The sequence below is a fragment of the Lentzea sp. NPDC003310 genome (assembly GCF_040610935.1).
Classification (GTDB): Bacteria; Actinomycetota; Actinomycetes; order Mycobacteriales; family Pseudonocardiaceae; genus Lentzea.
The window spans coordinates 392,313-447,351 of the sequence record NZ_JBEXNC010000004.1 but is presented as its reverse complement, the minus strand read 5'-3'; the positions used below and the strand labels follow the sequence as shown (position 1 = coordinate 447,351).

The following is a 55,039-nucleotide window of genomic DNA, read 5'->3' as shown; positions in this document are numbered from 1 at the left end:
GGTCCGTAGGGCGGTGAGGTCACGACGAGCGAGGCCTGGCCGCGTAGGTTTGGCGGCAGCAATGTGGTCAGCTGGCGGGCGTCGCCGTGGATGACGTGAGCGTCGTGTTCGACGCCGTGCTCGGTTGCGAGGGCGAGGTTGTTGTTCGCGACGGTGACCCAGTGCGGTTCGTACTCGATGCCCGCGGCGCGCCGTCCGAGGTGGACGGCTTCGACAAGTGTGGTGCCGATGCCGCACATCGGGTCGAGCACGAGGTCGCCCGGTTCGGTGTAGTGCGCGATGGCGTACCGCACGACGTCGGGCAGCATCTTCGCGGGATGCGCGACCGACTCGCGGGTGTAGCGGTTCTTGCGCTGGGTCGACGGCGAGGTCTGTGCGGTCGTCCACACCGAGACCGGCAGGTCGTTGCTCATCGGATGACTCCCGTCTCGGCGGCTGCGCGGGCTGGGGTGAGCGGTCGAGCGAGGTGGTCGTGGGGCTGCGCGAACACCAGCACGTCCGAGTGGATGCGCAGGTGTGGCGACGGAAGCCCGCGTACCGCGGCGCGGTGCCGCGCACGACCGAGTTCCTCCGCTTCGCGGTCGTTCAGTTCGACTTGGAACCGGCCGTCACGGATCGGGGCGTGCAGCGCGACGACGTGTTGCAGGTAGAGCAGATCGGCGAACTGGGCGCTGGTGACGAGTTGGCCGGTGCGGTCGGTGAGTTCACCGGCCGTCGTGTCGTTGTGCGTCAGCGCGACGAAGATGCCCCCGAGGCGGAGCAGCCGTGCTGCGGTGAGCACGGCTTCATCCGTGAGTTCCGCGGTGGTCTGGTGTGGCGGCGCGCTGGTGACGACGAGGTCGGCGAACCCGGATGCGTTCGAGTCCACTTCGGAGCCGCAACTCGCGCGGCGGCCGAGGTTGTTCGCGGCGTCGACCGCGTCCGAAGTGGAGCTCGGGTTCGTCGGCCAGGGCAGGACGACCACTCGATCGCGAGTACGGCTAAACGCGCTGACCACTTTGACGACGAGCTGCGTCGGCCACGTCTCGTCGAGTGCTACCGGCGCGGATCCACGGGCTCAGACCGTTCGGGGTGGGGGAGAGAGCACTTCGCCGGTCGGGCCGGGCTGACGTTGTCCGTAGACGGGTAGGGCCTGCTGTTGCCGCCAGCTCGTGTTGAACCCGATCGATACGTTAGGTGTTCGCACGTGCGGCGTGTTAGCTCTCTGGCCATGATTGTGGCTGGGAGAATTGAGGAGTGATGGCAACCGATGGCCGCTGACGTGAGTGACGCTGACACCCAATATCGCGAGTGGATGTTGGAGAACCTCCATCAGGCGGCCGACCACTTCGGACTGATCGTCATCAGCCAGCCGCGGTACGGATGGCTTGATCGTTCCGTGGGCGCTCTTGCGCATCGAGGCGAAGCAAATTACTGGCTTCGTGTGGTCTCTGAGAACAAGCGATGGACCGGTGGAGCCTTCTGGACGGGCAACCTCGATTCGAACGTGTTCACCGGTCTGATGAAGCCCCGCGTGCTCGACGTGTACGAGTGGGAGGAGGTACGTCACCAGCGGGCTGAGGTGATGACAGTCGTGGCTGGCTCACCGTGTTCCCGCACTGACGCGTTGCGTCAGGTGATTGATCTGCCGGACCGCTGGTGGGAAGAGCTTCGCCGAACGCTCGAGGTCGTCTCAAACACGCGTACGGACAGGGTCAGCATTCCTCAAGATCTTGTCGCCGAGAGGATTCAGCAGCGATTCGGGACGATTGTCGACACCAACGTGACGGCGTGGGCGACTGTGCATGGCGACCTGCATTGGAACAACTTGATGCAGCCGGAGTTCGGTTTGCTGGACTGGGAGATGTGGGGGACCGGTCCTGCAGGAACGGATGTGGCGACGTTGCTCTGTTACAGCCTGCTGGTTCCTTCCGCAGTAGAGCAGATTCGGGCGAATTTCGGCGATGCGCTCGACAGCGAAGCCGGGCGCGTGGCTCAGCTCTATGCTGCTTCTCGTCTACTTCGCCGTATGGACAAGGGTGATAATCCAGATCTTGCGCAACCGCTGCTGGCGCATGCCAACTCACTGCTGTGACATGCGGGCGGCGGCTTCGGCGATCAACTCGAGCGAGTCGCCTTCGTCGAGCGTCAACGCCTGCAGCGCGGAGAACCGGTCGGCCACCCTCTCGACTTGAGCACGGGTCTCCACGTACTCAGAGCGCAGGAACGTTTCCGTGTACACGACGTCGTCGTGCTGTCGGTGCGCGAAGCTCAGCCATGTGAAGGAGAAGTTCATGGCGGGGCAGGCTGCAACCGACTGCGGCACCACGCGAAGACTCACCTCGGGAAGTTCGCTCATTTCCATGAGGTGCAGTAGTTGCGCCCGCATTGCGCGCCGATTACCCGATGCTCCTTGCACCGCCGCTTCTGTGAGCACAGCCTCGACGGGGACCGGGTCACTGCCAGTGGCTCGTGTCGCCCACGCCTCCCTGGTGCGCGTCAGCTGCGCGAGGTTGATCAAATCGTCCGACATCGTCGCTGCCGTGTGTTCGGCGAGCTGGAAGATCGTCGGTGGGGCGTCCACGGCGAAGACACGTAGCCGAGTTGCGTCGGCGATGAGGAGCGGGAAGTCCTCGGCCGGGTCGAAGATGGTTGCTCGCGGTTGCCCGGACTTCCTGAGGTCGGCGGCGTGTTGCGCCTGAGCCATCAAGTGTTGCCACTCGGCTGTGGGCACCTTGTAGACGTAGCCCAGCGCCATGACATCGAAGATCGCGGAGGGCTGTATCGCGTTCTCCATCATGGACAGCTTGGCGCTGCTGAAGCCAACGCGTCGGCCCGCTTCGACGAGGCTCAGGTCGCGGTCGTCTCGCCATCTGCTGAGCGTTCGACCGACTGCGCGTTCTAGGGCAGTCGGCCGGAAATCCTTCGGCACGAACGAGCACCGTCTTTCGTCTACAGCGGTGGGAAGGAGTCGTTCTCGCGGACCTCGTCAGCTGACTCATCGTGCTCCAGAAGCCGGACGCACCGGCGGGAGATCCACTTCAAGGACTGGTCGTCGTCGAGGCTGACGTCGTCGAGCGCGCGGATGATCGCCTCGTACCCCTTGACCGCCTGCTCCTCTTCGACGAAGAGGCTGGAGTTCTCAGTGGTGATCCACACCAGCGATCGGTACCTCGGGAACGCCAGGTGGGTGAACGGCCCTGCAATGCCGGCGTGCGCGCCGACCTCCGCAGGCACGACCAGCACTCTGACCTTTGCCCAAGAGGCCATGCGCGTGAGGTGTTGCAGCTGAGTGATGTGGACCTGGCGTCCGCCGACCTGCAGATCCAGTGCGAACTCGTGAAGGTAGAAGACGCAGCTGAGGTTGCCACCGAGTGACTGCTGCATTTCGCTCAGGGCAAGCAATCGCTCGTCGATCTCGTGCGGGGCTACGTTGGCCGAAGCAGCCAGCAACTGGTGGGCGTAGCCGTTCGTCCGAAGTAGGTCAGGGATCGCGTGCGGATGCCAGCTCACCATGGTGTCCGCCGCGGCAAGATGCGCTTGAGCGGTGCGTGACCTGATTGGTGCGCACTTGCCGTGGGGCTGCCACCAGCCGCCCACCTCTGTGGCGGGGAAGAGGCCGAGCAGGTGCTCACGCTCAGCCTGGGGGATTCGGCACGCCCCGAGCGCCACCGCTACTTCCTGGGCGGTGACGCCGCCCTTGCCGTTGACCATGTCAGAGACCTTGGCCTCCTGCCAGCCCAGCAGATCGGCCAGTTGTCGGGAGGACATGCCCGCTTCGGCGATTGCCGCGCGCATCCCCTCGCCGAACTCTCGGCCGCGTGCGGTGGAGTGCCTCTTGGGCATGTCTGACTTCCTCCGGACGTTCTCGATGAGCTGGTTCTCGCGTCGTCGTGACAGCAACTCGGAGCGCTGTTCGTTGGTCAGTGACAGCCACGCTTCGCCCATCGCCTCGGCGGTGAATTCGTTCATCGGCGCCGCTTAGAGGCTGTGTCTTTGGTGTCGGCGGCGCGCGGCCGCTCGTTGCCACCAGTCGAAGTGGTCGCCGACGATCCAGGTCCAGGTCGCCGCTGCCAAGAGCGCGAGGGTGATCGTGCTCGCGATCATCGGAGCTCCCTTCGCTGTGGGTAGGTGACGTCCGGTGGCGTGTTTGAGGCGGACGCGGAGTCCTCACGCCACCGGACGGTCTGACGAATGCGAGCAGTTATGTCAGACTGAAATCAATGTTCCATCAGCGCTCGGTCAGCGGTACGTCCTGCGGGTGACTTAGGGCGACCTGATACGACCCGGGATACGCAGGAGTAGTGATGCGCACCTTTCGCACAGTGCTTGAACAGCGGATATGGGATCGCCGGCTGACCTTGGAGGAGTTCGTCGAGGAAGCCGAGCTGTACGCACGCGAGCACCGAGAACCTGGAACCCTGGGGCTGCGGCACCTGCAACGGCTTGTAGCCGGCCGACGGTCTGGTGGGCAGGCCCTGGGGCAGGTGAAGGCGAGCACCGCCCGGCTGTTGGAGAGCATGCTCGGCGCGTCGGTCGAGGAGTTGTTGGCTCCGCCGATAGAGACCGGGCAGGCAAGAATCGCGGATCAGACGCCGGGCCGACCTGAATTCGCGGGTGCGCTTGGATGGTTGGACGAGGCTGCGGGTTGGGCTTCGGGATCAGCTGCTGCGCAGGTGCGCGCACGGATGGAATTGACCAACATCCAGACCCTTCGGGAGCGTCGGGCGCGAAGGAAAGGGATTGGTCGGAGCCAAGTCGCGGACGAGATGCGGCGGTACTACCGAACATGTGACACGTTCGCTGTCCGTGGGCCCGGCATCGATGTCCAGACGAGTGTGCTGACGCTGGCTGAGTGGAACGAACTTCGTCTACCTCTTTGGGTCGGTGACGAGCGGCTTGCACTCGGCCAGCGAGCAGGTGCGACGTTTCCCTTGGCCGCAGACTGCGCGGAGGCGGCCGTTCAGCAGCTCACGACGGCCGCAGCTACGGAGGTGCGTTTCGCGGACTTGCCGTTGTACAGGCTCGTGAAGATCGACGTCGGCGCAGAGAGCTTCGGTGGCACCTTCGATGTTGGGAGCTTCGTCGAGTACGCGCTGACCATGGACCTTCTCGAAGCGGAGCTGCTCGACTCCTTGGCGGACGGGGCCGGTGTACCGCGGCCGGTGCGGGACAGATACCTGCCGGACGTGGACGCCGTGCTCGACATCGCGGGACGAACTTGCGCCGGCGGGGTCCTGTCGCTGGTGGCGATCGCGCGGCCTGCCGACCCGTTCCGCGGTGCGGCGGACTACGCGCTGATCGTGCAGAGGCGATCGGACGAGGTCGTGAACGCCGCCGGGAAGTTGGCCGTGGTCCCGAAGGGCTTCCACCAGCCGCTGACCGATCCTCGGGCTGATGTCCGCATCGGCGCCACACTCCGTCGAGAGCTGGAGGAGGAGCTGTTCGGGCGCAGCGACGTGGACGGGACCGCAGGTGTTCCGCGCGCGGCATCGCCGATGCATCCGGGACGTTGGTCGGAGCCGATGAGGTGGCTGGATGACGAAACGGGGCGCATGCGGATGGAATGCACCGGGTTCGGACTGAATCTCGTGAGCGGCAACTACGAGTTCGCAACGCTCGTGGTGATCGAGGACGAGGAGTTCTGGCCGCAGTTCGGTGGGCAGCTCGAAGCGAACTGGGAGGCGTCCGGGCTGACTTTGTACTCGACTCTGGACGGCGAGCTCGTCACAGATCTGGTGCGGCAGGAGGCTTGGAGCAACGAGGGCTTGTTCGCGTTGCTCCAAGGTCTCCGGCGGTTGCGTGAGCTCGGTGGTCCGCGTGTGAACCTGCCGAGCTTTGAGGTGTCAGGTCTGTGACGGCCACCGAACGGTCATGACGACGGAGTCCGCAAGTGCCTCCCACGAGTGGTCGACACCCGGTCCCCACATGATGTAGTCGCCCTGACGGTTCATGGTCTTGCTGCCGTCGGTCGTGTCCACGCGGAAGTTGCCTTCCACCAGGAGAACCAGGGTCGTGCGCTGGTCGTCCGCTGTCCATTCCGGACGCTTGTCGCCGGCGGGGTGCGTCCCCCACTTCACTTCGACGTCCTTCTGGGAGCGGACACCGATCGACGGGGCGATGAAGTGCCCGACCAGCCAGCCGCGGGTCTCCGCGCTGTCGTCCGCGGCATTTCCGGCTTGCCAGTTGGCGGTCACCTGATCTCCCATTCGATCTCTGGCAGGGCCACGCGGGAGCCGCCGATGTGGCGGAGGCGCCGCAGGCCCTGCAGGAGGGCGAAGAGCCCTTCGTTGCTCCAAGCTACATCGTTCACCAGCTCGTCCAGGAGCTCCGAGTCACGGCTGGAGTACTGGTGCAGACGAGACGCTTCCCAGTTGGCTTGAACGTCCCCGCCGTAGCGGATCCAGAACTCCTCGTCCTCGATGACGATGAGGCTGGCGAACTCGAAGTTGCCGCTCACGAGGTTCAAGCCGAATCCCGTGCACTCCATCTTCAGGCGGCCGGGTTCAGCCAGCAGCCATCGCATCGGTGCGGACTGGCGGCTCGGGTGCATGGGGTCTGCGTGGCGCTGCTCGCCGATCGTGTTGTCCACGTCGTCGCGTCCGAACAGCTCCTCCTCCATCTCGCGACGGAGGGTCGCACCCACCTGAGCGTCGGCGCGGAAGTCCGTCAGCGGCTGGTGAAAGCCTTTCGGGATCACGGCTAGGCGGCGAGCGGCGTTGATCACGTGACCTGAGCGCTCCTGAACCAGCAGGAGATAGTCCGGATCGCCGCGAAAGGCGTCTGCGGGACGGGCGATCGCCGTCAGGGCGAGAGCGCCGCCTGCGCACATGCGATCACCGACATCGAGTGCGGTCGTCAGGTCCGGCAGGTATGTGTCGCGGAGAGGAAGTGAGCCGGGGCTGGTCGGCCTACCAGTCGTCAGCGCGTCGACCAGCTCACCCTCGAGCAGGTCCATCGTCACCACGTACCCCACGAAGTCCGTCACGCCCACGACGCCCGCGAGCTGTTGCTTCCGCATCTCCACGTCGAGCAAGCGGAACAGCGGCATGTTCACCATGCGGTGTCCCAGAGCCAGCGTTTCGGCCAGCCGCTGCGCGGCGCGCTCCGCGCTCGTCCCGTCCATCGACATGTTGTCCGCCGGAGTTACACCGGCGAGCGTCAACTTGTCGTGCGGGGGAAACAACGGACAGTCGAGGTCGAGTCATTCCGGGTGCGTCAGCACGGTGGTGGTGACAGTCGTGTTCGTGCCGAACGAAGCGGCATAGCGGCCATGATCGGTAGCCGACGTGCCGTAGTAGTCCGCCAGTGCACTCGCGGTGTCCCTTTGGCTTACGCGGCCGCGCCGAACGCCACGATCCTGGAGAGCGTGCAGGTCGAGCGCCGCGAGTCGAGCGGCCACTTCTCGGCGAGCAGTGCCGGGATCCCAGCCGGCGTGAGTGTCCAGCCAGTTCAGCGCGGCAACGATCGTGGCGTCCTCGCTGAGGCGGGCTTCGGCGTCTGAGGCAGCACCGTCCGGCAGGTCGAGCGGGCCGCCGTTGACCAGTTCGTGGAAGCGTTCGGCTATGTCACTCGGCGCCTGGGCGAGGGCTTTGTCGAGTTCGCGCTGTAGTCCAGAGCGTGGCTTTGTGTCTGGTTTCTGGTGCCAGGAGGCGACCGTGCGGACTCCGATGCCGAGATGTTCCGCGAACGCCTCGTGAGTCATGCGAAGGGCCGCTTGGAGACAGCGCGCGGATTGGCCGGTCCACTCGTCGCTGACGCTCATGCTCGCGCTACCCCCGGAGCGCAGAACCTGCATTGAACTTGCATTGGACATGCATGGGTTCGGGTGCTTATTCGCGCTGGAATTGGTGCATGGAAATCAGCACGCTCAACCAGCGGAAACGCGCACCGCTACCGGTTCTCGCGAACTTGCTTCGCCACCGAGGCGAGGTCCGACTTCAGGTCGTCGAGACGTTCGGTGATGTCGATCAGACGTTGTTCTACGGTGTCCAACCGCGACCAGAGCGAGTCGCCGGGATCCATGATCGGCTCATCCCGGTCGGGTGGTCGACGGCCGTGCAGCACCGCGTCGAGGTGCATCGGGTGCCAGCCCATGGCTGTGGACAGCGACTCCAACGTACGCGGTCCCCGCCTGCGCTCGACCGTGTGGTGCTGGATCTCCCGGACGATCGCCTGCGAGACGTTCGAACGCTCCGCGAGCTCGCGCTGACGCCAGCCGAGTTCGTTCACGCGCTCGTTGATCGCCCTGGCGACTGCCGCCCAATCTTCCGACACGTATTCCTCCGCGCTCCGCCTCAGCGCTGAGATTAGCCGCTTTCTGTTCTTCGGTGACGTGACACGGCGCATAACGCGCCGCGTGCGACCTAGCGCGTCTTGAGGCGCGCTGAAATCAATCTTTTAGAGCTGAGCCATCAGCTCTTCCTAATGAAGGGCTTCATTCCATGCCTACTTCAGTTCACTCGATTCGCGAGACCTGTTGGGTGCTTGGTGTCAGCCGGTCCGTCGTGTTCCGGGCCATCAGACTCGGGATCCTGACCGCTCGCCGTCAGCACGGGCGTCTCGTCGTCACCGGCCGCTCGCTTCGGCGGGTGCTCTCGGAGCCGGAGGTGCTCCGTGACTGATCTACAACCGACCGAGATCGCCGTGTCACTGGAACGGTTGCGGCGAGTGCCGACCGATGAGTTGACCGATGTGGTTGAGAACGACGGGCTGTGCCTGTGGACGTTCACGTGCGCACCCCCGTGGGAGGAGGACGGAGAACTCACTGATCGCGACTTGGCAGAACTGCAGTGTGCTGGGTGCTCGGTGCGTGACGAGTGCTTGGAGCTCGAATTGCGCACGGCCGGCGCGGATACGGTCGGTGTGTGGGGCGCGTTGACGGAGCACGAGCGGCGCGAGGTACACCGTCACTGGCTTCGGCGCCGTGAACGGGTCGAGAGGGGCCCGCGTTCATGAACACCATCAGCGTGACTCTTCCGCAGGCGCTGACCGTAGTCGGTGTCCTCGTGGTTCTGGTGATGATCTGGCGAGCTGGCGCACGTCGGGGCAAGGCTTCGGCGAACGCGGAGCGGTCAGGTGTTCGGCTGCTGTCGCTAGCCGGCCGAGTGGTCGTGAACGCCGTGGTGATCGTGACCGTTCAGTGGGTGATCATCACGCATCGTGGCGATGGTTGGCTGCTCCTCGGGGCGCTCGGGGTGCCAGCGTTGTTCGCGTCCTACGCACTGACGAAAGCCCTCATGGTGACTGCATACGTGCCCCGTCGTGGTGGTGGTCGAAGGTGAGCGAGCCGATCGAACGGGTTGCGGTGCAGGTGGACCGGTTGTGCTGGACCGGCATCCTGCTCGGGCTTGCGTTCACGATGACCAACGTGCAGCAGTTCGCCGCCGCTGGTGCGCCGGTGTGGTCGCTGACCTGGTTCGCGGCCTGGCTGCTGGATCCGATGGTGTCCTTGGTTCTGTTGGCGATTCTGCGGGCGGAGCAGGTGACGGCTCGCAGGGGTGTGCGGCTTGGTGGATGGGTGCGGGCGGCGAAGTGGTTCACGCTCGGGGCCACGTACGTCATGAACACCTGGAGTGCGTTCGTGGCCGGGTCGGCGGCGCTCGTGGTGCTGCACTCCGTGCCACCGCTGGTGGTGTTCGTGGCCGCGGAAGCGGTGACGGATCTCCGAGACAAGCTGGGGGCGGTTGCCGCGGGTGACGATGTGCCGCGGGCGCCTCGCACGTCGTTCGCCGAATACCTCGCGGTTGCCCGTAAAGCCCGGAAGTCGGGTGAGACGGTCTCGCCCGCGTGGGTCCGTGAGGTCACCGGGTGTTCGCGCGGCTTGTCGTCGAAGCTGGCCGCGGCGTTGAACGGGCAGCAGTGATGACCGGCGAGCTGGTTCCTTCCGAGCAGGTGCTCGATGCCGAGTTGGTTGAAGAGCGTGCGTTGATGCAGCGGATTGAGAGAGCGTGGACCGGTGCTCGTGTCGTTCCGCTGGTGTTGAGGTCTCGGCAGGCGCTGAAGCGAGCGGTGAAGGACGCGCTCGCGTGGGTGGTTCGAGTGCCGTTTCGCTGTGTGAAGGCTGTCGGGCGCGGCCTGGTGATCGCGGTGCGCGGGTGGCGAAACTGGGTGCGGGTCGGTGACTACCGCGAGGCGGCGGAGAAGTCGGAGAAGCTCGCGGACAAGTTCGTGGAGATCCGCGCCTTGACGCTGTTTCGCTGGAAAGTCACGGCGACGGTGATGCTGGTCGGCTTTCTGGTGGTCGCTGGTGCCTGGTTGTTCTACGGCGATCTGGTGTTGTGGGCGGTCGGAGGTGTGGCCGCGGGTCTGCTGGCGGTCGCGGGACGGGCAAAGGACGGGTCGCCAGGGCGGAAGACCGTGCTGGCCGGCCCTCGGATCCTCATGTGGACGATGGACGCCCAGGTGCTCATCGACGTGTTCCGCGACGCCAAGCTGATCGGCCGGCATGAGACCTTGCGCTTGGTCGAACGGCCCTGCCGGGAGGGTGCGGGCTGGGCGGTCACGGTGGATCTGCCCGCTACCCGCAAGGCCGCCGACGTGGTGAGGAACAGGGAAGAGCTGGCGTCGGCTCTGGCGGTGGACGAGGTCCAGCTCAGCGTCGAACGGGTGCGAGGCAAGGGCGGTCATGCCGGTCGAGTCGCGCTGTGGGTGGCGGACAAGGACCCGTATGCCTCGCCGCCTGTTCGGACACCGTTGCTCGAGGTGAGGCGGTGGGATGCGTGGAAGGCGGTGCCGTTCGGGACGGACGCGCGCGGTCGGCAGATCGACTTGCCGCTGGTGTGGACGTCGTTGCTCATCGGCGCGATCCCGCGCCAGGGCAAGACGATGGCCGAACGGCTCGCTACCGCCGGCCTCGTCCTCGACCCGCACGCACGCCTGTACGTCGCCGACTTCAAGAGCGGCAAGGACTGGCGGGCGGTGGAGCAGGTCGCGCATCGGTTCATGGCAGGGGATGACAGCGAGCACGTGCTGGGGTTTCTGGACTGGTTGGAAGAGTTGGTCGAAGACGTCCAGCAGCGGTATCGCCGGATGCAGCACCTGGACGACGTGACCTGTCCGGAATCGAAGGTGACACCGGCGATGTCCAGGGACCGGTCGCTCGGCATGCCGATCACGGCGTTGATCGTCGACGAGGTCCACGTCGCGTTCGAGGACCGCACGCCTGTGCTGGTGAAGGGCAAGAGGCTGACAGCGGGGGAGCGGGTCGGTGAGCTGTTGACGTGGCTGGCGAAGAAGGCACCGGCGGCGGGGGTGGTGATCGTGCTGGCCACGCAGCGGCCGGACAGCACCACGATCCCGTCGAAGCTGCGGGCGGTGCTCGGGTCGCGGTTCGCGTTGCGGGTCATGGACTGGCGCGACAGCAACATCGTGCTGGGCGACCAGATGAACACCCGCGGGTACGACAGCAGCAGGTTGCTCCCGTCGCACAAGGGCGTGGGAATCCTGCGCCCGGACGGCGAGGCGCAGCCTGGCGCGGACGTCCTGGCGCTGACGGTGCGGACGTTTTACATGCCCAACGACGACTGGAGGGTGATCTGCGAACGGGGCCGGGCGCTTCGCGAGGCCGAAGGGACGTTGACTGGTCAGGCCGCCGGGCAGGACCCACTTCCGGTCCGAGATCACGCGCCGGTTGCTGAGGTGAGCAGGGTATCCGGTGACAGGCTTGTGGAGCCGTTGGCATCGGTGGCGCGCTATTTGGGCGAGGGCCTGCACGAGCGCGAGTTCGTCCCTACTGCGGAATTGGTGGAGGCGTTGGAGGTCGAGCCCACGGCGTTCGGCAAAGAAATGGGCGATCTCGGATGTCGTCCTGTGCGCCAGTACGTCCACGAAGGTGAAGCCACGCGACGCGTTCGTGGCTATCTGACGGCCGATATCCGAGCGGCGATCGCCGAGTCCGCGTGAAGGACCGCACCTGTCCCGGCTGTCCTGCCAGGAACGTCGTCGGGACAGGTGGGTGGGACGGGTTCAAGTAGGCACTTGAACTGCGAGGATGGTGTGATCGACCGCATGGGACGGGTGGGCAAGGCTGCTCCACCTGGGTGCCTGTGCACGCTCCTGATCGGGACTGGAGGATCCCGGCGAGCCTGTCCCGGGACACGTGCCGCCAACTGCGAAAACAGAATCTGAGCGCCTGGCAGAGGAGCGATAGGCGCGGGTTCTCGAGATGAGCTCGCTATGTTTGTTGCAAAGAAGAAGGGCTGTCGACCAGTTGGTCAACAGCCCTTCTTCTTTGCTTTGTGTCCGAGGGGGGACTTGAACCCCCACCCCCTTTCGGGGACTAGCACCTCAAGCTAGCGCGTCTGCCATTCCGCCACCCGGACGTATTCAGTTCTGGCCTCGGCTCTCGCCGTGGTGTGTGCATAGATTACATGATCGTCGGTGCGGGCCAAAATCGGGGGGCTTGCGCGGTGTTTGTGCTGGTCGGCGGTGTGTGGCGGGCTAGGGTTCCGGCATGCGGGAGCTGACTGGGTGGTTGCTCGACTCCGATCCTGCGCTGCGGTGGCAGGTGGAGCGGGATCTTGTTCGGGTGCATGAGGCTGTGTGGCGGGCTACCTGGGGGCGGGTGGCCCGTGAGGGGTTCGGGGCTCGGTTGCTGGCTGCTCAGGGGGCTGACGGGATGTGGGCTGGTGGGGCCTTCTTTCCCGCCGGGTTCGTCGGGGGTGGGAGTGGGCAGCCTTGGACGGCTACTACCTGGTCGTTGACCTCGTTGCGGGAGTGGGGCGTTGAGGCTTCGGCGTTGGCTGGGACTGTGGAGTTGCTTGCTGCCAACGCTCGGTGGGAGTACCAGGGGTTGCCCTATTGGGGTGGTGAGGTTGATTGCTGCATCAACTCGTGGACCTTGGCCAACGGTGTGTGGCTTGGGGCGGAGGTCGACGGGATCGCCCGGTGGTTCGTTGACCATCAGCTTGCGGATGGTGGGTGGAACTGCGAGTGGATTGAGGGGTCTGTTCGGTCTTCGTTCCACTCGACGCTCAACTCCTTGAAGGGGTTGTTGGCGTTCGAGGCGGCTGGCGGTGGGGGTGCGGAGGTTCGGGCCGCTCGGGTGCGTGGGGAGGAGTACCTGCTGGAGCGGGGGCTGTTCCGGCGGTTGTCCACTGGCGAGGTGGTGGGGGAGTGGGCTACCACGTTCCGGTCGCCGTTTCGGTGGGGGTACAGCGTGTTGAACGCCCTGGACTACTTCCGCGCTGCTGGACGGAAGGATCCGCGGATGGCGGAGGCCGTGGAGGTTGTTCGGCGTGCCCGGCAGGATGATGGGACCTGGTTGCAGGGTGGGCGGCATCCTGGGGACGTGTGGTTTGAGATCGACGTGGAGAAGGGCAAGCCGTCGAAGTGGCTCACCTTTTACGCGTTGCGGGTTCTTGAGTGGTGGGATCGTTAGATCCAGCCCTTTGCTCTGGCGTAGCGGGCTGCCTCGTGGCGGTTGGAGGCTCCCGTTTTGCCCACCGCTGAGGAGAGGTAGTTGCGGACTGTGCCGGGGGAGAGGGACGCTCGGCGGGCGATTTCGTCGATGGGGGCGCCCTCTAGTGCCAGTTCCAGGACGTCGGCTTCTCGTGGGGTCAGGGGGCTGTCGCCGGCGCTGATTGCTTCTGCTGCCAGGGCCGGGTCCACGTAGCGGCCTCCTGTGTGGACTGTTCGGACCACCGTGGCCAGGACGTCCGAGGAGACGGTTTTGGGGAGGAAGCCTCGGACTCCTGCCGCCAGGGCTCGTTTGAGGTGGCCTGGGCGGCCGTGGCTGGTGACGATCATGGTGGAGCAGGTGGGGAGTTCTACGGCCAGGGTTTGGGCTACCGAGACGCCGTCTAGGTCTGGCATTTGCAGGTCGATGACGGCCACGTCTGGGCGGTGCACTCGTGCTGTGGCCAGGGCTTCTGCGCCTGTTGCGGCTTGGGCCACCACCTCCAGGTCGTCCTCCAGGGAGAGGAGGGCGGCCATGGCTCCTCGGATGAGGTGTTCGTCGTCGGCGAGGAGGATGCGGATCACGGGAGCTCCACGGTCAGGACGAAGCGGTTGGGAGCTTCTGGGGTTGCTGTCACCGAGCCGCCGAGGGCGGCTATGCGTTCGTGCAGGCCTGTGAGGCCGCTGCCGAAGCGGAAGCCGGTGGGTGGGGCGCCGTCGTTCGACATGGTGAGGACTTTGCCTCGCAACGTGATCGTGCACGTGCGGGCCTCGCTGTGGCGCAGGACGTTGGTGACGCCTTCGCGGACCGCCCAGCCCAGGGCGCCTGCCGGTTCGCCGCCGAACGTGACGTCGCCGATCACTCGGCAGTCGATGCCTGCTGAGGCCAGGAGGGAGCGGGCGCCGGCCAGCTCTACGGACAGGTCGGCTGTGCGGTAGCCGCTGACCACGGCGCGGAGCTCGTCGAGGGACTCCTGGGCGATTCGGCGGACCTCGAGCATCTCGTCGATGGCCGCGGACGAACGGTCGCGGCGCGCGAGCTGGGCTGCCAGGTCGGCTTTCAGGGCTACGGCGGAGAGGTTGCGGCCTACTACGTCGTGCAGGTCTCGGGCGAAGCGGAGGCGTTCTTCGGCCACGGCCAGGTTCGCGCGGACCTCGCGGGAGCGGTCCAGCTCCCAGACGATCTTCAGCATCCACAGGGTCGAGCGGAACGCGGCCACCAGGAACTGCAGCATCAGCGTGATGAACAGGGCGTGGCCCGGGGGAGCGGTGAGTAGCATCCACAGGCCGCCCGCGAGGGCGAGCACGACCAGGACTCGGGGGCGCAGCACGCCGGACAGGGTGGTGATCGCGAGAACCAGGAAGATCACTGAGATGCCGTCGCCGGGGCTGTCGTTCTTGCCGGGCAACGGGTCCGGGTAGGCGAGCTGGCCCGCCACCAGCACCGCGCAGGTGGCGACCAGGTAGATCACCAGCAGGTGGCGGGGGAACGGGCCGCGGCCCAGGTTGTGCTCGATGCCCACGTGGACCAGGCGGAAGCTCAGCACGACGTAGGCCACCACCGCCGTGACAAGGACGACCAGGGCGGTGGTGCTCACCTCGTTGGCGAAGCCGACGATCAGCAGCGGTGGCAGGAAGATGTAGCTCAGGTAGAACGTGTAGCGGACGAACAGGTCGAACCGCGCCGCGTTGCCCCGCGACCGCCACCAGCCGAGCAAGTTCACCTCCGCGGGTCCCACCTGAACCACTTCCGCACAGCGTAGGTGCCCAGCACGATCCACACCGCCAGGACGCTCACAGGCTTGAGCACGGGGCCGTCGGCCCAGCCGGCGCGCAGCAGTTCCAGGACCGGGGTGAGCGGCAGGTACTGCAGCACCATCGCGAGCTTGTCGGGCAGCACCGACAGCGGGAACACCAGGCCGGAGCCGAACAGGCACGCCATCAGGACCGGCAACGACGTCACCTGCGCCATCTCGACGGTCCTCGTGAACGCCGAGGAGGCCGCGGCCAGCAGCACGAACACCGCCGTGCCACCCAGCACGCCGAGCAGGATGAACCACGGACGGGTCGGCAGGTCGACGCCGGTGATGATCGCGACGACCACCGAGTAGAGGACGATCTGGCCCAGGGCGACCACGACGGACGGCAGCGCGGCGCCCACCAGGATCTCCGGGTCGGTCAGTTCGCCGACGCGCAGCCGCTTGAGCACCAGCTCCTCGCGCCGGGCGACGAACGTCGTCACGAGGTTGTAGTACACCGCCATCAGCAGCGCGAACCCGACCAGCCCGACCACCAGCGGCACGCCGTCGGCGTCCACCGAGTACAGCACCGGCACCAGCAACAACGGCAGCAGCAACGAGTTGAACAGCGCGGTCCGGTTGCGCCAGAACAACTTCAGCTCGGCCTGTCCCACAGCCACGGCCCTCATGCCGCCTCCTCCGCGATCGCCAGGAACGCCTCTTCGAGCGACGCCGACCGGGCGTCCAAACCGGACAGCTGGACGTCGTGGTGCGCGGCCCACGTCAGCAGCTCGTGCAACGTCGCCTGCAGGTCGTTGGTCCGCACGGTCACGCGGCCCGACGACTCGGTGTCCGCGACGACCGGCAGCGCCACCCCGGCGGGCGGCGTGAACGAGATGCGGGACGGGTAGGCGTCCACCACCTCGGACACCGTGCCCTGCGCGACGATCCGGCCGCGGTGCATGATCGCCAGCCGGTCGGCCAGCGCCTGCGCCTCCTCGAGGTAGTGCGTCGTCAGCAGCACGGTCACGCCCTCGCGCAGCAACGCGCGGATCAGCTCCCACGTGTTGCGGCGGCTCTCCGGGTCGAGACCCGTGGTCGGCTCGTCGAGGAACAGCACCTCCGGCTTGCCCAGCAACGCGAGCGCGAGGTCCAGTCGCCGCCGCTCACCCCCGGACAGCTGCTTCACCCGCACCGTCGCCCGGTGTGCCAGGTCGACCAGCGTCAACGCCTCGTCGACCGGTCGCGGCGACGTCAGCGTCCCCGCCCACATCTTGGCCGCCTCGCTCACCGTCAGGTCGGGTGGGAAGCCGCCCTCCTGCAGCATCACGCCCATCTTGGGACGGACGAGCGCACGTTCCGCGAACGGGTCGTGACCCAGTACGCGCACGGACCCCTCGGCCGGGCGCGACAGCCCCTCCACCACTTCCACCGTCGAGGTCTTGCCCGCCCCGTTCGTGCCGAGCAGTGCGAACATCTCGCCCCGCTCCACGTCGAAGGAGACGCCGCGCACAGCCTCGAATCCCCCGCTGTACCGGCGGGTCAGCCCCCGCACCTCGATCGCTGTCATGCCTCAACGATCTCTGTCGGAACGGGCAGACGGCAGTGTCGGCAAACATCAGTTCCCCATGACAGACGTCATGGGTGCGTACCGCTGACGAGCGCGTCCACCACCGCCGACGCCGGTTCGGACAGGTTCAGCCACGCGACGACCACGCGCTGACGCTCCCGTGAACGCACACGGATCACCTGCACACCGTGCGGCACCAACGTGGCCGAGGGCTCGGGCAACGTCGTGATGCCGACGACTGCGGTGGGGTTGTTCAGCGGGAGGGCAAAGAGGCGAGATGCAGGCGAAGGCGGTCGGCGTCGTTGGCACGGTCTTGCTCCCTGTATAGCCGCAGTGCCTCCTGCCACACCGCGCGCGCCTGGTCGTGCTGTCCCATGGCGGCGTGTGGATGTCCCAGGTTCTCCAGGGTGTTCGCGACCTCGTAGGTGTTGCCGTGGACGCTGAAGAGAGCCTCTGCCTGCTCGTACTGGTGCACGGACGCCTGGTGGTCACCGGTGCGGTGGGAGATGAACCCGAGGCTGTCCCAGGTGCTCGCCTCACCCGCGGCGTACCCGTGTTCGCGGTGCATGTCGAGGGCGGCCAGGCAGTGTTCGCGAGCGGTCTCGAAGTCGTCGAGGCACGCCGCGAACCACCCGACCGCGTTGAGCGCGTCCGCTTCCCAGGCCGGGTTGCCGAGGCTGCGGTAGCGGCTCAGCGCCTGCTCGGCGTGGTGCAGGGCGCGCCGCAGGTCGCCGCGGCGTTCCCACGTCGTGCCGAGCGCCTGGTGGATGTGGGCTTGTTCCGTGTCCGATTCGTGGCGGACGGCGAGGGCGAGCGCGTGCTCCAGGTTCGTGGTCGCCTGCTCCTGCAGGCCTCGCCGGGTGCAGGCGCTGCCGAGGTAGCGGTAGGAACGGATGCGGACGGTCGGGTCCGGCAGGTGCGCGGACGCCGCGAGCGCCGCCTGCCACACGACGAGTGCCTCCTCGCGGTGTCCCCGCCGGTAGTGGTACGTGTCGAGCACCCGCGCGAGGTGCCAGACGACCTGGTGGCGGCCGAGGTCGGCGGCGACGCGCTGGGCGGCGAGCAGGGTCGTGTGCTCCGCCTCGAGCCACGCCATCGCGGCGGCGGCGCCGGCCAACGGGTGCGGTTGCACGCCCGGCACCGGGGCTTCGGGGGACACCAGCTGGCGGACCGGGTCCAGCAGCCGGTCGGCCGCGTGGGCGGTGTGCAGGTGGAAGTCCAGCACTCTGGCCAACGCGGACTCTCGTACATCGGCCGGGAGTTCGTGTGCGAGCGCGGCGGCGTAGTGACGCACCAGGTCGTGCATGACGTACCGGTCGTGGCGGCGGCTCAGCAGAGATGCGTCCTCTAGCGCCGTGAGGGCTTTACGGGCGCGTGCGAGGGACAGGCCCGTCAGAGGCACCACGGCGGCGAGGGTCGTGTCGGGTCCGGGGGAGACGCCCAGCAACGCGAACGTGGTGCGCTGTTCGTCGGTGAGGCGGCGCAGCGACCACGACAGGACCGACGGCAGGCACGAGGCCGGGTCGGTGTCCAGGTCGAACCCCTCCAGGCCGAGGTCGCGGAGCTCCGCCGCGATCTCGGCGAGCGGGACGGACGGGTGCACGGCGGCGTGCCGGGCAGTGATCGACAACGCCAGCGGGTAGCCGCCGCACAGCGCGACCAGCTCCCGCACGGCGTCGGGTTCGGCGGTGGCGCGCGCCTCGCCGAGACGGGCGGCCAGCAGGGCCGAGGCCTCGTCGTCGGCCAGCACGTCGAGGCGCAGGTGGTTCGCGCCGTGCCGGTCGATCAACGACACGAGCCCGGACCGGCCGGTGACCAGGACGGTGCAGCCGGGGCCGCCGGGCAGCAGCGGGATGACCTGCTCGGAGCCCGCGGCGTTGTCGAGCAGCACCAGCATCCGCCGGTCGGCGAGCAGGCTGCGGTAGAGGGCGGACTTGCCGTCGAGGTCGAGCGGGACGCGGTGCGTGGCCACGCCCAGGGCGGTGAGGAACCCGGACAGCGCGGCGTCGGGGGCGACGGGTTCCTCGCTCGGGTGGAAGCCGCGCAGGTCGAGGAACAGCTGGCCGTCGGGGAACCGGCAAGCGTGCCGGTGTGCCCACGACAGGGCGAGCCAGGTCTTGCCGATGCCGCCCGTGCCGCCGATCGCCGAGATCATCGTCGTGGTGCCGGCTCGCGCGCCGGAGAGCCGTGCCAGTTCGGACTCGCGGCCGGTGAACCACCTCGGTGGTGCAGGCAGTTGTCTCGGCACGGGGTGCTCGGGCTCGTGGGTCAGGGGGCCAGCGTCCGGTCGGCTTCGAGGATGCGCTGGTGCAGGTCCCGCAGGGCGGTGCCGGGTTCGGTGCCCAGTTGCTCGACGAGCCGGTCGCGCAGGTCCCGGTGGTGGGCCAGGGCGTCGGCGGTGCGGCCGGAGCGGTGCAGGGCCAGCATCAGCTGGCCGGCCAGGTGCTCGTCGAGCGGCCAGCGCGCCGTGCGGTCGGTCAGGGGCGCGATCAGGTCCTCGGCGTGGCCCAGGCGGAGCAGGGCGTCGGTGAGGTCGCGTTCGGCGGCCAGGCGTTCGTGGTGCAGCCGGTCGCGTTCGCCGGTGGCCCAGTCGCCGTCGATGCCGGTCAACGCCTCGCCGCGCCACAGTTCCAGCGCCTGCCGCAGTAGGTCTGCGGCCTCGCGGTCGTCGTGGGACCGGGCTCGTGTGCAGAGGTCGCGGAAGCGGAACAGGTCGATCGAGGACCGGTCGACCTCCAGCACGTACCCGCCGGGGCGGCGCGCCACGGCCTCGCTGCGGACGAGCAGCAACCGCAGGCGCGACAGGTAGTTCAGCAACGTCGCCCTTGCCCGCAGCGGCGGCTCGTCGCCCCACACGCGCCGCGTCAGACGGTCCACCGAGACCACGTGACCCGCGTCGGCGGCCAGTGCGGCGAGGACGCACCGCTGCCGTGCCGGCCCGAGATCGATCTCGGTGCCGCGGCTGAGCACGGCCATTCCGCCCAGCAGAACGAATTCCATCCGATCATCCCCCACTTCGGCTCTGTCCCCTGCCCGTCGTGGTACCAGCTCTGAACAGGCGGTTGTCGGGAAAGACGGGAAATCACGGAAACGGGCGCGTGCCGTCGAGTCACCGCCATCGAACTCCAGGAGGCCGTGCGCGATCCGGAGGCGAAGACGACGCTGCGCCGGTTTGCGCGCGTTGGATTAAGGACGTAATCTAACGGTCGTGCCAAAACACGCGGATCCCGTCGAACGGCGTCAGCAGGTGGTCGCCGCCCTCTACCGGGTGGTCGACGCCGAGGGGCTGGACGCGGCGAGCCTGCCCCGGATCGCGCGGGAGCTGAACGCGACGACCGGCTTGCTGCAGAAGTACTTCCGCAGCAAGGACGAGCTGCTGCTGTTCGCGCAGGACCAGCTCGTGGAGGAGCTCACCGCGAAGGTGCAGGCGGTGCTGGACCAAGAGGGGAGTCTCCAGCAACGGCTGCACGGCGCGTTGTGTGCGATCGCGCTCGTGGACGACGCGGCGCGCGCACGGGTGTGGCTCGCGTTCGCTGCCCGTGCGGCGGCCAATCCCGTGTTGCTGCAACGGCATGTGGAAGGCGCACGGCAGATCAGGGATCTGTGTCGGCACGTGCTGGAGGGCGCGGGCCTGGACGGCGGGGAGGCCGTCGGGCTCGCGGCCCTGGTCGACGGGGTGACGGCGCAACGGGCGCTGGAACCCGAGGTGATGACGGAGGAGGTGGCGGCGCGGGTGATCGCGCGCCACCTCGAACGACTGTGGGGGAGCACGTGACACTGGGGCTGGTGGCGGCGCTGGCGGGGCTGGCGCTGCTCGACTCGACGAGCATCGGGACGTTGTTCGTCCCGATCTGGCTGATGCTCACGCCGGGCAGGCTCAGGCTGAGCCGGTTCGGCATTTACCTGGGCACGATCACCGTCTTCTACTTCGTCGTGGGCGCGCTGATCGTGCTCGGCGCGTCGCAGGTGGTCGACCACCTCGACGGCAAGGTCGCGTTGTGGATTCAACTGGTGATCGGCGTGGTGCTGTTCGCGGTCAGCTTCCGCTTCGACAGCAAGAAGAAGACGAACACCGGCAAGTGGCAGGCGAGGATCAGCGCCAACGGGTCCGCGGCGGCGCTCGCCGGCATCGCGCTGCTCGCGGGTGTGGTCGAGCTGGCGACGATGCTGCCCTACCTCGGTGCGATCGGGATGATGAGCGCCGCCGACCTGCGCCCGGCCCAGGTCGGGCTGCTGCTCGCCGGGTACTGCCTGGTCATGATCGTGCCGGCGGTGCTGCTGCTCGGGGCGAGGCTCGCCTTGCGCGAGCGGGTCGAGCCGTTCCTGAGGCGCGTCAGCACGTGGTTCGCCGAGAAGGGCGCGAGCACGACGGGCTGGATCCTGGGGATCGCCGGGTTCCTGGTCGCGCGGGACGCGGTGGCCCGGTTGTTCTTCGTGTGAACCGGTTGGCCCGGTTGGCTGAACGACCCGGTTTCGTTTTCCTCCTACACTCGCGAGGATGACTGGGCTGGACGATCCGCGCAGATCGGTCCCGCGGGAGCTCGCGCCCTTACTCCGAATGGAAGTGTCTCCCGTTTCGGTGAGCATCTTCGAGGCGATCGAGAAAGCGATTCCGGAATACAGCGATTTCCGGGAGAACGTGGTCGACGGAATCCGCCAGGCACTGGTGAAGTTCGTCGACCGTATCGCCGCTCCGGACGCCGAACCCGATCCGCACGACGACATCCACCGCAAGCTCGGCGCGTGGGAGTTCAAGTCCGGGCGCAGCCTCGACAGCCTGCAGGCCGCCTACCGGATCGGCGCGCGCGTGGCCTGGCGGCACGTCTGCGGGTTCGCCGAGCAACGGGAGCTGTCGCTGCGGCTCATGTCGGTGCTCGGCGAGGCGATGATCGCCCACGTCGACGAGCTGGTCAGCCTGTCGGTCGAGGGCTACGCGGCCGCGCAGGCGAGCGCGGCGGGCACGCTGGAACGGCGGCGGCGCAAGCTGATGGAGCTGCTCGTCGCCGACCCGGCCGGCAACTGGCAGGCGGTGCTCGACGCGGCGCGGGCGGCGGCCTGGCCGATGCCGGACCGCCTGGTGGCGGTGGCGCTGGAGCCGTCCGCCGCGCCCGCCGACGACCTGCCGCCCGACGTGCTGGTCAACCTCGAGGACGCCACTCCGTACCTGCTGGTGCCGAACCCCGTGGCGGTGCCGCGCTGGCTGCGGCGCGCGCTGCCGGGGTGGCGGGCCGCGGTCGGCCTGCCGGTGCCGCCCCAGGACGCGCGCCGGTCGCTGGCCTGCGCCCGCCGGGTCCTCGCGCTCGCCGCGGAGAAGGTGCTGCCCGACCGCCCGGTCCTCGACAGCGCCGACCACGTCGTCGAACTGACCGTGCTCGCAGACGAGTTCCTCGCGCGGCAGCTCGCCCAGCGCGCCCTCGCGCCGCTGGCCCCGCTGACCGACCGCCAGCGCACGAAACTCGCCGAGACCCTGCAGGTGTGGCTGTCGGCGCGCGGTGGCGCACCCGAGGTCGCCGCACGGCTGCAGGTGCACCCTCAGACCGTGCGCTACCGCGTGAACCAATTGGACGAACTGTTCGGCGACCGGATGCACGACGCGCAAGAGCGGTTCACGCTCGAACTCGCCCTGCGCGCGCACTATTTGTTGCTGCGCGACTGACAAATCGCCGGAACGCATTTCGCACCCGGATGACAAAAGCGTGTTTTCGCTTGCCACGAAGAAACAGCCCTGGTTACTTTACTGGCGAGTAAAGCAACACCGCCTTCTTGCAGTTCAATGTCGTACTCAGGAGGTCCCTGCAGATGAAGACCGGACTTTTCGCGCGCGCCGCCGCCGTCGTTCTGGTGGCCGGAGCGCTGAGCGTGACGACGGCCGGCACCAGTTCCGCCGCGACCGCCTCGCTGTCGATCACCTACGTGTGCGAGTTCTCGATCACCGGCACGCACGACGTCCCGACCGTGGTCACCTCGCCGGACGTGCCGGACTCCGCCACCGTCGGCGTCCCGACCGCGCCCGCCTCGACGACGGTGACCGCCACCGTCTCGGACGACATCCGCAACACCGTGTGGTGGATCGGCGGCCGCTCGGTCGACGGCACGCTCACCACGAACGTCGTGGTGGACAACGCGGGCACCGTCCAGAACGTCACGGCGACGTCGGCGATCCCGAACACCCCGGTGCCGAGCTCCGGCACGTTCCAGGTCGTCGCCACCGGCACCCTGCCGTCGCTGACGCTCGCCAACGCCGGCACGACCACGATCTCGCTGGGCGACGCGACCCTCGCCCTGACGCCGCGCTACGCCAACGGCGACCCGACGTGGATCGGCACCGTCAACTCGCCCTGCACGGTCAAGGCGGGCCAGGCCACGAAGTTCCACGAGTTCCAGGTGGCGTGACGCCCGTCCCGTGATGGGATGACGGCATGGAGCTCCAGCAACTGGTGGACCGCATCGCGACCGAGGTCTCGCCAGGTGGCGCCGCTGCCGACTACATCCCCGCACTGGCCAGGATCGACCCGCACGCCTTCGGCCTCGCCGTCGCCACCCTCGACGGCGAGGTCTTCGGCGCCGGGCAGCACGACCGCCCGTTCTCGATCCAGAGCATCTCCAAGGCCTTCACGCTCGCCCTGGCCCTCGCCGAGAGCGACGACGTGTGGACCCGCGTGGGCCGCGAACCGTCCGGGTCGCCGTTCAACTCGCTGGTGCAACTGGAGACCGAGCAGGGCATCCCGCGCAACCCGTTCATCAACGCCGGCGCCGTCGTCGTCACCGACCACCTCGGCCACGGCGCCGCGGACCGGCTCCTCGAGTTCCTCCGCCAGGAGAGCGGCAACCCCTCGCTCGACGTCGACCCCGAGGTCGCGAAGTCCGAGCTGGACCACAGCGACCGCAACCGTGCGCTCGCGCACTTCATGGCCTCCTACGGCAACATGCGCAACCCCGTCGACGTGGTGGTCAACGAGTACGTGCGCCAGTGCTCGATCGCCATGAGCTGCGCCGACCTCGCCCGTGCCACCCTTTTCCTCGCCCGCCACGGCGTCCGCAACGACGGCACCCGGCTGCTGGGCGTCAGCGGTGCCAAGCGCGTCAACGCCGTCATGCTCACCTGCGGCACCTACGACGCCGCCGGCCAGTTCGCCTACCGCGTCGGCCTGCCCGGCAAGAGCGGCGTCGGCGGCGGCATCATCGCCGTCGTCCCCGGGAAGTGCGCGATCTGCGTGTGGAGTCCAGGATTGGACGCACGAGGCAACTCCGTCGCGGGAGTCGACGCGCTGGACCGTTTCACCACTCTCACAGGCTGGTCCGTGTTCTGACGGATGGTAGGAAGACGGGGTGAGCACAACGGGGAACGCACTGGCGCTGGCGCAAGAAGAGGCTGTCACGCTCGTCAGCGAGCTGATCAGGATCGACACGACGAACACGGGTGATCCCGACACGGTCGTGGGGGAGCGGAAGGCCGCCGAGTGGGTGGCCGAGAAGCTGTCCGAGGTCGGCTACGAGACCACCTACGTCGAGTCCGGCGCCAAGGGCCGCGGCAACGTCGTCGCACGGCTGCAGGGCGCGGACCCGAGCCGCGGCGCACTGCTCGTGCACGGGCACCTCGACGTCGTGCCCGCCGACGCCTCGGAGTGGTCGGTGCACCCGTTCTCCGGCGCGGTGCAGGACGGCTACGTGTGGGGCCGCGGCGCGGTCGACATGAAGGACATGGTCGGCATGACGCTGGCCCTGGCGCGGCACTTCAAGCGCGAGAACGTCGTGCCGCCGCGCGACATCGTGTTCGCCTTCCTCGCCGACGAGGAGGCGGGCGGCCTGTACGGCGCCAAGTGGCTGGTGGAGCACCGGCCCGAGCTGTTCGAGGGCGTCACCGAGGCGATCAGCGAGGTCGGCGGCTTCTCGATCACGCTCAAGGACGACGTCCGCGCATACCTCGTCGAGACCGCGGAGAAGGGCATCCGCTGGCTCAAGCTGCGCGTCAAGGGCACCGCCGGGCACGGCAGCATGATCCACCGCGACAACGCCGTGGCGAAGCTCGCCGCCGCCGTCACCAAGCTCGACCAGCACCAGTGGCCGCTCATCATCCGGCCGTCCGTGCGCGAGTTCCTCGACGGCGTCACCGAGATCACCGGCCTCGACTTCCCCGACGACGACATCGAGGGCTCGATCGGCAAGCTCGGCGCGCTGTCGCGGATGATCGGCGCGACGTTGCGCGACACCGCGAACCCGACGATGCTCTCCGCCGGCTACAAGGCGAACGTCATCCCGTCCACCGCCGAGGCCACTGTGGACTGCCGCATCCTGCCCGGCCGCGAGGAGGCGTTCGACCGCGAGCTCGCCGAGCTGCTCGGACCGGACGTGGAACGCGAGTGGATCGGCCTGCCGCCCGTCGAGACCACGTTCGACGGCGCCCTGGTGGACGCGATGACGGCGTCGATCACCGCCGAGGACCCCGGCGCCCGCGTGCTGCCGTACATGCTCTCCGGCGGCACGGACGCCAAGTCGTTCCAGCAGCTGGGCATCCGCAACTTCGGCTTCGCGCCGCTGAAGCTGCCCGCCGACCTCGACTTCTCCGGCCTGTTCCACGGCGTGGACGAGCGCGTACCGGTGGAGGCCCTGAAGTTCGGCGTGCGGGTGCTCGACCGGTTCCTGCGCAACAGCTAGAGGAGGCCGCCATGTCCACTGTGGACCTGACCGGACGGGTCGCGCTGGTCACCGGCGGCGCCGGAGGCATCGGCGCCGCCGTGGTCGGACGGCTCGCGAAGCTGGGTGCCCGCGTCGCCGTGCTCGACCTCGACGCGGCGGGCGCCCGGCGGGTCGCGTCCGCGGTGGACGGCCTCGCCCTCACCGGCGACGTCGCCGACCCCGGCACGATGCCCGCCGCCGTGGCACAGGTCGAGCAGGAGCTCGGCCGCCTCGACGTCGTGCACCTCAACGCCGGCATCGGCGGCGGGCAGCCCGGCGTGGACGTCCTCGACGTCGCGCGCTACCGCAAGCTCGTCGGCGTCAACGTCGACCACGTCGTGTACGGGCTCTGCGCGGCCGTGCCGGCGTTGCGGCGCCAGGGCGGCGGCAAGGTCGTGATCACGGCGTCGCTCGCGGGCGTCACCGCGATGCCGTCGGACCCGCTGTACACGCTGACCAAGCACGCGGTCGTCGGCTACGCGCGGGCGGCGGGCCAGGCCCTGGCGGGGGAGGGCATCACGGTCTCCGCGCTGTGCCCCGGCTTCGTCGACACGTTGCTGCTGGGCGCGGCGAAGGAGGAGTTCGCCGCGGCCGCGTTCCCGCTGCTGACGCCCTCCGACGTCGCCGAGGCCGTGCAGTCGGTGCTCGCCGAGGGGCAGCCGGGGCAGGCGTGGATCATCCAGCCCGGCGGCAAGGCCACCCCGTACCAGTTCCGCGGGGTGCCGGGCGTGGGCGGCGGGCAGCTGCCACCGGAGGTCGTGCTCGGCCGCATTTAGGGCGTGTCCTGGAACCGGGTTGTCTCGTTAGGACGAACAGACGACACGGCGAAAGGACTCCGCATGGTGCGGCTGGAAGACGGGACCGAGCTCAACGTGGTGCGGGCGGGCGACCCCGAGGCGCCGGTGACGGTCGTGCTGGCGCACGGCTACGCGCTCGACCACCGCAGCTGGCACAAGGTCGTGGAGCTGCTCAGCCCCGAGTTCCAGGTCATCGCCTACGACCACCGGGGCCACGGCAAGTCCGGTGGCGCGTCCAAGGAGACCGCCACCATCGACCAGCTCGGCGAGGACCTGGGCGAGCTGATCGAACGTGCCGTGCCGCAGGGCCACGTCGTGATCGCCGGGCACTCGATGGGCGGCATGGCGGCGCTCGCGATGGCCGAACGCCGGCCGCGGCTGTTCCGGCAGCGCGTGCTGGGCAATGTGTTCGTGTCCACGGCGGCGAGCGGCATGTCCGAGACGACGCTCGCGTGGCCCAAGGCCCTCGGCAAGCTCGTGCGGGAGCTGGAACGCGCGTTCGGCCCGATCGTGCGCGCGGTGCGGGAGAAGATCGAGCCGACCAAGACCGCGGGCCTGCGCTGGTGGCTCTTCGGCGACGAGCCGCAACCCGAGGACGTCGACCTGACCGCGGACATGGTGTGGGGGCACTGGCCGGAGACGATCGCCCTGTTCCGCCCCGCCGTCGACCGCTACGACCGCGAGGCGGGCCTGACCGTCGCCCAGGAGAAGGCCGTCGTCGCCGTGGTGGGCGACGAAGATCGCCTGGTGCCCGAGTCCGACGCTGTGAAGTTCGGCGGAACTTCGGTCATCCTGGCCGATGCCGGACATATGCTCCCCCTGGAGCGGCCCTCGGAACTGGCGAACCTGATCCGGGAGGTGGCCGCCGGGGCATAGCTGGGGGGCTGGTGCTGCAGTACCTGGAACCGCGGACGGACGTGCCCGCGAAGGACGACTGGTCGACCCGTCTCGAACTGATCGACGTCCGCGCGGGCCGCGCGCACCGGATCGAGACGCTCGTCGTGGTGGTGACGTTCGCTGCCACGTTCTTCCTGCCGGACGCGCCCGGCAACACCGCCGCGCGGATCGTGCTCGGCTTCCTGCTGGTGATGACACTCGGCACTCTGCTGCCGAACAGGTCGGTGTGGCGCGCTCTGCGGCGCGGGCTGTTCGAGCTGCCGTGGCGGCGTGTCTCCGCGACGGTGGCCGAGAAGCAGGAGAACGACCCGGCCGACCGGTTGCTGCTCGACGACGGCGTGGTGCTGAAGAGCTCCCTCGCCTCGTACGACGACCTGGTGAACGTGGTCGGGGAGCGGCACGAGGTCTTCGTCCTCGGTCCTGACGAGGAGGGCCGGGGCTTGGTGCGGGCCGCCGGGTCGACGTCGATGTGGGCCGCCACCGTCGACGAGGGGGAGTACCGGCCCGCGGAGCGGGTGGAACGCGCGTTCGGCCGGCCCGCGGACGACGGACGGGTCCGGGGCGACGCCGGGTTGATGCGGTCGATGGGGTACTACGTCATCGCGGTGGCGGTCGTGACCCTCGCCGTGGTGGCGGTGCTGGTCTCGCTGAGCTTGTCGCCGCTCGCACCGGCGGGCCTGGTCGCGGCCGCGGTGGTCGCCCCGTCGCTGCTCACCGTCCCGGCGACGCTCGAGGCGTTCCGGCTCAATCGGGAACAGGCCGAGGTCGTGGCCCAGGCAGGCGAGTGGACGCGGGTACCGGTGGCGTTGTTCCCCTGGCAGCGAGGACACCACGTCGCCGGCATCGCGGAGCTGCCGGACGGTCCCGCGCTGGTGCGGTTCCCGAGGCCGCACTACAACCTGATCGCGAACATCGCCGCGACAGGGGAGATGTGGGTCGCGGGTGAGCGCGGAGACCGGCTGACCGTCGGGCTGCCGGGCATCGGCGGGCTGACGACGGCGGTCGTGCTGCCCGGCCGCGCGGGCGAGCGGAGCGATCCCCTGTCGTGGTGGCGCCGGTACCGGCAGAGTGACTTCAGCGATCTGCCGCGGTAGGGGAGGACTGGTGCGGTACCTGGAACCGCGGACCGACGTGCCCGCGAAGGACGACTGGTCCACCGGCCTGATCCTGCAGGACCTGCGGTGGGGTGCGAAGACCCTGGGCGGGCTCGCGGTGGTGACCGGCGCGGGCGCCGTGACGTGCTGGCTGCTGCCGTCCTCACCGGGCAACCTCGCCGCGTTCGTGGTGCTGGTGCTGGTGACGCTGCTGTTCGGGATCGGGCCGTTGATGTACCGCGCGGAGACGAGGGCCCAGCGTCGCGGGCTGCTCGACCAGCCGTGGCGGCGGGTGGCCGCGACGGTGGCGGAGAAGCAGCCCGACGACGTGGACGACCGCCTGCTGCTCGCGGACGGCACGGTGCTGCGGGGCTGGCTGGAGGACTTCCCGGACATGGTGCTGGAACGGCAGGAGGTCTTCGTCTGCGGTCCCGACGCCGGCGGCAGGGCCGTCGTGCGCGTGGCCGGGTTCGCGAAGATGGAGAACGCCAAGGCCGAGGAGCCGGGGGAGCACCCGACCCGCGAACGCGTGGAGCAGCCGCTCGGCCGGCCGTTGGACGACCCGGCGACCGCACGGGCCTACAAGGGTCTGCGCTGGGGAGTGCGAGCGTGGTTGTGGTCCGCGGTGCCCGTTGCCCTCGGTGGGGTGGTGGTGCTGCTCAGCTTCTTCCCGCTCGCGCCGGCCGGGCTGGTCGTCGGCGGGCTCGTGCTGGGCCTCGGGCTCCTCGGCATCCCGAGTTCGGTCGAGATCAGCCGCTGGTACCGCGACGCCGTGCGGGCCGTCGACGGCTCGGCGCAGTGGACGCCCGTCGCGATCACGTTGTTCCCGTGGCAGCCCAACCAGCACGTGGCCGGGCTGGCGGAGATGCCGGGCGGCCTCGCGCTCGTGCAGTTCGTGTTGCCGGAGCTGAGCGTGGTGGCGAACATCGCCGACACCGGCGTCATGTGGATCGCCGGGACGCACGACGACGTGATCGCGGTGGGCGTGCCGAGGGTGCCGGTGCTGACGTTCGCCGCGGTCCAGCCGGATCGGGACGTCCCGGAGGAGGACCCGATCCCGTGGATCCAGCGGTTGCGCCAGCCCGACTTCAGCGGCCTGCCGCGCTAGACCGGCGCCGGCCGGGAGGGCGGCCGAAGAGCCGCACGTGCTCGTCGACCAGCCACTCCTTGAGCGGCGCCCACTCCGGGTGGTGGTTGAGCACCAGCAGGCGGTGCATCCACCAGTTCGGGTCGTCGTGGCGGGGGAACGCGGCGAGCCACGCGGCCCGGTCGTCCGTGGAGAGTCCCCAGAGGTGCCGCAGCTGGCCCTCGGCGTCGGTGTCGAGCTGGGCGGTGACCTTCCCGTCCTCGGTGTGCCACTCCGCGCGCAGTTCGCGCAGGACGGCCAAGGCGCCCTCGTCCCCCTCCTCGGCGGTGACGACCACGGTGTGCAGTCCCTGCGCCGCGGCGTGCGCGAGCAGGGCACGGGCGGACGTTTCGTCGTGCGGCAGTGCGCTGTGAGCGACCCCGACTTCGTGCGGCACGAGCTCCATGACCCAGAATCTGATCATATCGACAACGGGTTCGGTAAATTTTATTAATTCAGTGTTGACTGAAAAGTCACCTTCGTCCGATCGGCGCCCCACGTTGCGCAGACGTTGTTGTTCAACGCCCGGACATCGACACCGCACAACGTTCTCGCAGTACAAATGCCGTGAGAGGACAGGTGAGAGGTGTTGGTCAGCAGAGGGGCCTCGGCTCGACGCCGGGGAAGTAGTGCTCCCAATGACGAGTGGGCAGGTGCGCCGTCGTAGTGGTGCACACGCGGGTCGCGGTGGCATCGACGTCGAGGTCCCAGACGCGGACGGTGCGGTCCGCGCCGGTGGTCGCCAGCGTGCGGTTGTCCGGTGCGAAGGCCACGCCCCACACCCGTTCCGTGTGACCGTGCAGCACTGCCCGGACCTGGGGGTTCCGGGGATCGCGCACGTCCCACACGCGAACGACGTCGTCGGTCGTGCCGGCCGCGACGAGGGTGCCGTCGGGGGAGAAGGCCAGGCGCTGCAGCGGCCCGCCCTCGTTGGGCAGGGAGCCGAGCTTGCGCGGCTGTGCGGGATCACTGATGTCGTACAGCGCGCCGCTCGCTCCCTGGTTGGCGAACGCCATCACCGTGCCGTGGATCACCACGGAGAAGACCTCCTCGCGGCCGGCCTGCCCGCCGCGCCGGATCGGGCTCGGGTTGCCGTCGGTCTTGAGCGGCGGGTAGGCCCGCGGCTGGGCGGGGTCGCGCACGTCCCACAGCTGCAGTTCGCGGCTGCCGTTCACGACGACCAGGGTGCGGTCGTCCGCGGACAGCTCGACCTGCCAGACGGTGGCCGTCCGCGGCACCGTGAGGCTGCCGGCCTTGACCGGTTTGCGCGGGTCGGAGACGTTCCACAGGTCCACGACGCCGTCCTCGGCGGCGGCGACGAGCGTGCGGCCGTCGTGGCTGAAGGTGGCCGCGACGATCGGCGCGCTGAACGTGATCGCCCTGGACAGCTCGCGTGGCCGGGCGGGATCGCTGACGTCCCACAGGACGGCGCCCGCCGTGGTCGTCCCCAGCAGGAGGTCGCCCGCGGGGCTGATGTCGATGGTCTGGCCCTCGTCGTCCGGTGCGAGCGCGGGGAGGGTGGAGATCTCCTCGGCGTGCCGGTCCTCCGGCCGCCACAGCTTGATGGCGCCGTCGGAGGACACGGTCGCGAAGTACCGGCCCTGCCGGTCGTAGTCGAGCTTCCAGGCCGTCTGCTCGTGGCGCGGGTAGGTGAGGTTCGCGAGGTCGAGGACCCGGACCTCCGCGTCCGTGGTGGCCATGACCATGTGCCGCGAGTCGGAGGAGAAGGCCACCGAGGCCAGGGCGTCGCTGTGGCCGCCGAGCACCGAGGCGAGCCGGATGTCGCGCGGGTCGCTCACGTCCCACACGCGGTTGTTCTTGTCGCCGCCGCCGCTCGCGAGGAACCGGCCGTCAGGGGAGAAGGCCACCGCGTGCACGGCGAACGTGTGCCCGGTGGCGTCGCCGAGCAGGGCGGGGGTGCGCGGGTCGGTGACGTCCCACAGCCGCACGGCGCCGTTGCCCGCGCCGGTGGCGACCGTGCGTCCGTCGGGGGAGAAGGCCACGGTCTGCATCTCCACGCCGGCCTGGGCGGTGCCGATCGCGGCGAGCGGGGCGCCGGTCGCGAGGTCCCAGAGCTTGGCCGAGCCGTCCCAGGACGCGGACGCGATGCGGGATCCGTCGGGGCTGATCGCGATGTCGTGCACGTTCTCGTCGTGGGCCTGGATGGTGCGGACGGGCTTGCCGGAGGCGTCCCAGATCCGGATGGTCCGGTCCGATCCGCTGCTGACCAGCGACCGGCCGTCCGGGGTGAACCGCACGGCCTGCACCTGGCCGTCGTGGCCGGTGATCCGCGCCTTCTCGACCGGCCGGCGCGGCTCGGTGACGTCGAAGAGGCGGACCACGCCGTCCCAGCCCGCCGTGGCGATGGTCCTGCCGTCCGGGCTGAAGGCCATGCCGTGGGTGGCGTGGTCACCGGCGCGGACGCGGCCCAGTTCGGCCGGGTGGTTCGGGTCGGTGAAGTCCCGGATGATCAGCGTCCGGTCGTCGCCCGCCGTCGCGAGGAGCCTCGTGTCCGGGCTGAACACGGCGAACGAGGCAGGCTCCGCGTGCCCGCTGACGACCGTGACCTGAGGCGCGGAGAACGTGCTGAGCAGGGCGTCGCGGGCGGCGGGCAGGCCGGTGAGGCGGTAGGCGGTCAGCCGGAGCTGGCTCGCGAGGCCGGGATCGCGCTCCTGCAGGACGTTGGCGTCGGCGATGGCCTTCTGGGCGATCGCGTTGGTGCGTTGCTCGGTGGCGTGCCGTTGCGCTCGTACGGCGAACACGGTCGCGGAGGTCGCCACGAGCAGAAGGGTGGCGAGCAGCGCGACGACCCGGCGGAGGGTGGTGGTGCGGCGCTTCTCGCGGGCCAGCTCGTGGTCGGCGGCGGCCTTGCTCGCGTCGAGGAACGCCTTCTCGGCGGCGTTGAGCGCGGCCGGGTCGCGCTGGGCCCAGTCGGTGGCCTGGCTGAGCGGCGCGCCGCGGTAGAGCGAGCCGGGATCGCGGTCGTGGGCCTCCCAGTCGGCCGCCGCGGTGGTGAGCCGGCGGTGCACGCGCAGGTCGTCCCGTGCCTCGGCGAGCCAGTCGCGCAGGCGGGGCCAGCTGCGGATGACGGCCTCGTGGCTGATCTCGACGGTGTCGCCGTCGACCGTGAGGATGCGGGCGTCGGCGAGGTGCTCGACGACGTCGTCCGCGGCGAGCTCGGACCGCCGGACGGGCCGCTTGGTGTCCTCGGTGCCGTCGCCGGGGGTGACGAGGCGCAGCAGCACCTGCCGGGCCTGTACGCGTTGCCGTTCGTCGAGACCGGTGTAGGCGTGCTCGGCGGTGGTGGCGACGGCGCGGGCGATGCCGCCGCTCTCGTGGTAGCTGGCGAGCGTGAGGGTGTTGCCGCGCTTGCGCTGCCACGTCTCCAGCAGCGCGTGGCTGACGTGGGGGAGGACGCCGGGTTCGCCGGTGGCGTCGGCGATGAGCCGGGCGACGAGCCCGGTCTCGAGCGCGCAGCCGACCTCGACGGCGGGCTGGGTGATGGCCTTGCGCAGTTCGTCGGTGCTCATCGGGCCGACCAGCACCTGGGCGTCCTCGAGGGCCTGGGCGAGAGCGGGGTAGCGGGCGCAGTGGCCGTAGAAGTCGGCGCGCATGCCGATGACGGTCTGCCCGGCGCGGCTCGTCAGGGCGGTGATGAACTCGTCGCGGTGGGGGAGCGCGAAGACCTCCTCGAACTGGTCGACGACGAGCAGTCCGGTTTCGGGGAGGGTCGCGTGCGTGCCGGGGGTGATCAGCTCGCCGGGTGTGCGGGCCAGCAGTCCGGCCCGCAGCAGTGAGGACTTGCCCGAACCGGAGGCGCCGACGACGAGCACGGTGTCGTGGTGCTCGAGCTTGCCCAGCAGCTTGCCGACGAGGCGTTCCCGGCCGAAGAAGCGGTCGGCGTCGCCCTCGGTGAAGGCCTTGAGCCCGACGTAGGGGGAGTCGCGTTCGGCCGGCCGCGGGTCGGCCTCGCCGATCTCGCGCCAGCGCCGTTCCCACTCCTCCTCGTCGCCGCCGCAGGCGCGGACGAACGCGAGGCAGACGGCGAGGCTCGGCAGGCGTTGGCCGCGGGCCGCGTCGGCGAGGGTGCTGGGGGAGTAGTGGCTGAGCCTGCCGAGTTCGCGGTAGCCGGGGGTGCCGGCCTTCTCGCGGAGTTTGCGCAGGTCGAAGGCGAACTGTTCGACAGGCCCGGCGAAGGGGTCGAGCGGTTTCTCCGGGCGGGGCATGGTGCGGATTCTGCCATCCGGTACCACGTCGTTTTACTCTATTGCTTCAGTGTTGAATGAAATAAATCATCATCCGATGTTCTGCCTCGTCAGGCAGGTACAGCGTTTCGAACGCCAGGACGTGGGAGCCCCAGCGTTCGGTGCCGATCGACGGCGGCAGGGACGACGCGGCGTCGTATCGGGTCGTGAACGCGGCACCGGCCGTGAGGGCCAGTTCGAAGGCCAGTGCGGCGGCGGTGGGATCGCCCAGGTCGGCCGCCGCGCGGAGAGCGGAGGCGCGGTGGCCGGCGATCTGCTCCCAGTCGGGGTAGTGGGTCCTGGCGTGCGGGCCGAAAGCGAAGCGGACCAGGTTCGGTTCTCCGGCCAGGCCGGAGATCTCGCGGAACCCCGCGTTGCTGCCGAGGACGTCGCCGGCGGGGGAGAGCACGGCGGCCGCGGTGGGGTCGAGGCTGTCCAGCACCGCCCGCACGGTGGGCCGGAGCTCCGGTGGCGGGGGAGGGGAGCAGGTCGTGCCGGCCTTGATCAACCGGTACAGGTGGATCCGTTCGTCGGCGGTCAGGGCGAGCGCGTCGGCGAGGGCGGACAGGACCTGGCCGGAGGGAGAGCGGTCGGTGCCGCGCTCGAGGCGGGTGAGGTACTCGACGCTGATGCCGGCGCGGTCGGCGAGTTCGCCGCGGCGCAGGCCCGGGGTGCGGCGCCGGCCGGTGGCAGGGGGAGCGGTGGCTTCGCGGCGGGCGCGCAGGAAGCGGCCCAGTGCGTTGTCGGCCATGATCGGCGAGTTTAGAGGGACCCTGAGCAGGTCTCCCTCGCGCGGCGGATCGCCGCGATGCTGTGGATCATGCGATATCGACTGTTCGGCCGGACCGGCCTGCGCGTCTCGGAGTTGTTGCTGGGCACGATGACGTTGCGCACCTCGGAGCTCGCGCGACCGGTGGTCGACGCGTACGCGGACGCGGGAGGGAACTTCCTCGACACCGCCTCGGCCTACGGCGAGAGCGAGGAGGTCCTGGGCGCGGTGCTGCGGCGGCGGGACCGGTTCGTGGTGGCGACGAAGTACGCGTTGTCGAGGGATCCGGCGGATCCGAACGCGGGCGGGAACCACCGCAAGAACCTGGTGCTGTCGCTGGAGCGGTCGTTGCGGCGGTTGCGCACGGACTACGTGGACGTGCTGTGGGTGCACCTGTGGGACCGGCACACGCCGGTCGAGGAGACGATGCGTGCCCTGGACGACGTGGTGCGGGCGGGGAAGGTGCTCTACGTCGGGGTGTCGGACGCGCCGGCGTGGTTCGTGGCGCGGGCGAACGCGCTGGCGGAGTGGCGGGACTGGACGGCGTTCGCGGGGCTGCAGGTGCCGTACAACCTGCTCAAGCGCGACGTGGAGCGGGAGTTGCTGCCGATGGCGGACGCGCTGGGGCTCACGGTGGCGGCGTGGGCGCCGTTGGCTGCGGGCAAGCTCTCCGGTGGCACGCAGCGGTCCGGCCGGCTGTCCGAACGGGAGGCGGCCGCGGCCCAGGTGGTGCGGGAGGTCGCGCAGGAGCTGGGCGCGACGCCTGCTCAGGTGGCGCTGGCGTGGGTGCGGGGCGCCGGGGCGCTGCCGCTGGTGGGCGCGCGCACGCCGGAGCAGGTGCTCGACTGCCTGGGCGAGGTGGAGCTGCCGCCGGAAGCGGTCGCGCGCCTGGTGGCGGCGGCCCCGTTCGAGCGGGGCTTTCCGGCGGACTTCGTCGCCGAGTGCGAGCCTGTCGCGTTCGGCGAGGGGGTGGTGGTCAGGTGATGAGGCCTGGCACCAGAGCGGGCTGGACCTTGCGGCGCAGCCACATCTTGCGGGAGCCGTCGCTGTAGAGCAGCGTGCGCGACAGCTCCCAGCCGGAGAACTCGGCCTGGATGGCCAGCTGCGTGGTCGCGGCTCGGCGGGAGATGCCGGGCGGCAGGCGCAGTGGCCGGTACTCCCAGTCCCCGTCGATCACCCCTTCGGTCATGGCGAGATCACCTGTACCCCTCCGTTGTCGCCGGACGTGACGGTGACGCGTCCGGATTCCTGGTCGACGCTGACGGTGTTGGGCTGGCGCACGGTGGGGAACCGGTGCTTCTCGGACGGTTCTCCAGCGGCTACGTCGAGGCCGACGACCTCGTTGCGGTCGGTGAGCGTGATCCACGCGAGGTCGCGCTTGGCGTCGTAGGCGATGCCGTAGGGCGTGCCGGGCATCGGGTAGCGCTGGCGCATGATCAGCGGGTTGATCGAGAAGGCGATGAACTCGCCGCCGCGGGTGTCGACGACGAGCAGGCGGCCGAAGCGGTCGGGGACGCCGTTGGTGGCGCCGTCGCCCGCGCGCAGGCCGGGGCCCCTGGTCTCGGCGCCCTTGTCGTCGGTGGTCATCTCGAAGACGGCGCTGCGCAGCCGGTCGAGTTCGACGTTGCGGCCGTTCACCCGGAACTTCAGCGTGGTGCCCGCGTCCGTGAAGGTGCCGCCGGGGGTGACCTCGCCGGCGGGGGCGCGGTTGACCTCGGGGGAGCGGGCGGGGGTGGCGGCTTCGAGGACCTCGGCGACCTGCAACGGGTCCTGCGACCCCTCTGTCTGGCCGCACGCGGTCAGCGCGGCGGTGGTCAGGAGCAGAGCAGCGAGCCGGCGCAAGATCGGGTCCTCCGTAGAAACGTCGTGGTCTCCAGCATCCACGACGTTCGGTCGGAGGTCACGCAAGGGGTGGGGTGAAACCGATCTCGGCGCGTTTATCTCTATAGCTTCAGTGTGGACCAAAATGAACCTTCATCGGTGGTCCAACTCTCGAAACCTCTACCTACAACAACACGCCCAGACACAAGGGAGTCAGGGCATGGGGCGTTCGGGGTAGCCGAGCTCGATGGCGCTGACGTCGTCGAGTGCCGCGCGGATGGCCGGGGGCAGGGTGAGTGCTTCGGCTTCGAGGGAGGCGATGAGCTGGTTGGTGTCGCGGGCGCCGACGACGGGGGCGACGACGCCGGGGCGGTCGCGGACCCAGGCCAGGGCGACGCACAGCGCGGAGGTGCCGAGGCCTTCGGCGGCGGTGGCGACGGCCTGGACGATGCGGGCGGCGCGGTCGTTGCGGTGTTGTTCGACGTAGCCCGCGAAGTGGGCGGAGGCGCCGCGGGAGTCGGCGGGGGTGCCGTTGCGGTACTTGCCGGTGAGGACGCCGCGGCCGAGTGGCGCCCAGGGCAGCAGGCCGAGGCCGTGGTGGCGGGCGGCGGGGGCGACTTCGCGTTCGATGCCGCGTTCGAGCAGGGAGTACTCGACCTGGGTGGAGATGAGGGGGTGGGTGGTGGGGGTCATGGCGGCGGTGGCGAGTTGCCAGCCGCTGTAGTTGGAGATGCCGGCGTAGCGGACTTTGCCGGCGGTGATGGCGTGGTCGAGGGCGGAGAGGGATTCCTCGATCGGGACGCCGGCGTCCCAGGCGTGGAGTTGCCAGAGGTCGACGTGGTCGATGCCGAGGCGGCGGAGGGAGCCGTCGAGGGCGTGCAGGAGGGCGCCGCGGGAGGCGCCTCCGCCGAAGGGGCCTTCGGTGCGGCGGGCGACGGCTTTGGTGGCGAGGACGAGTTCGTCGCGGGGGACGATCTCGCCGAGGAGGCCGCCGAGGATGCGTTCGGCTTCGCCTTCGGTGTAGACGTCGGCGGTGTCGACGAGGGTGCCGCCGGCGTCGGCGAAGGCCATGAGCTGGGTGGCGGCCTCGTCCGGGTCGGTGTCGCGTCCCCACGTCATGGTGCCCAGCGCCGTCCTGGAGACGCGGAGGCCGCTGCGGCCGAGGTATCGCTGTTCCACGTGCGCGATGCTAAGGGGTGATCATCGTGTGAGCCTGGCAATCGGTGTTACTGACCGGTAGGGTCTCGCTTCGTGAAGCTCGGATTGAACCTCGGATACTGGGGCGCCGGCAACGACGCCGCGAACCTTGAGCTGGCCAAAGAGGCCGACCGGCTCGGCTTTTCGGTGGTGTGGGCCGCGGAGGCCTACGGTTCCGACGCGCCGACGGTGCTCGCGTGGGTGGCCGCGCAGACCGAACGCATCGACGTGGGTAGCGCGATCTTCCAGATCCCGGCTCGGACGCCGGCGATGGCGGCGATGACCGGGGCCACTTTGGACACGTTGTCGGGTGGCCGGTTCCGGATGGGACTGGGTGTGTCGGGGCCGCAGGTGTCGGAGGGCTGGCACGGTGTGCGGTTCGACAAGCCCCTGGCTCGGACGCGTGAGTACGTGGACATCGTCAAGAAGGCGTTGACCCGCGAGAAGCTGCGGTACGAGGGCGAGCACTACACGTTGCCGTTGCCGGACGGTCCCGGTAAGGCGTTGCAGCTGACGGTGCACCCGGTGCGGGAGAAGATCCCGATCTACCTGGCGGCGGTGGGTCCGAAGAACCTGGAGCTGACGGGTGAGATCGCGGACGGGTGGCTGGCGATCTTCTTCTCGCCGGAGTACTCGGCGGAGTCGCTGGCGTCGGTGAAGGCGGGCCGGGAGAAGGCCGGGCTGACCATGGAGGGGTTCGACGTCGTTCCGACGGTGCCTCTGATCGTGGGTGACGACTGGAAGGCGTGTGCCGATCCGGTGCGGGCGTACACGGCGCTGTACGTGGGCGGGATGGGCTCGCGCAAGCAGAACTTCTACAACAACCTGATGGTGCGCATGGGTTTCCCCGCGGAGGCGGAGGAGATCCAGGAGAAGTACCTGGCCCGGGACTACGGCGGCGCGATGGCGGCGATCCCGCTGGAGTTCCTGGACGCGACGTCGTTGCTGGGGCCGAAGGAGCGCATAGCAGACAAGATGAAGGCGCTCGCCGCGGCGGGGGTCACCACGCTGTCCGTTTCGCCGATGCTGCAAGATCTGGAGCAGGGGATCGCGGGCCTTCGCACCGCGGCCGAGGCTCTGGATCTGGCAGGAGTGGGTAGTTGAGCTGGTTGCAGGCTCTTGTCCTCGGACTCGTCCAAGGACTGACGGAATTCCTGCCGATTTCCAGCAGTGCGCACCTGCGCATCACGTCGACGCTGTTCTTCGGCAACGACGCGGGCGCTTCGTTCACCGCGGTGATCCAGTTGGGTACCGAGGTGGCGGTGCTGATCTACTTCGCCAAGGACATCGGGCGCTTCATCAGCGCCTGGTTCCGCGGCCTCTTCAGCGCGGAAGCGCGCAAGGAGAAGGACTACAAGCTCGCGTGGTACGTGATCATCGGTTCCGTGCCGATCTCGGTGCTCGGGTACTTGTTCAAGGACGAGATCCGGACGTCGGCGCGGAACCTGTGGATCACGGCGACGATGCTGGTGGTGTTCGGTCTGCTGCTGGGTCTGGCGGATCACCTGGCGAAGCAGCAGCGTGACGAGCTGCGGATGAAGGACGCGATCGGGATGGGGCTGGCGCAGGCGCTGGCGTTGATCCCGGGTGTGTCGCGTTCGGGTGGCACGTTGACCGCGGGGTTGTTCCTGGGGCTGACGCGTGAGGCGGCGGCGCGGTACTCGTTCCTGCTGGCGATTCCGGCGGTGTTCGGGGCGGGGTTGTTCTCGATCCCGGACGTGCTGGAGCGCACGGGTGCGGCGGGTGAGGCGTCGATTCCGCAGATGATCGTGGCGACGATCATCTCGTTCGTCGTGGGGTACGCGACGATCGCGTGGTTGTTGAAGTACGTGTCGAAGCACTCGTACTCGGTGTTCGTGTGGTACCGGTTGATGCTGGGTCTGGTGCTGATGGGGCTGCTGTCGATGGGGTTGCTGCAGCCGATCTAAGGTGGACGTCGTGGCCACGGTGATCCTGCTCCGACATGCTCGTTCGACCGCCAACGGTTCCGGTGTGCTCGCCGGGAGATCGCTTGGTGTGGGGTTGGACGAGCGGGGGCGGGCGCAGGCGGAGGCCCTGGTCGGCCGGTTGAAGGACGTTCCGGTCAGCGCGGTGGTGTCGTCTCCTCTGCAGCGGTGTGAGGAGACGTTGGCGCCGTTGCTGGCCGATCGGTCGTTGGTGGCCGTGGCGGAGCCGGATCTGTCCGAAGTGGACTACGGGGCGTGGACCGGCAAGGCGTTGAAGGACCTGTACGACGAGCCGTTGTGGAAGGTCGTGCAGCAGCATCCGTCCGCCGCCGTGTTCCCGGACGGTGAGGGTTTGGCGCAGGTGCAGGCGCGTGCGGTGGCGGCGGTGCGGGCGCATGACGCGCGGATCTCGCAGGAGCACGGTCCTGGTGCGGTGTGGGTGTTGTGCTCGCACGGTGATGTGATCAAGGCGGTGCTGGCGGACGCGTTGGGTGTGCACCTGGACGGGTTCCAGCGGATCGTGGTGGACCCGTGTTCGATCTCGGTGGTGCAGTACACGCCGACGCGGCCGTTTGTGTTGCGGTCCAACGACAACGGCGGGGATCTGTCGGGTGTCGTGCCGCCGAAGGAGGCGCCGTCGTCGGACGCTACCGTGGGGGGCGCGACCGGGACCTGAGGTAGCGCTGTTCGGGTGCGCTCAGGGTGAGGGTGGCGGCTTTCTCGTACTCGTCGCGGGCCTGGTCGTGGTGGCCTTGCAGGTCGAGCAGGTGTGCTTTGACCGCGTGGACGCGGTAGTGGTCGAGTTCCAGTGTGGACAGTTCTTTCAGGGCTTGGTCGGGGCCGTGGACCATGGCGACGGCGACGATGCGGTTGAGGGTGACCATCGGGCCGGGTGCGGTGACGGTGAGCAGGTCGTAGAGGCCGAGGATCTCGGTCCAGTCGGTGTCCTCGGCGGTTGTGGCGTTGTCGTGGACGGCGGCGATGGCGGCTTGGAGTTGGTAGGGGCCGATCTGGGCGGTCTCGAGTGCGTTCTGGACGAGTGCGGTGCCTTCGGCGATCGCGTTCGGGTCCCACTGGGTGCGGTCCTGCTCGGCGAGGGGGACGAGGGCGCCGTGGGGGTCGGTGCGGGCGGGGCGGCGTGCGTCGGTGAGGAGCATGAGCGCGAGCAGTCCGGTGAGCTCGCCGTCGTGGGGGCGGCGTTTGTGGAGTTCGCGGGTGAGTCTGATTGCTTCGGCGGTGAGGTCGACGCGGAGGAGGTCGTCGCCGGAGCTGGCGGTGGAGCCTTCGGTGAAGATCAGGTAGAGCACGTGCAGGACGGCGGTGAGGTCCTTGGGGGGCCGGAACCGGGCGCCGGATTGCTTGATCTTCTGCTTGGCGCGGCTGATGCGCTGGGCGATGGTGGCTTCGGGGACGAGGAACGCGCGGGCGATCTCGGCGGTGGTGAGTCCGCCGACGGCGCGGAGTGTGAGGGCGATCTGCGACGCGGTGGTGAGCGAGTCGTGGCAGCACAGGGCGAGGATCGTGAGGGTGTCGTCCTGGGCGGGGACCGGGTCGGGTGGTGGTGGGGTGAGGGCGACGACCTTGTCCTCGCGCTGGCGGCGGGCGGTGTCGGAGCGGTACTGCTCGATCCAGCGGCGGCTCGCGGCGGTGATGAGCCAGCCCTTGGGGTTGTCGGGGATGCCGTCGGCGGGCCACTGCTGGGCGGCGCCGAGGAGAGCTTCCTGGACGGCGTCCTCGCAGATGTCGAACTGGCCGTGGCGGCGGACGAGGACGCCGAGGACCTGCGGCGCGAGGGTGCGCAGCAGGCCCTCGATGCGGTCGGTCACGCGTCGTCCAGCATGGACATGTCCCAGACGGGCCTGACCTCGATGCCGTCGTTGTGGGCGTCGGGCAGGGTGGCGGCGTGGGCGATGACCTGGTCGATGGAGTCGGCTTCGACGAGGTAGAAGCCGGCGAGGTACTCCTTGGCCTCGGCGAAGGGGCCGTCGGTGACGACGACCTCGCCGTTTCTGATGCTGACGCCCTTGCCGGTCTCGGGGCCGGGGAGTCCTTCGCTGACGATGAGCTCGCCGGAGGCGCGGAGCTTGTCGGTCAGGTCGTAGTGGTCCTGGCCGAACTTCATCTGCTGCTCGTCGGTGAGCTTGTCCCACGCGGCTCGTGACTTGGGGTTGCTGTAGATGAGGATCAGGAACTTCACTTGCGGCCTCCGCTCGTGCTTGCCCGGAAAAATCTTCTCACCGCCATGTCGAGACCGCGGGCCGTGCCTCGACATCGGAGTGTCACTTCGAGGTGGAGGTTGTGGGAGATGACCCAGACGCTGACTGTCGACGAGGCCGCGATCCGGGCGACGTTCACGGAGCACGAGGAGGGGATGCGGCTGCGGGACCCGGCGCGGATCGTGGCCCGCTTCGCGCCGGAGGTGGTGACGGCGACGCTGGCGCCGCCGTTGCGCAACTCTGCCGCTGACGCGCGGGACGTGGAGTCGCTGGCGGGGTGGATGGCGGGGTTCGAGGGGCCGATCACGCTGGAGCACCGGGATCTGACGGTGGTGGTGTCCGGGGACGTGGCGTTCGCGCACGGGCTGGCGCGGCTGGCGGCGGTGCCGGTCGGGTATCCGGAGGGGTTCTCGATGTGGATGCGCACGACCGTGGGGTTGCAGCGGCGGGACGGGCGGTGGCTGGTGACGCACTCGCACGACTCGGTGCCGTTTCACATGGACGGGTCGTTCCTGGCGGCGACTGATCTGGAGCCCTGAGGAGTCGGGGCGCGGCCTGGCGGGTAGGCGTCGAGGGCGACGAAGTCGTCGCTCGCGGACAGGTCGAGTCGTCCGTTGTCCCAGGTGACGAGTGTGATGACGTCCTGCTCGAGGTAGACCTCGAACCAGTCGTTGCCGACGTCGTCGAGTTGGTAGGGGCCGTCGCAGGCGGTACAGGCGCTGCCGATCGCGGCGACGGCGACGAGCCGGTGCCCCGGTTCTCCGTGCAGAACGTGCTCCCAGCTGATGCTGTCCCCGACCTCGAAGCCTTCGCCTTGGCAGGCACCGAACTTGAACTGGACGTAGTAGTCGTCCCGGTGGCCGCAGGCCGGACATTCGAGGTCGCGGACGTGCACGTCGCTGAAGCTCCCCATAGGACTGATTGTCCGTGGGCGAGCAACGGGATATGCCGAGGCCCGGACCGTGCAGGGGGTCGGTCCGGGCCTCGGCGCTTTCTGGCGGCGGAGTCCTACTTGACGTTCACCGCGGCCCAGGCCCGGTTGACCGCCGCGTGCTCGGGTGAGCCGGCGCCGTAGAGGTCGGCGGTGGCGGCGAGGGTGCCGGTGCGGGCGGCGGCGTAGTTGGTGCTGGAGGTGAACTTGGTGGTCAGGGCGCGGTACCAGATCTTCTCGGCCTTGTCGCGGCCGATGCCGGTGACGGGCTGGTTGTCGACGGTGGGGGAGTCGTAGGCGACGCCGTTGATGGTCTTGGCGCCGCTGCCCTCCGCGAGCAGGTAGAAGAAGTGGTTGGCGATGCCCGAGGAGTAGTGGACGTTGACGCTGCCGGCGCTGGAGGTCCAGTAGTCGAGGCTCTTGCCGTCCTTGGAGGGCTTGTCCATGTAGCGCAGGGGTTTGCCGTCGCCGCGGATGTTGATCTTCTCGCCGATGAGGTAGTCGCCGGTGTCGGTGGTGTTGGCGGCGTGGAACTCGGTGGTGGAGCCGAAGATGTCGCTGGTGGCCTCGTTGAGGCCGCCGGACTCGCCGGAGTAGATCAAACCCGCGGTGGCGGAGGTGACGCCGTGGCTCATCTCGTGGGCGGCGACGTCGATGCTGGTCAGCGGGTTGCGGTTCTGGGCGCCGTCGCCGTAGGTCATGCAGAAGCAGGAGTCGGACCAGAAGGCGTTGCTGTAGTTGTTGCCGTAGTGGACCTTGCTCAGAGCGCCCTGGCCGTTGTTCTTGATGCCGGTGCGGCCATGGACCGTCTTGTAGTAGTCCCAGGTCTTGGCGGCGCCGAAGGCGGCGTCGACGCCGGCGGTGGCCTTGTCGGTGTAGGTGCCGTTGCCCCACTTGTTGTCGGCGTCGGTGAACAGAGTGCCGGTGCCCGAGCCGTTGTTGAGGTTGTTGACGGCCTGGTTGCCGCGGGCGGGGTCCTTGAGCTGGAACGTCGCGCCGGACTGGGTGGTGCTGAGGCCGACGGTGCCGCTGTAGGTGGACTGGCCGGTGCCGTCGGCGTTGTGGACGCCGTCGTAGGTCAGCAGGGTCTGGCCGGTGCGGGCGTCTGTGAAGGTGTGCAGCTCGCTGGGGGTCTGGTCGTCCTTGACGCTGTGCGTGACGGTCTCGCGGGCGAGGACGGGCGAGGTGCCGAGGGCGAACACGACGAGCGTGCCGGTCGAGGCGGTGGCGGGTGCGGTGGTGTCGAGGCCGGCGAGGGAGGCTTCGGACGCCTTGCTCACGGCCGTGACCTGGCCGGCCTTCTGTGCGACGACGAGGTCACCGCCGATGACCTTCAGGCCGTCGAGGGTGCGGTCGAAGCGGAGGTGCACGGTGCCGTCGGCGTCGCGGACGACGTCGCGCGGGACGAGCCGTTCACCGCTGGACAGGCCGAGGGCGGTGGAGATCGTCCCCGCCTGCTCGGCTGCCGCGTGCAGAGCTTCCTGGTTCGCGAGCAGCGGGTTGACCGGCTGTGGCGCCGCGCCGGCTCCTGGCGTGCCCGTGGCGGCGAAGGCCGCCGCGGCCACCAGGGCCGTGGTGAGGCCCAGGGTTGTGCGCTTCATGAACGCTCCTTGTTCCGGTGCAGGGAGTGATCGCCCCGGCGTTACAGGGGTGCCGGGGTGGTCACCGTTGGAACAGCCCGACCATCGTCGATGACCGGGCGTGGCGATCGTATTGCTCTCGGTGCATGCGACCAGCCACTCCCAAGATGCGAGATCAATTCATGAAACGCGGCTGCGGCGCTGGTCAGAACGCCGGGTTTTGCCCGAATGGCGGGACAAAAGAGCAGCTCAAACGGCGTGGAAACGCCACGGAAACGTTCCGGAACACGCGTGCGTCCGGCCCAGCGCGTTACGCCGTCCGGTTCAGCCCTGCCGGAGGGGATCTTGTTTACAGTTAACTACGCAGAGTGAGAGGTGAGTCACAGATTCACAGGCCGAGGCGGGTCACGGCGTTGTCCTCGAGCGGGTTGGCCGTGCGGATGTAGCGGTGCACCGTGCGCGGGTTGGTCCACCGGCCCTGCCGCATGATCTCCCGGTCGCTCGCCCCGCCCAGCGCCGCCTGCGTCGCGAACCCCGCCCGCAGCGAGTGCCCGCCGAACAACGCCGGGTCCAGGCCCGCGCGCACCGCGTACCGCTTCACCAGCTCCGCCACCGCGCGCCCCGACATCGCCCTGCCGCTGACGCCGCCGTGGCGGTTGATGATCGGGAACACCGGCCCCCGCCGGTCGGCGGGCTGGTAGCCGTGGCAGCGGTGCAGGCCGGTCTCGGTGACCTCGCGGCCCTCGAGCACGTCGGCCCAGTCCGCGAACGCGCACACCGGGCAGGTCGGGCGTCGGCTGCCGCGCGGCAGCACCACCTGCTGCTGGTGGCGGCCCGTCTGGTCGGTCTTCGTCGTGCCCAGCCGGATCAGCAGCAGCGGTTCGTGCGTGCGCGGGTCCACGTCCACCGTCACGTCGTCGAACTCGATCGCCGCGAGCTCGCTGCGCCGCAACGCCCCCGCGAACCCCACCAGCAGCAGCAGCGCGTCGCGGGCGCGGGCCGGTCCCTCGGCGGGGCGTTCGGCGAGCAACGCCTCCAGGGTCTCCAGCAGCACCGGCCGCTTGCGCTTGGGCTGGGCCTTGCGGGAGCGGCGCACACCGCGCAGCGTCAGCCGCACGACGTCGCTGCGCGTCGGGCTCGGCAGCCCGTTCGCCGCGTGCACCGCCGAGATCGCCGCAGACTTGCGCTCCAGCGTCGAGGCCCCGAACGCGGGCGAACCGTCCGGCTTCACCGTGTCCGCCGCGACCGCCAGGTACACCGCCACGTCCAGCGGATCGGCGGGCAGCGCCTGCCGGCCCTCCGCCTGGCACCACGCGGCCCACGCGACCCAGTCCGACCGGTAGGCGCGCACCGTGTTCGGCGACTGCGCGCTGCGCAGGTACCCGGCCAGCGACGCCGCCTGCTCGTCGTCGAACCTCTCGCGCACGCTCGCGAGCGCGCCGACGTCGATCAGGACCGAGTGCGACACCCTGACCAGCGCGTGCTGGACGGGTTCGGGCAGGCTCACACCCGCGATGGTAGTCCTCTGATCAACTCCACCACCTCGCGCGGCGTGAACTCCAGACCGCTCAGGCCCACGCTCACCTCGAAGCTGCTGCGGCCCGGATCCGGGTTCGACCGCGCGTAGAGGAACAGCCGGATCCCCGTCTCCTCCAGCAGGTGCTGCGCCGCCCGTTGCGCGTCGTGCCGGGACATCGGCAGGTGGACGTGGAACAGGGGAGTGGCCGGCACGTGCGGGACGGTGTGGGCGAAGCCGTCGGCGTTGATCGCCTCGGCCAGCGCCTGGGCGTGCGCCTTGAACTCCGCCATGCGCGGCAGGTTCGCCTCCATGCCCATCAACGCGATCGCCGCGAGCGGCCACGCGTCCACGATCGCCCCGCCCATGCGGCGCCGCCACACCGCCGCCTGCCCGATCGTGTCCTCGTCGCCCGCGAGGACCGCGCCCCGCACACCTTCGAGTCCTTTGTAGAGCGACACGTACACGGTGTCGAACAACGCGGCGATCTCCGCGAACGTGGCGTCGTAGCCGGTCTGCGCCTCCCACAACCGTGCCCCGTCGCAGTGCGCGGCCCCGCCGGACTGCCGCGTCCACGCCGTCTGCGCGGCCAGGTCGGCGAAGTCCGGCAGCAGACCGCCGATGTCGCGTTGCGGCAGCTCGAACACCACCGCCGCGAGCGGTTCCTTCACCGCCCTGAGGTCGTCGAGGCCGAACAGCTCGTTGCGGTCGCCAACCGGGTGGAACCACAGGTCGTGCAGCGCGTTGTAGCCCTGGTTCTCCCACACGTGCAGATGCGTCTGCGGATGACCCGCGAACGCGCGGCGGCCCGTGCGTTCGGCGTGCACGCGCAGCACCACCTGCTGCGCCATCGTGCCCGAGGGGAAGAACAACGCGCTGGGCTTGCCGAGCAGGCCCGCGACCCGTTCCTCCAGCATCCGCACCGGGTCCTGCGGGGCGAGACCGGGCGTAACCCACTCGGCGAGACGGCGCGACACCTCGTGCGGTGACTTGCGCGGACCACTGTGCTGCGACAGAGAGCGGCGAACGTCCATGCCCCAGACACTACCTATTGCCATTAAGTTGCAATAGGGCCGTTTGTCGTGGTCAGGCCGCCGCCAACCGCGCGTCCAGCTCCTGCTCGTCCGCCACGAACCACAGCTGCCGCCCCCGGTTCGACTCGAACACGAAGTCCCGCAACGCCGTGCTCGCCGCCACCTGCTCGGAGACGTCCCCGAGCACGACCACGCCGAACCCGTACTGCTGGAACTTCTGCACCACCGCGCCCGCCACCCGCGTGCGCAGCACCAGGAACTCCGGCGCCAACCGCGCCACCGGCAGCACCAGCCAGCTCACGTCCTGGCCCCACAACGTGCCGATCAGGTCCACAGCGGACTGCTCGTCGCCGATCACCGGACCGTCCTCGGCGCACATCAGCACCGTCGCGCCGTGGCGCGTCCGCACAACATCAGGCATGGCACCGCAACCTAGCCGCGCCGGGCGGCCGCTGTCGCGCGCAATACGCCCATGATCACCTGCTAGCGTCACCGCCACGCGAACGAGCAGGAGGAGGTGAGTCCCATCACCGCGGTCGACATCGATGGGCGTTCCCTCCCCACCCCGGCCTGACGCCACCCCCGCGCGTCGCCACGGGAGCGCCCCCCGCTCCGAAAGGCGACAGGCCCATGCGCTTCACCTCGCACACCACCTCCGACGGCGTCACCCAGCGCGACTTCGTGCTCGGCGACGTCCCCGGCACCCTCTGGACCCCCGCCGGTGATCCCACCGGGCTCGTCCTCAGCGCGCACGGCGGAGGCCAGCACAAACACGCCCCCGGCATGATCGGCCGGGCCCACCGCTGCGCCCGCGCCGGGCTCGCCGTCGTCACCCTCGACGCGCCCGGTCACGGCAACCGCGCCCGGTCGGCCGACGACGAGCGGTTCGCCGCCGAGATCCGTTCCCTCGTCGCGGCCGGGCACAACGCCGGGCCGGTGGTCGCCCGGTACAACGCGTTGCAAGCCTCGCGGGCGATCCCGGAATGGCAGTCGGTGCTCGACGCCCTGCTCGGCTCGGAGGTGGCTGTGGGCGACCGGGTCGGGTTCTGGGGCGTGTCGATGGGCAGCGCCGTCGGCATTCCGCTGCTGGCCGCCGAACCCGCGTCCGCCGCGCCGTGCTCGGGCTGATCGGCACCACCGACGCCCTCGCCGCCGCGGCCGCTCGGATCGCCGCGCCTGTGCGGTTCCTGCTGCAGTGGGACGACCGGCTCGTCGCCCGCGACGCCGGTCTCGCGTTGTTCGACGCCTTCGCAAGCGCCCGCAAGTCGTTGCACGCCAACCCCGGCGGGCACGGGGACGTGCCCGAGCACGAGATCGACAGCGCCGTCGCGTTCCTCGGCGGCCGTCCCAGCTGAACGGACTCGCGCGGATCGGTCCGGGCGGCGCCTCCGGCGTGACCTCCCCGCGCCCTGCCGCGCAACTGGAACCGGTCAGCGCGTCCGCGACCGTTCCGCACTGCCCTGAGCCGGGCCGAACCGCGACCGTCGCGTACGACCCCCAGCGTGGCGAAAATGCGGGGCAGGTGCGGGTGGGACTTGGGTAGCGTCGCGCCCCATGCGTGATCTTGTGGCGTTGCCCAAAGCCCACCTGCACGTCCACCTCGAAAGCACCGTGCGCGCGGACACCCTCGCCGAACTCGCCTCACACCACGGCGTGGACGTGCCCGCCGCGCAGGCCGGGACGTTCGGCGGGTTCGCGCAGTTCGCCGCCCACAACGGGGCAGTGCGGGACTGCCTGCGGCGAGCCGAGGACTTCCACCGGATCGCGTACGAGTTCTGCGCCGAGGAAGCAGCGCAGGGGACCCGGTACGCCGAGGTCACGTTCACCGCGGCAGCGCACGGAGAACGACTCGGTGATCCGGACATGCCGCTCGAGGCGGTGTTGTCCGGGCTCGCCGCAGGACAGGCCGCCCACGGCATCGAATGCCGTGTGATCGTGGACCACCCCAGGAAGCGATCGGTCGCGCGGTTCGAGGAGTCGCTGCGGCTCGCGGCCGCGCACCCGCGGGTCGTGGCGATCGGCACCGCGGGCGAGGAGAACCACCCGCTCACCCCGTTCACCGCCGTGTTCCACGCCGCCCGCGACGCCGGCGTCGGACTCGTGCACCACGCCGGAGAGTGCTGCGGGGCACCGAGCGTCGCCGAAGCCGTCACCACCGGGCTCGCCGACCGGATCGGCCACGGCTTCCGCGCACTCGAGGACCCGGAGGTCGTCGCACTGCTGCGGGACCGCGCCACACCGCTCGAAGTCTGCCCGTCGTCGAACGTCGCGCTGGGACTGGTCGAATCGCTCTCCTCTCACCCGCTACCACTTCTCATCGACGCCGGCCTGACCGTCACGCTCAACACCGACATCCCCGCCACCACCGGCACCACGCTCACCGACGAGTACCGCCTGCTGCGCGAACACCTCGGCTTCGACGACGACACCCTGGCCTGCCTCGCCGCCAACGCCGTCGACGCCTCCTTCGCACCCGAGGACACGAAAACCGCGCTGCGTCAGGACATCGCCACCTGGCGAGCCGGCTCGTAACACACCAGCCCGTGCCGGGCCGCCAGCAACGACACCAGCTCCACCACCTGCCGCTGCCCCGGCCACACCACGTGCACGATCACCGCGTCCACCCCCACCGTCAGCGCCTCGTCCCACGACACCGGCGACGACGGATCAGGCGACGTGCGCCGCAGCTCCCGCACGAACGCCGCCACCGCCGGCTCGAACGCGCCCAGCGGCGAGGACCGCAACTCCGCGTACCGGGCCGCGGCCTCGGCGAACGACGCCGGACCAGGAGCCCGCCACACCACGACATCGACCGGCACGCTGTCCGCCTCGTCCATCACGCCACCTCCGCACACGCCGACCGCGCGACCCGCACGCCGCTCCCCGCCGACGCCGTGGCGCCGGACCGCCCAGGGGAACGCGTCGAGGTCCATGTCCGAGACGCTAGCGAGGGGGTCTGACAATTTTGGACGCCTCGACATCCGCGCAGCTCAGGGGCGGTCGGATGGTGCCGTCCGAGCTGCGGCGGGGGAAGTGCGGCGGGACAGCTGCGGCAGCGAGGTGAGGCAGGGGGAGGTGGCAGCGGGAGGTGGCAGCGGGAGGTGGCTAAGCCGACCCTGCGACCAGGGCGCAGGGGTGTGGCGCGGTGACGAGGTCGCGCCGCCGGGGACGCCAGAAGCGACGAATGGTCAAGGCCAGCGACCTCGCTGCGGACGCCGCCAAGTCGTAGCCGCGTCGCCGGGCGCCTGAAGGCTCAGGCCGCGTCCTCCAGCCCACCGGACAGCTCCCACAGACGCGGCAACCGCAGCGCCGCCTCCGCCGGCGAGTCCAGGTCCCACACCTCCCCGGTGAACAGGCCCGCGTCCGCCACCGGCACGTGACCCAGGATCGCCAGGGCGTTGTCCAGCGACCGGCCCGTCGCGATGAAGAACGCCTCCCGCGCCACCCCCGACAGGCCCTCCCACAGCGGCCACGCCGACTCCGGCCACGACGGGGCGCCGACCGCCAGCAGCGTGCGGACCGCCGGCACGTCCGCCAGGGCGTCCGGGAACGCCGCCACCGAGGCGAGCACCGACCGGCCCAGCCCGATCAGCCACGACTGGAACTCGACGAAACGGTCCGCCGAACACATTCCGTCGCACAACAAATAAGCGGCGTGCCAGTGCGCGAACGTGTTCACACGGCCACGCGAGGCGCCCAGTAACGTCTCGAAACCACAAATGTCACCCGGCGGCAGCAAGGCCAGTCGCGAGGTCAGCCACACGCGCCGTTCGTGCTGGTCAGAGCTAGCGGAAGCCGACTGGTCGAGCAGAGCCCAGAAGACGTCGAGATCCATGAGAACGACGTTATCGGACAGGTCTGACAATTCCCGGAGGTCGGAAACTACGCAGGCTTGCCGAACAGCGACCACAACCGCGGAATGCGGCGCGCGATGTCCGCCGGGGCCTCCATCTCCACCTCCTCCCCGCCCGGATCGACGTCGAACGCCCGCGTCTGGCCCCGCATCGCCAGCAGCTCGTCCAGGTCGCCGGAGCCGAACGCCTCATCAGGCACCCGGTACAGCGACTCCCACTCCGGCCAGTCCTCGTCCGCCCAGTCGTCCACCGTGCCCAGCGCCGCGAGCCGCCGCACCGCCGGCACCGACGCCAGGGCGTCCGGCGACGCCGCGACCGAGGAGAACACCCGCGAGCCCTGGCCGATCAGCCACGCCTGGAAGTAGAAGAACGAGTCCATCCCGCACAGGCCCGCGCAGATCAGCGTGGCCGCCTGCCAATGGGCCCACGTGTCCACCCGGCCGCGCTCACGATCGAGCAGCACCGCGAAGTCGGCGATCTCACCCGGCGGCAGCGCGGCGAGCCGGCTCACCAGCCGTTGTTCCTGGTCAGGTGCGGCCGCCACCGCGTCGTCGACCAGGTTCCAGAAGCCCTCGACGTCCACACCGGGACGGTAGCGAGGGGGTCTGACAGTTATTGACGCGAAGGAACCGCGACCGCCTGACTATCCTTGAGCCCAAATGGACACCCCGCACGCTGAACTGCACAAACGCCTGCCCGAGCTCATGCCGCGTGATCAACGCCGGCTCGCCAGGCGCCTCGACGGCGCACGCAAGGTCAAGGACCCGCTCGCGCGCAAGAAGATCCTCGAGGAGATCGCCGCCCAGATCGACGAGGCCGCGCTCAAGGTCGCGCTGCGCCGGGAGTCCGTTCCCAAGATCAGCTACCCCGCCGAACTGCCCGTCAGCCAGCGCAAAGACGACATCAAGGACCTGATCGCAGCGAATCAGGTCGTGATCGTCGCCGGCGAGACCGGTTCCGGCAAGACCACGCAGCTGCCCAAGATCTGCCTCGAGCTCGGCCGCGGTGTCACCGGCCAGATCGGGCACACCCAGCCGCGGCGCATCGCCGCCCGCACCGTCGCCGAACGCGTCGCGGAGGAGCTGGGCACCAAGCTCGGTGACACGATCGGGTACAAGGTCCGGTTCACCGACCAGTCCGGCGACGAGACGCTGGTCAAGCTCATGACCGACGGCATCCTGCTCGCCGAGATCCAGACCGACCCCACGCTGAGCCGCTACGACACGATCATCATCGACGAGGCCCACGAACGCAGCCTCAACGTCGACTTCCTGCTCGGCTACCTCAAGCAGCTGCTGCCGCGCCGCCCCGACCTCAAGATCGTCATCACCTCCGCCACGATCGACCCGCAGCGCTTCAGCCAGCACTTCGGCGACGCCCCGGTCATCGAGGTCTCCGGCCGCACCTACCCGGTCGAGACCCGCTACCGGCCGCTGGAGGAGGACGACGACCAGACCCAGGGCATCATCAACGCCGTCCACGAGCTGCAGGCCGAAGGCCCCGGCGACGTCCTGGTGTTCCTCTCCGGCGAACGCGAGATCCGCGACACCGCCGACGCCCTCAAAGCCGAGGACCTCAAGAACACCGAGATCCTGCCGCTGTACGCGCGGCTGAGCGTCGGCGAGCAGCACCGCGTCTTCCAGCGCCACACCGGCCGGCGGATCGTGCTGGCCACCAACGTCGCCGAGACCAGCCTCACCGTGCCCGGCATCAAGTACGTCGTGGACCCCGGCAACGCCCGCATCTCCCGCTACAGCCACCGCCTCAAGGTCCAGCGGCTGCCCATCGAACCGATCTCCCAGGCGAGCGCGAACCAGCGCAAGGGCCGCTGCGGCCGCGTCAGCGAGGGCATCTGCATCCGCCTGTACTCCGAGGAGGACTTCGAGGCCCGCCCCGAGTTCACCGACGCGGAGATCCTGCGCACCAACCTCGCCAGCGTCATCCTGCAGATGACCAACATCGGCCTCGGCGACGTCGCCAAGTTCCCGTTCATCGACCCGCCGGACTCCCGCAACATCAACGACGGCATCGGCCTGCTGCAGGAGCTCGGCGCGATCAACGCCGCCGAACGCAAGCTCACCCCGACCGGCCGCAAGCTCGCCGCCCTGCCGGTCGACCCGCGCCTGGGCCGCATGGTCCTCGAGGCCGACACCACCGGCTGCCTCAAAGAGGTCATGATCATCGCGGCGGCACTGTCCATCCAGGACCCCCGCGAACGGCCCGCCGACCAGCAGGAGGCCGCGACCCAGCAGCACGCGCGGTTCGTCGACAAGGAATCCGACTTCGTCACCTTCCTCAACCTGTGGCAGTACCTCAAGGAACAGCAGAAGGAACTGTCCGGCAACCAGTTCCGCAAGCGCTGCAAGGCCGAGTTCCTCAACTACCTGCGCGTGCGCGAGTGGCAGGACATCTACCTGCAGCTGCGGCAGGTCGCCAAGCAGATCGGCATGCACGTCAACGACCAGCCCGGCGACGCCCGCAACATCCACATCGCGCTGCTGTCCGGTCTGCTCAGCCACATCGGCGTCAAGGACGTCCTCAAGAAGCAGGCCCCCAACGAGAAACGGCGCCCGCTCACGGAGTTCCTCGGCGCCCGCAACGCCAAGTTCGCGATCTTCCCCGGCAGTGCGCTGGCGAAGAAGCCGCCGCAGTGGGTGATGGCCGCCGAGCTCGTCGAGACCAGCCGCCTGTGGGGCCGCATCGTCGCCAAGATCGAACCCGAGTGGGCCGAACGCCTCGGCGAGCACGTCGTCAAACGCCAGTACAGCGAACCGCACTGGGAGACCAAGCGCGGCAGCGTCGTCGCCCTGGAGAAGGTCACGCTCTACGGGGTGCCGATCGTCGCCGGCCGCAAGGTCAACTACGGGCGCATCGACCCCGAGCTGTCCCGCGAGCTGTTCATCCGGCACGCCCTGGTGCAGGGGGAGTGGACCACGCACCACCGGTTCTTCCACACCAACCGGGCGCTGCTCGAGGAGGTCGGCGAGCTGGAGAACCGGGCGCGGCGCCGCGACATCGTCGTCGACGAGGAGACCCTCTTCGAGTTCTACGACAAGCGCGTCGCCCCCGAGGTCGTCTCCGCCCGGCACTTCGACTCGTGGTGGAAGAAGCAGAAGAACAAGAACCAGCTCACCTTCACCAAGGAGATGCTGGTCAACGACCGCGCCGACGTCAGCGCCGACGCCTACCCCGACCAGTGGCGCCAGGGCGAGCTCACGCTGCCGCTGAGCTACCACTTCGAACCCGGCAGCCGCAACGACGGCGTCACCGTCCAGCTGCCGCTGCCCGCCCTGACCACCCTGGACGACGACGCGTTCTCCTGGCAGATCCCCGGCCTGCGCCACGACCTCGTCGTCGCGCTCATCCGGTCGCTGCCCAAGCAGATCCGCCGCAACTTCGTGCCCGTCCCCGACGTCGCCACCGCCGTGCTGGCCCGCATCAAGCCGGGTGAGACGTCGTTGCTCGGCGGCGTCGAACGCGAACTGCGCGCGCTGACCGGCGTGACCGTGCACCGCGAGGACTGGCAGTTCGACGCCGTCCCCGACCACCTCAAGCTCACCTTCCAGGTCGTCGACGAGCACAACCGCACCCTCGCCGAGGGCAAGGACATCGCCGTGCTCAAGGAGAAGCTGCGCGACGAGGTCCGCGAGTCGCTGTCGCAGGCCGCCGGGCACCTCGAACGCACCGGCCTCACCACCTGGGACTTCGACGCGCTGCCGCGCACCATCGAGCAACGGCAGTCCGGCATCACCGTCACCGCCTACCCGTCGCTGGTCGACCAGGGCGAGAGCGCCGCGATCAAGGTCCTCGACACCCCCGGCCGGCAGGCCTTCGCCCACCGCCGCGGCGTGCGCAGACTCCTGCTGCTCGGCGTCAACTCACCGGTCAAGCACCTGCAACGGCACCTCGACAACGGCGCCAAGCTCGCGTTGACCCGCAACCCGCACGGCAGCGTCGCCGCCCTGCTCGCCGACTGCATCATGGCCGCCGTCGACCGGCTCATGGGCGACCCGGCCTGGGACGCCAAGTCCTACGCCGCGCAGCTCAAGAAGGTGCAGGCCGCGCTCAACGACACCACGTGGGTCGTCGTGCAGGAGGTCCGCAAGGTCCTCGAAGCCCACCACGAGGCCGAGCTGAAGCTCTCGGGTCTCAAGGGCGCCCCGGACTCCGCGAACGACATCCGCGCGCACCTGAACTCGTTGGTGTACAAGGGGTTCGTGACGCACACCGGGTATGACCGGCTGCCCGACCTCGTGCGGTACCTCAAGGGCGTGTCGCGGCGGATCGAGAAGCTGCCCGAGAACCCGCGCCGCGACCTCGACTGGACGAACCAGGTCCACCAGGTCCACGCCGAGTACCGGGAGCTGCGCGCCCAGACGCCCGTCGACGAACCCGCTCCCGAGCTCGACGAGATCCGCTGGATGATCGAGGAACTGCGCCTGTCCTACTTCGCCCAGACCATCAAGACCCGGTACAGCATCAGCGACAAGCGCATCTACAAAGCACTCGACGCCGTACCGCTGTAGGCCGCTACCGTGGCACATGCACTTCCCTGGGGATTCCACGTGGCAGGTGTCCAGCGGCAGCGGAGACGCCTTCGTCCTCTACGTCCGTGACGCGATGGGCGTCAGCACCCCGACCGCCGACTCGATCCC

Annotated in this window: 58 protein-coding genes and 1 tRNA gene (2 of these 59 only partly in view); 27 read left to right on the top strand and 32 right to left on the bottom strand. The window is 69.4% G+C overall.

All coding sequences use genetic code 11. The annotated features are described in order from the left end of the window. Nucleotides 1-413, bottom strand: the 5' portion of a protein-coding gene (locus ABZX02_RS09815; RefSeq protein ID WP_355296616.1) for a DNA methyltransferase. Its footprint begins 472 nt before the window's first position; 413 of the gene's 885 nt are visible here — the first part of the coding sequence; it begins with the start codon at nt 411-413; the stop codon falls past the left edge of the window. Continuing rightward, the gene (locus ABZX02_RS09810) at nt 410-964 is read right to left on the bottom strand and encodes a hypothetical protein (RefSeq protein WP_355296614.1); all 555 of its coding nucleotides are present in this window, start codon (nt 962-964) and stop codon (nt 410-412) included. Before ABZX02_RS09810 ends, ABZX02_RS09815 begins: the two co-directional genes overlap by 4 nt. Before the next feature lie 285 nt (nt 965-1,249). Between ABZX02_RS09810 and ABZX02_RS09805 the strand changes: the two genes are divergently transcribed. Further along, nucleotides 1,250-2,074: a phosphotransferase gene (locus ABZX02_RS09805; RefSeq protein ID WP_355296612.1), complete on the top strand. Its 825-nt coding sequence runs from the start codon at nt 1,250-1,252 to the stop codon at nt 2,072-2,074. On the opposite strand, the gene ABZX02_RS09800 is transcribed toward ABZX02_RS09805, so the two are convergent. From ABZX02_RS09800 to ABZX02_RS09790, 3 genes are read right to left on the bottom strand one after another with little or no spacing between them, the layout of a single operon-like run. Beyond that, entirely contained in the window at nt 2,063-2,911 is an 849-nt protein-coding gene (locus tag ABZX02_RS09800) for a helix-turn-helix transcriptional regulator (protein WP_355296610.1), read from the bottom strand. The two genes, ABZX02_RS09805 and ABZX02_RS09800, sit on opposite strands and share 12 nt — an antisense overlap. Before the next feature lie 20 nt (nt 2,912-2,931). Next, nucleotides 2,932-3,951, bottom strand: coding sequence for a helix-turn-helix transcriptional regulator (locus ABZX02_RS09795; RefSeq protein WP_355296608.1), 1,020 nt, complete (start codon nt 3,949-3,951; stop codon nt 2,932-2,934). 9 nt (nt 3,952-3,960) lie between these two features. Further along, complete coding sequence (locus tag ABZX02_RS09790; RefSeq protein ID WP_355296606.1) at nt 3,961-4,086, bottom strand: hypothetical protein; 126 nt, start codon at nt 4,084-4,086, stop codon at nt 3,961-3,963. A 200-nt stretch (nt 4,087-4,286) separates the two neighbouring features. Here ABZX02_RS09790 and ABZX02_RS09785 point away from each other — a divergent pair, with 200 nt between their 5' ends. Next, nucleotides 4,287-5,837, top strand: coding sequence for a transcriptional regulator (locus ABZX02_RS09785; protein ID WP_355296604.1), 1,551 nt, complete (start codon nt 4,287-4,289; stop codon nt 5,835-5,837). Here ABZX02_RS09785 and ABZX02_RS09780 read toward each other — a convergent pair. The 4 genes from ABZX02_RS09780 to ABZX02_RS09765 form a co-directional block, all read right to left on the bottom strand. Continuing rightward, entirely contained in the window at nt 5,826-6,176 is a 351-nt protein-coding gene (locus ABZX02_RS09780) for a signal peptidase I (RefSeq protein ID WP_355296602.1), read from the bottom strand. The genes ABZX02_RS09785 and ABZX02_RS09780 overlap by 12 nt on opposite strands. Continuing rightward, nucleotides 6,173-7,144: a hypothetical protein gene (locus tag ABZX02_RS09775; protein ID WP_355296601.1), complete on the bottom strand. Its 972-nt coding sequence runs from the start codon at nt 7,142-7,144 to the stop codon at nt 6,173-6,175. The genes ABZX02_RS09780 and ABZX02_RS09775 overlap by 4 nt, the downstream gene beginning before the upstream one ends. A gap of 39 nt (nt 7,145-7,183) precedes the next feature. Continuing rightward, nucleotides 7,184-7,744 (bottom strand): hypothetical protein, encoded by a 561-nt coding sequence (locus ABZX02_RS09770; RefSeq protein WP_355296599.1) that lies wholly within the window; start codon nt 7,742-7,744, stop codon nt 7,184-7,186. A 128-nt stretch (nt 7,745-7,872) separates the two neighbouring features. Next, nucleotides 7,873-8,256, bottom strand: coding sequence for an XRE family transcriptional regulator (locus ABZX02_RS09765; protein ID WP_355296598.1), 384 nt, complete (start codon nt 8,254-8,256; stop codon nt 7,873-7,875). Nucleotides 8,257-8,595: 339 nt separating this feature from the next. On the opposite strand from ABZX02_RS09765, the gene ABZX02_RS09760 reads away from it, so the two are divergent. Genes ABZX02_RS09760 through ABZX02_RS09745 form a run of 4 tightly spaced genes read left to right on the top strand, consistent with a single transcriptional unit; the run spans nt 8,596 to nt 11,883 of the window. Next, nucleotides 8,596-8,937 (top strand): WhiB family transcriptional regulator, encoded by a 342-nt coding sequence (locus tag ABZX02_RS09760; protein WP_355296596.1) that lies wholly within the window; start codon nt 8,596-8,598, stop codon nt 8,935-8,937. Then, nucleotides 8,934-9,263: a hypothetical protein gene (locus ABZX02_RS09755; RefSeq protein ID WP_355296594.1), complete on the top strand. Its 330-nt coding sequence runs from the start codon at nt 8,934-8,936 to the stop codon at nt 9,261-9,263. Before ABZX02_RS09760 ends, ABZX02_RS09755 begins: the two co-directional genes overlap by 4 nt. After that, the gene (locus tag ABZX02_RS09750; RefSeq protein WP_355296592.1) at nt 9,260-9,844 is read left to right on the top strand and encodes a hypothetical protein; all 585 of its coding nucleotides are present in this window, start codon (nt 9,260-9,262) and stop codon (nt 9,842-9,844) included. Before ABZX02_RS09755 ends, ABZX02_RS09750 begins: the two co-directional genes overlap by 4 nt. Next, a complete protein-coding gene (locus ABZX02_RS09745; RefSeq protein WP_355296590.1) occupies nt 9,844-11,883 on the top strand; it encodes an FtsK/SpoIIIE domain-containing protein in 2,040 nt (679 codons plus the stop codon). The genes ABZX02_RS09750 and ABZX02_RS09745 overlap by 1 nt, the downstream gene beginning before the upstream one ends. Before the next feature lie 336 nt (nt 11,884-12,219). On the opposite strand, the gene ABZX02_RS09740 is transcribed toward ABZX02_RS09745, so the two are convergent. Then, nucleotides 12,220-12,302 (bottom strand) — tRNA-Leu (locus tag ABZX02_RS09740). A gap of 131 nt (nt 12,303-12,433) precedes the next feature. Between ABZX02_RS09740 and ABZX02_RS09735 the strand changes: the two genes are divergently transcribed. Continuing rightward, complete coding sequence (locus tag ABZX02_RS09735; RefSeq protein WP_355296589.1) at nt 12,434-13,360, top strand: squalene cyclase; 927 nt, start codon at nt 12,434-12,436, stop codon at nt 13,358-13,360. On the opposite strand, the gene ABZX02_RS09730 is transcribed toward ABZX02_RS09735, so the two are convergent. From ABZX02_RS09730 to ABZX02_RS09705, 6 genes are all read right to left on the bottom strand, one after another. Continuing rightward, nucleotides 13,357-13,962, bottom strand: a complete 606-nt coding sequence (locus ABZX02_RS09730) for a response regulator transcription factor (protein WP_355296587.1) — start codon at nt 13,960-13,962, stop codon at nt 13,357-13,359. The two genes, ABZX02_RS09735 and ABZX02_RS09730, sit on opposite strands and share 4 nt — an antisense overlap. Beyond that, entirely contained in the window at nt 13,959-15,125 is a 1,167-nt protein-coding gene (locus ABZX02_RS09725; protein WP_355296585.1) for a histidine kinase, read from the bottom strand. The genes ABZX02_RS09730 and ABZX02_RS09725 overlap by 4 nt, the downstream gene beginning before the upstream one ends. After that, complete coding sequence (locus ABZX02_RS09720) at nt 15,098-15,805, bottom strand: ABC transporter permease (RefSeq protein WP_355296583.1); 708 nt, start codon at nt 15,803-15,805, stop codon at nt 15,098-15,100. Before ABZX02_RS09720 ends, ABZX02_RS09725 begins: the two co-directional genes overlap by 28 nt. Continuing rightward, nucleotides 15,802-16,686: an ABC transporter ATP-binding protein gene (locus tag ABZX02_RS09715; protein WP_355296581.1), complete on the bottom strand. Its 885-nt coding sequence runs from the start codon at nt 16,684-16,686 to the stop codon at nt 15,802-15,804. The genes ABZX02_RS09720 and ABZX02_RS09715 overlap by 4 nt, the downstream gene beginning before the upstream one ends. Nucleotides 16,687-16,939: 253 nt before the next feature. Beyond that, entirely contained in the window at nt 16,940-18,934 is a 1,995-nt protein-coding gene (locus ABZX02_RS09710) for a tetratricopeptide repeat protein (protein ID WP_355296579.1), read from the bottom strand. A 20-nt stretch (nt 18,935-18,954) separates the two neighbouring features. Continuing rightward, nucleotides 18,955-19,686 carry an AfsR/SARP family transcriptional regulator gene (locus ABZX02_RS09705; RefSeq protein ID WP_355296577.1) on the bottom strand — a complete coding sequence of 244 codons (732 nt, stop codon included), beginning with the start codon at nt 19,684-19,686 and terminating at the stop codon, nt 18,955-18,957. A gap of 208 nt (nt 19,687-19,894) precedes the next feature. On the opposite strand from ABZX02_RS09705, the gene ABZX02_RS09700 reads away from it, so the two are divergent. The 10 genes from ABZX02_RS09700 (at nt 19,895) to ABZX02_RS09655 (ending at nt 29,258) form a co-directional block, all read left to right on the top strand. Beyond that, nucleotides 19,895-20,461: a TetR family transcriptional regulator C-terminal domain-containing protein gene (locus tag ABZX02_RS09700; protein ID WP_355296575.1), complete on the top strand. Its 567-nt coding sequence runs from the start codon at nt 19,895-19,897 to the stop codon at nt 20,459-20,461. Beyond that, the gene (locus ABZX02_RS09695; RefSeq protein WP_355296573.1) at nt 20,458-21,126 is read left to right on the top strand and encodes a GAP family protein; all 669 of its coding nucleotides are present in this window, start codon (nt 20,458-20,460) and stop codon (nt 21,124-21,126) included. Before ABZX02_RS09700 ends, ABZX02_RS09695 begins: the two co-directional genes overlap by 4 nt. A gap of 139 nt (nt 21,127-21,265) precedes the next feature. Continuing rightward, on the top strand, nt 21,266-22,342 hold the full coding sequence (locus ABZX02_RS09690) for a helix-turn-helix domain-containing protein (protein WP_355296571.1): 1,077 nt from the start codon (nt 21,266-21,268) through the stop codon (nt 22,340-22,342). A gap of 143 nt (nt 22,343-22,485) precedes the next feature. Beyond that, nucleotides 22,486-23,079 carry a DUF6801 domain-containing protein gene (locus ABZX02_RS09685; protein ID WP_355296570.1) on the top strand — a complete coding sequence of 198 codons (594 nt, stop codon included), beginning with the start codon at nt 22,486-22,488 and terminating at the stop codon, nt 23,077-23,079. A gap of 26 nt (nt 23,080-23,105) precedes the next feature. Next, complete coding sequence (locus tag ABZX02_RS09680) at nt 23,106-23,996, top strand: glutaminase (RefSeq protein ID WP_355296569.1); 891 nt, start codon at nt 23,106-23,108, stop codon at nt 23,994-23,996. Between the two features lie 19 nt (nt 23,997-24,015). Continuing rightward, nucleotides 24,016-25,341 carry a M20/M25/M40 family metallo-hydrolase gene (locus ABZX02_RS09675; RefSeq protein ID WP_355296567.1) on the top strand — a complete coding sequence of 442 codons (1,326 nt, stop codon included), beginning with the start codon at nt 24,016-24,018 and terminating at the stop codon, nt 25,339-25,341. An 11-nt stretch (nt 25,342-25,352) separates the two neighbouring features. Further along, nucleotides 25,353-26,138 (top strand): SDR family oxidoreductase, encoded by a 786-nt coding sequence (locus ABZX02_RS09670; protein ID WP_355296566.1) that lies wholly within the window; start codon nt 25,353-25,355, stop codon nt 26,136-26,138. Nucleotides 26,139-26,201: 63 nt separating this feature from the next. Further along, complete coding sequence (locus tag ABZX02_RS09665) at nt 26,202-27,035, top strand: alpha/beta hydrolase (protein ID WP_355296564.1); 834 nt, start codon at nt 26,202-26,204, stop codon at nt 27,033-27,035. A gap of 11 nt (nt 27,036-27,046) precedes the next feature. Then, on the top strand, nt 27,047-28,150 hold the full coding sequence (locus ABZX02_RS09660) for a hypothetical protein (RefSeq protein WP_355296562.1): 1,104 nt from the start codon (nt 27,047-27,049) through the stop codon (nt 28,148-28,150). Nucleotides 28,151-28,160: 10 nt separating this feature from the next. Beyond that, the gene (locus ABZX02_RS09655; protein ID WP_355296561.1) at nt 28,161-29,258 is read left to right on the top strand and encodes a hypothetical protein; all 1,098 of its coding nucleotides are present in this window, start codon (nt 28,161-28,163) and stop codon (nt 29,256-29,258) included. Here the strand turns inward: ABZX02_RS09655 and ABZX02_RS09650 are convergent. The 3 genes from ABZX02_RS09650 to ABZX02_RS09640 form a co-directional block, all read right to left on the bottom strand. Further along, nucleotides 29,239-29,682 (bottom strand): hypothetical protein, encoded by a 444-nt coding sequence (locus ABZX02_RS09650; protein ID WP_355296559.1) that lies wholly within the window; start codon nt 29,680-29,682, stop codon nt 29,239-29,241. The two genes, ABZX02_RS09655 and ABZX02_RS09650, sit on opposite strands and share 20 nt — an antisense overlap. 187 nt (nt 29,683-29,869) lie before the next feature. Beyond that, nucleotides 29,870-33,502: a helix-turn-helix domain-containing protein gene (locus ABZX02_RS09645; RefSeq protein ID WP_355296557.1), complete on the bottom strand. Its 3,633-nt coding sequence runs from the start codon at nt 33,500-33,502 to the stop codon at nt 29,870-29,872. A gap of 46 nt (nt 33,503-33,548) precedes the next feature. Then, a complete protein-coding gene (locus tag ABZX02_RS09640) occupies nt 33,549-34,271 on the bottom strand; it encodes a helix-turn-helix transcriptional regulator (protein WP_355296556.1) in 723 nt (240 codons plus the stop codon). Between the two features lie 69 nt (nt 34,272-34,340). Here ABZX02_RS09640 and ABZX02_RS09635 point away from each other — a divergent pair, with 69 nt between their 5' ends. Next, entirely contained in the window at nt 34,341-35,273 is a 933-nt protein-coding gene (locus ABZX02_RS09635) for an aldo/keto reductase (RefSeq protein ID WP_355296554.1), read from the top strand. Here the strand turns inward: ABZX02_RS09635 and ABZX02_RS09630 are convergent. From ABZX02_RS09630 to ABZX02_RS09620, 3 genes are all read right to left on the bottom strand, one after another. Then, complete coding sequence (locus ABZX02_RS09630) at nt 35,266-35,478, bottom strand: DUF5703 family protein (protein ID WP_355296552.1); 213 nt, start codon at nt 35,476-35,478, stop codon at nt 35,266-35,268. The two genes, ABZX02_RS09635 and ABZX02_RS09630, sit on opposite strands and share 8 nt — an antisense overlap. Continuing rightward, the gene (locus ABZX02_RS09625) at nt 35,475-36,131 is read right to left on the bottom strand and encodes a hypothetical protein (RefSeq protein WP_355296551.1); all 657 of its coding nucleotides are present in this window, start codon (nt 36,129-36,131) and stop codon (nt 35,475-35,477) included. Before ABZX02_RS09625 ends, ABZX02_RS09630 begins: the two co-directional genes overlap by 4 nt. A 192-nt stretch (nt 36,132-36,323) precedes the next feature. Continuing rightward, nucleotides 36,324-37,289 carry an aldo/keto reductase gene (locus ABZX02_RS09620; RefSeq protein WP_355296549.1) on the bottom strand — a complete coding sequence of 322 codons (966 nt, stop codon included), beginning with the start codon at nt 37,287-37,289 and terminating at the stop codon, nt 36,324-36,326. A gap of 72 nt (nt 37,290-37,361) precedes the next feature. On the opposite strand from ABZX02_RS09620, the gene ABZX02_RS09615 reads away from it, so the two are divergent. From ABZX02_RS09615 to ABZX02_RS09605, 3 genes are read left to right on the top strand one after another with little or no spacing between them, the layout of a single operon-like run. Beyond that, nucleotides 37,362-38,411, top strand: a complete 1,050-nt coding sequence (locus ABZX02_RS09615; protein WP_355296547.1) for an LLM class F420-dependent oxidoreductase — start codon at nt 37,362-37,364, stop codon at nt 38,409-38,411. Then, nucleotides 38,408-39,235 (top strand): undecaprenyl-diphosphate phosphatase, encoded by an 828-nt coding sequence (locus tag ABZX02_RS09610; RefSeq protein ID WP_355296545.1) that lies wholly within the window; start codon nt 38,408-38,410, stop codon nt 39,233-39,235. Before ABZX02_RS09615 ends, ABZX02_RS09610 begins: the two co-directional genes overlap by 4 nt. A gap of 10 nt (nt 39,236-39,245) precedes the next feature. Next, complete coding sequence (locus ABZX02_RS09605; protein WP_355296544.1) at nt 39,246-39,929, top strand: histidine phosphatase family protein; 684 nt, start codon at nt 39,246-39,248, stop codon at nt 39,927-39,929. On the opposite strand, the gene ABZX02_RS09600 is transcribed toward ABZX02_RS09605, so the two are convergent. Together ABZX02_RS09600 and ABZX02_RS09595 are read right to left on the bottom strand one after the other, a co-directional pair. After that, nucleotides 39,901-41,079 carry a sigma-70 family RNA polymerase sigma factor gene (locus ABZX02_RS09600; RefSeq protein ID WP_355296543.1) on the bottom strand — a complete coding sequence of 393 codons (1,179 nt, stop codon included), beginning with the start codon at nt 41,077-41,079 and terminating at the stop codon, nt 39,901-39,903. The two genes, ABZX02_RS09605 and ABZX02_RS09600, sit on opposite strands and share 29 nt — an antisense overlap. Next, nucleotides 41,076-41,450: a YciI family protein gene (locus tag ABZX02_RS09595; protein ID WP_355296541.1), complete on the bottom strand. Its 375-nt coding sequence runs from the start codon at nt 41,448-41,450 to the stop codon at nt 41,076-41,078. The genes ABZX02_RS09600 and ABZX02_RS09595 overlap by 4 nt, the downstream gene beginning before the upstream one ends. 108 nt (nt 41,451-41,558) lie before the next feature. On the opposite strand from ABZX02_RS09595, the gene ABZX02_RS09590 reads away from it, so the two are divergent. Next, nucleotides 41,559-42,008, top strand: a complete 450-nt coding sequence (locus ABZX02_RS09590; protein WP_355296539.1) for a nuclear transport factor 2 family protein — start codon at nt 41,559-41,561, stop codon at nt 42,006-42,008. Here ABZX02_RS09590 and ABZX02_RS09585 read toward each other — a convergent pair. The 5 genes from ABZX02_RS09585 to ABZX02_RS09565 form a co-directional block, all read right to left on the bottom strand. Next, a complete protein-coding gene (locus ABZX02_RS09585; protein ID WP_355296537.1) occupies nt 41,963-42,382 on the bottom strand; it encodes a hypothetical protein in 420 nt (139 codons plus the stop codon). The genes ABZX02_RS09590 and ABZX02_RS09585 overlap by 46 nt on opposite strands. Before the next feature lie 95 nt (nt 42,383-42,477). Further along, a complete protein-coding gene (locus tag ABZX02_RS09580) occupies nt 42,478-44,001 on the bottom strand; it encodes a M4 family metallopeptidase (RefSeq protein WP_355296535.1) in 1,524 nt (507 codons plus the stop codon). 367 nt (nt 44,002-44,368) lie between these two features. Further along, nucleotides 44,369-45,487 (bottom strand): site-specific integrase, encoded by a 1,119-nt coding sequence (locus tag ABZX02_RS09575; RefSeq protein ID WP_355296533.1) that lies wholly within the window; start codon nt 45,485-45,487, stop codon nt 44,369-44,371. Further along, nucleotides 45,484-46,530: a beta-eliminating lyase-related protein gene (locus tag ABZX02_RS09570; protein WP_355296531.1), complete on the bottom strand. Its 1,047-nt coding sequence runs from the start codon at nt 46,528-46,530 to the stop codon at nt 45,484-45,486. Before ABZX02_RS09570 ends, ABZX02_RS09575 begins: the two co-directional genes overlap by 4 nt. Nucleotides 46,531-46,582: 52 nt before the next feature. After that, complete coding sequence (locus ABZX02_RS09565; RefSeq protein ID WP_355296529.1) at nt 46,583-46,951, bottom strand: DUF4180 domain-containing protein; 369 nt, start codon at nt 46,949-46,951, stop codon at nt 46,583-46,585. Between the two features lie 209 nt (nt 46,952-47,160). Between ABZX02_RS09565 and ABZX02_RS09560 the strand changes: the two genes are divergently transcribed. From ABZX02_RS09560 to add, 3 genes are all read left to right on the top strand, one after another. Next, on the top strand, nt 47,161-47,658 hold the full coding sequence (locus ABZX02_RS09560; protein WP_355296528.1) for a hypothetical protein: 498 nt from the start codon (nt 47,161-47,163) through the stop codon (nt 47,656-47,658). Further along, nucleotides 47,646-47,885 carry a hypothetical protein gene (locus ABZX02_RS09555; protein ID WP_355296526.1) on the top strand — a complete coding sequence of 80 codons (240 nt, stop codon included), beginning with the start codon at nt 47,646-47,648 and terminating at the stop codon, nt 47,883-47,885. Before ABZX02_RS09560 ends, ABZX02_RS09555 begins: the two co-directional genes overlap by 13 nt. Nucleotides 47,886-48,084: 199 nt before the next feature. Beyond that, entirely contained in the window at nt 48,085-49,062 is a 978-nt protein-coding gene (add, locus tag ABZX02_RS09550) for an adenosine deaminase (protein WP_355296525.1), read from the top strand. On the opposite strand, the gene ABZX02_RS09545 is transcribed toward add, so the two are convergent. From ABZX02_RS09545 to ABZX02_RS09535, 3 genes are all read right to left on the bottom strand, one after another. Continuing rightward, complete coding sequence (locus tag ABZX02_RS09545) at nt 49,029-49,463, bottom strand: hypothetical protein (RefSeq protein WP_355296523.1); 435 nt, start codon at nt 49,461-49,463, stop codon at nt 49,029-49,031. The genes add and ABZX02_RS09545 overlap by 34 nt on opposite strands. A 320-nt stretch (nt 49,464-49,783) precedes the next feature. Next, the gene (locus ABZX02_RS09540; protein WP_355296522.1) at nt 49,784-50,365 is read right to left on the bottom strand and encodes a DUF4240 domain-containing protein; all 582 of its coding nucleotides are present in this window, start codon (nt 50,363-50,365) and stop codon (nt 49,784-49,786) included. A gap of 47 nt (nt 50,366-50,412) precedes the next feature. Beyond that, a complete protein-coding gene (locus ABZX02_RS09535; protein ID WP_355296520.1) occupies nt 50,413-50,967 on the bottom strand; it encodes a DUF4240 domain-containing protein in 555 nt (184 codons plus the stop codon). A 76-nt stretch (nt 50,968-51,043) separates the two neighbouring features. Here ABZX02_RS09535 and hrpA point away from each other — a divergent pair, with 76 nt between their 5' ends. Together hrpA and ABZX02_RS09525 are read left to right on the top strand one after the other, a co-directional pair. Continuing rightward, nucleotides 51,044-54,910 (top strand): ATP-dependent RNA helicase HrpA, encoded by a 3,867-nt coding sequence (hrpA, locus tag ABZX02_RS09530; protein WP_355296518.1) that lies wholly within the window; start codon nt 51,044-51,046, stop codon nt 54,908-54,910. A 16-nt stretch (nt 54,911-54,926) separates the two neighbouring features. After that, nucleotides 54,927-55,039 carry the 5' end (the start) of a hypothetical protein gene (locus ABZX02_RS09525; protein ID WP_355296516.1) on the top strand. 427 nt of this gene lie beyond the right edge of the window, so 113 of the gene's 540 nt are visible here — the first part of the coding sequence; it begins with the start codon at nt 54,927-54,929; its stop codon lies off the right edge, out of view.

Excerpts from the sequence above, each read along its gene's own strand:
- ABZX02_RS09805 (WP_355296612.1), top strand. The coding sequence starts at position 1,250 with ATGGCCGCTGACGTGAGTGACGCTGACACCCAATATCGCGAGTGGATG.
- ABZX02_RS09795 (WP_355296608.1), bottom strand. The coding sequence starts at position 3,951 with ATGAACGAATTCACCGCCGAGGCGATGGGCGAAGCGTGGCTGTCACTG.
- ABZX02_RS09790 (WP_355296606.1), bottom strand. The coding sequence starts at position 4,086 with ATGATCGCGAGCACGATCACCCTCGCGCTCTTGGCAGCGGCGACCTGG.
- ABZX02_RS09785 (WP_355296604.1), top strand. The coding sequence starts at position 4,287 with ATGCGCACCTTTCGCACAGTGCTTGAACAGCGGATATGGGATCGCCGG.
- ABZX02_RS09770 (WP_355296599.1), bottom strand. The coding sequence starts at position 7,744 with ATGAGCGTCAGCGACGAGTGGACCGGCCAATCCGCGCGCTGTCTCCAA.
- ABZX02_RS09755 (WP_355296594.1), top strand. The coding sequence starts at position 8,934 with ATGAACACCATCAGCGTGACTCTTCCGCAGGCGCTGACCGTAGTCGGT.
- ABZX02_RS09745 (WP_355296590.1), top strand. The coding sequence starts at position 9,844 with ATGACCGGCGAGCTGGTTCCTTCCGAGCAGGTGCTCGATGCCGAGTTG.
- ABZX02_RS09735 (WP_355296589.1), top strand. The coding sequence starts at position 12,434 with ATGCGGGAGCTGACTGGGTGGTTGCTCGACTCCGATCCTGCGCTGCGG.
- ABZX02_RS09720 (WP_355296583.1), bottom strand. The coding sequence starts at position 15,805 with ATGAGGGCCGTGGCTGTGGGACAGGCCGAGCTGAAGTTGTTCTGGCGC.
- ABZX02_RS09715 (WP_355296581.1), bottom strand. The coding sequence starts at position 16,686 with ATGACAGCGATCGAGGTGCGGGGGCTGACCCGCCGGTACAGCGGGGGA.
- ABZX02_RS09705 (WP_355296577.1), bottom strand. The coding sequence starts at position 19,686 with ATGGAATTCGTTCTGCTGGGCGGAATGGCCGTGCTCAGCCGCGGCACC.
- ABZX02_RS09685 (WP_355296570.1), top strand. The coding sequence starts at position 22,486 with ATGAAGACCGGACTTTTCGCGCGCGCCGCCGCCGTCGTTCTGGTGGCC.
- ABZX02_RS09680 (WP_355296569.1), top strand. The coding sequence starts at position 23,106 with ATGGAGCTCCAGCAACTGGTGGACCGCATCGCGACCGAGGTCTCGCCA.
- ABZX02_RS09670 (WP_355296566.1), top strand. The coding sequence starts at position 25,353 with ATGTCCACTGTGGACCTGACCGGACGGGTCGCGCTGGTCACCGGCGGC.
- ABZX02_RS09665 (WP_355296564.1), top strand. The coding sequence starts at position 26,202 with ATGGTGCGGCTGGAAGACGGGACCGAGCTCAACGTGGTGCGGGCGGGC.
- ABZX02_RS09650 (WP_355296559.1), bottom strand. The coding sequence starts at position 29,682 with ATGGAGCTCGTGCCGCACGAAGTCGGGGTCGCTCACAGCGCACTGCCG.
- ABZX02_RS09645 (WP_355296557.1), bottom strand. The coding sequence starts at position 33,502 with ATGCCCCGCCCGGAGAAACCGCTCGACCCCTTCGCCGGGCCTGTCGAA.
- ABZX02_RS09640 (WP_355296556.1), bottom strand. The coding sequence starts at position 34,271 with ATGGCCGACAACGCACTGGGCCGCTTCCTGCGCGCCCGCCGCGAAGCC.
- ABZX02_RS09635 (WP_355296554.1), top strand. The coding sequence starts at position 34,341 with ATGCGATATCGACTGTTCGGCCGGACCGGCCTGCGCGTCTCGGAGTTG.
- ABZX02_RS09630 (WP_355296552.1), bottom strand. The coding sequence starts at position 35,478 with ATGACCGAAGGGGTGATCGACGGGGACTGGGAGTACCGGCCACTGCGC.
- ABZX02_RS09590 (WP_355296539.1), top strand. The coding sequence starts at position 41,559 with ATGACCCAGACGCTGACTGTCGACGAGGCCGCGATCCGGGCGACGTTC.
- ABZX02_RS09585 (WP_355296537.1), bottom strand. The coding sequence starts at position 42,382 with ATGGGGAGCTTCAGCGACGTGCACGTCCGCGACCTCGAATGTCCGGCC.
- ABZX02_RS09580 (WP_355296535.1), bottom strand. The coding sequence starts at position 44,001 with ATGAAGCGCACAACCCTGGGCCTCACCACGGCCCTGGTGGCCGCGGCG.
- ABZX02_RS09570 (WP_355296531.1), bottom strand. The coding sequence starts at position 46,530 with ATGGACGTTCGCCGCTCTCTGTCGCAGCACAGTGGTCCGCGCAAGTCA.
- ABZX02_RS09565 (WP_355296529.1), bottom strand. The coding sequence starts at position 46,951 with ATGCCTGATGTTGTGCGGACGCGCCACGGCGCGACGGTGCTGATGTGC.
- ABZX02_RS09560 (WP_355296528.1), top strand. The coding sequence starts at position 47,161 with ATGCGCTTCACCTCGCACACCACCTCCGACGGCGTCACCCAGCGCGAC.
- add (WP_355296525.1), top strand. The coding sequence starts at position 48,085 with ATGCGTGATCTTGTGGCGTTGCCCAAAGCCCACCTGCACGTCCACCTC.
- ABZX02_RS09545 (WP_355296523.1), bottom strand. The coding sequence starts at position 49,463 with ATGGACCTCGACGCGTTCCCCTGGGCGGTCCGGCGCCACGGCGTCGGC.
- ABZX02_RS09540 (WP_355296522.1), bottom strand. The coding sequence starts at position 50,365 with ATGGATCTCGACGTCTTCTGGGCTCTGCTCGACCAGTCGGCTTCCGCT.
- hrpA (WP_355296518.1), top strand. The coding sequence starts at position 51,044 with ATGGACACCCCGCACGCTGAACTGCACAAACGCCTGCCCGAGCTCATG.